Here is a 57671-nt window from a genome sequence, read left to right on the forward strand (position 1 = left end):
GACGGCCGCGGCGATGATCGCGCGCGTTTCCTTCATGCCAAGCGGTGTGCCGACACCTACCGAGTGACTCATCAGGATATTGCGCGACAACTGCCGCTGGTTGGCCGGCGACACGATGACGTCACTTAGCCCGCCGACGCCGGTGTTCACGCCGTATGCGCGAATGCCGCGTTCGACGATTTGCTCGACCAGTGTGCGCGCCGCCGTGATGCGCGCCCGCGCCGCTTCCGATAGTGTGAGTTCGGCCCCCGCCGCGATGGCCGCTACTGCGCGCCAGTCGAGCGGTTTGTCGAGCAGGATGGCGTCGTAACGAGGATCATTGTCCGGTTTTGGATTTTTCGATGCGGTGTGCATAACGGCCTTCTTAGTTCAAGATAAATGCGGGGGGAGCAAACGATGCAAAAGGCATCGGCTGACGCGTTTTTTTAAACATTAAGTTGTATAGTCAAATTCGTCAATATTTATTTTTATTGATGGCTTAAATATAGGCGGTTCTGTCGATGTTGTTGGTAAGGCATGGCGGCGCCGGTCGCGGATGCTTTGCAGCAGGATAGTTTTTCATCGGCAACATTTGGATTATCAACTAAAATAATTATTGACTTGATTGGTATATACAACTTAAGATTTGAAAACTGTCCAACCGATGCCTGTTGCATCGCTTGTACTCCCCTCTGCATTTATCTTGAAGGAAGAAGCCCGTTATGCACACCTCATCGGAAAATTCAACATTCGACAATGATCCTCGTTACGACGCCAGCCGCACCATTCGTGCGCCGCGCGGTGCCGAAAAAGTCTGCAAAAGCTGGCAGGCGGAAGCCGCATATCGGATGCTGCAAAACAATCTCGACCCGGAAGTGGCGGAAAATCCCAAGCATTTGGTAGTGTACGGCGGCATCGGCCGCGCCGCCCGCGACTGGGCGTGCTACGACAAAATTCTCGAAGTGTTGAAGGACCTGAACGACGATGAAACCTTGCTGGTGCAATCCGGCAAGCCGGTTGGTGTTTTCAAGACCCATGCCGATGCACCGCGCGTGCTGATCGCCAACTCGAACCTGGTGCCGAAATGGGCCAACTGGGAACACTTTAATGAACTCGACCGCAAGGGCCTGTTCATGTACGGCCAGATGACGGCAGGCAGCTGGATTTATATCGGCAGCCAGGGGATTGTGCAGGGCACCTATGAAACCTTCGTCGAAGCCGGCAAACAGCACTTCAACGACGACTGGCGTGGCCGCTGGGTGCTGACCGCAGGCTTAGGCGGCATGGGCGGCGCGCAGCCATTGGCCGCTACCCTGGCCGGCGCGGTGTCGCTGAACATCGAATGCCAGCAAAGCAGCATCGATTTCCGTCTGCGTACCCGTTACGTCGATAAGCAGGCCAAGGATATCGATGATGCCCTCGCACTGATTGCCTACCATTGCGAGCGCAAGGAAGCGGTCTCGATCGGCTTGCTGGGCAATGCCGCAGACATCTTGCCGGAACTGGTGAAACGCGCCAAGGCCGGTGGCATCAAGCCCGATCTGGTGACTGACCAAACCTCGGCGCATGATCTGATCAATGGCTACCTGCCATCCGGCTGGAGCGTCGATGAATGGAAAGCGGCGCAACAAGACGCCAGCCAGCATGCCCGTCTGACGCAGGACGCGGCAGCTTCTTGCGCGCAACATGTGCAGGCGATGCTGGATTTCCATGCAATGGGTATTCCCACCGTCGATTACGGCAACAACATCCGTCAGGTCGCCTTCGACCATGGCGTGCAGGATGCGTTTGCCTTCCCCGGTTTTGTGCCGGCCTATATCCGCCCGATGTTCTGCGAAGGCAAGGGGCCGTTCCGTTGGGTGGCGCTGTCGGGCGATCCGGAAGATATTTACAAGACCGATGCCAAGATCAAGGAGCTGTTTCCGAATAATAAGCACGTCCACAACTGGCTGGACATGGCGCGTGAGCGCATCGCTTTTCAGGGTTTGCCGGCAAGAATTTGCTGGCTCGGTCTGGGCGAGCGTCACCTTGCCGGGCTGGCATTCAACGAGATGGTGCGCACTGGCGAACTGAAAGCGCCGATCGTCATCGGCCGCGATCATCTGGATACCGGTTCGGTTGCCAGCCCCAACCGCGAAACCGAAAGCATGAAGGACGGCACCGATGCAGTGTCCGACTGGCCGCTCCTGAATGCGCTGTTGAATACCGCAGGCGGCGCCAGCTGGGTATCGCTGCACCACGGCGGCGGGGTTGGCATGGGCTACTCGCAACATTCCGGTATGGTGATCGTCGCCGATGGCACCGATGCTGCCGCCAAACGCCTGGAGCGCGTGTTGATCAACGATTGCGGCTCCGGCGTGATGCGCCATGCCGATGCCGGTTACGAGACTGCAGTCGACTGTGCGAAACGACACAATTTGAATCTGCCGATGATTGATTGAACGTCGCCGGATCCGAATCAATAAAGCTTAACGAAAGAATTTCATGACACAACACACATTGAAACTGGAACCCGGTCAATTTTCACTGACCGACTTGCGCAATATCTGGGCGCAGCCTTTGCAAGTCACGCTGGCGGCTTCGGCCTATCCTGCCATCCAGGCGTCGGCAGAAGCGGTGCAGCGCATCGTGGCACGCGGCGATGCGGCGTATGGCATCAATACCGGCTTTGGCATTCTGGCGAAAACCCGCATCCCGGATGAGCAACTGGAACAACTGCAGCGCAACCTGATCCTGTCGCATTCGGTAGGCACCGGCGAGCTGCTCAGCGATGCGGTGGTGCGCCTGATCATGCTGATGAAGATCGGCAGCCTGGCGCGTGGTTTTTCCGGCATCCGGGCGCTGGTCATCGATAGCTTGATTGCTTTGGTGAACGCCGGCATCATGCCGGCCATTCCCGCCAAAGGATCGGTTGGCGCCTCGGGCGACCTGGCACCGTTGTCGCACATGACGCTGGCCTTGCTGGGCGAAGGCAATGTGCGGGTCAACGGCGAAATCGTCGCTGCCAAAGTGGCTTTGCAGCAGGCAGGCATCACGCCGGTGGTGCTGGCCGCGAAAGAAGGCCTGGCGCTGATCAACGGTACCCAGGTATCGACCGCGCTGGCCCTGCACGGTCTGTTCATGGCGGAACGCATGCTGGAAGCCGGCACCGTGGCTGGCGCATTGTCGATCGATGCGGCCAAAGGCAGCGATGCACCGTTTGACCCACGCGTACATGCAGTCCGCGGGCAACCCGGCCAAATCGCATCGGCCAAGGTCTATCGTGATTTGCTGAGCGGCAGCGCCATCCGCAAATCGCATCTGCTGCAGGACGAACGGGTACAGGACCCCTACAGCCTGCGCTGCCAGCCGCAAGTCATGGGCGCGTGCCTGGACATCATCAAGAATGCCGCGCGCACCTTGCTGATCGAAGCCAATGCCGTCACCGACAATCCGTTGATCTTTGCCGATGGAGAACAAAGCACAGTCATTTCCGGCGGCAATTTCCACGCGGAACCGGTCGCGTTTGCCGCCGATACGCTGGCGCTGGCGATCGCCGAGATCGGTGCCTTGTCGGAGCGCCGGATCGCCTTGCTGATCGACGCCACGCTGTCCGGCTTGCCACCGTTCCTGGTCAAGGACCCGGGCGTCAATTCCGGTTTCATGATTGCCCATGTGACCGCTGCCGCTCTGGCTTCGGAAAACAAATCAATGGCGCATCCGGCCAGCGTCGACAGCCTGCCGACTTCGGCCAATCAGGAAGATCACGTCAGCATGGCAACCTTCGCCGCACGACGCTTGCATGAGATGGCCCACAACACCGCGGTGATTGTCGGCATCGAATTACTGGCTGCCGCACAAGGGATTGACTTCCACCGGCCGCTGACCAGCTCCCCGGCACTGGAACAGGTGCACAAGATGCTGCGCGCACAAGTACCGTACTACGCCTCCGACCGCTTCTTCGCTCCGGATATCGAAGCGGCTAAACAACTGGTGCTGGATGGCATGCTGAGTGCCTCCTGCAAGGAATTGTTCACGCCTTTGTTTGCTTAAAAAGTAAGAAGCAGGGTGTGCCATGCGCAGCAATACGGCCTCGGCCGGCAATGCTACGCTACGCATGGCGCATCCTGCGATGATGAATTTTCCCCAGATCATTCATCAGAATCGGCATTGATGACATCCTGGCATTTCGTGGACCGACTTCCGCCATTTCCGGAAGACTATGGAATTGGCCTTGACGACCGGAAATTTATATTTGCAATCCCATTTTATTTGTATATACTTTTTTAGGCTAATTTAGATTCATGATGTATACATGTACATGCGGCGGCGCGAATGACTCATCAATGGTTTATGTTAATTAAATTGAAATTTGATTAACAGCCCAGCAACAAACCCGGCTTAGCCGGACGTAATTGAATCTAAAAATGAACACTGCTGAACAATCTGGAGATCGGATTTCAAAAGACAGTGCATTGGAATGCTCATCATTCGCCGGATACGGGGAGTGATGACAGATGGATCAGCATGTAATTGCATCATGCAGACCGTCCGGCCTTGGGTGAGGCCGGGCATTAAGCGTATTTCCACAATCGAAGGAGACACAAGATGAAAGCACTAACCGTATCCGCAAGAACCCTGGCACTCACTGTTGCAATGGCCGTCTCGACGCTGGCGGGTCACGCCGAAGCGAAGGACTGGCAGAACGTCACCATTGCACTGGAAGGGGGATATGAGCCCTGGAACCTGACCAAACCGGACGGCACGCTGGATGGTTTTGAACCTGAACTCGCCCAGAACCTCTGTGCCCGCATGAAAGTGAAATGCAAGCTCATCGCCCAGAACTTTGACGGCATGATGGCCGGCCTCAAGGTCGGCAAGTTCGATGTGATCATGGACGCGCTGTCGATCACCGACGAGCGCAAGAAAGAAATTGCCTTCTCCGCGCCCTACGCCAGCACGCCGGCCGGGTTCGCCGCGCTGAAGACCGGCCCGATGGCCAATCTGGCAGGCACAGGCACGCTGGTCAGCATGACCGGCAAGGCCGCTTCGGACAAGCCGACGGTGGCCACCCTCCGCAAAGCCTTGAAAGGCAAGACTATCGGCATCCAGGCCGCCACAGTCTACTCGACCTTTATCTACAATAACTTCAAGGACATCGCCACGATCCGCGAGTACACATCGGCCGCCGAGCACGATCTGGACTTGAGCAGCGGGCGTATCGATGTGGCGTTTGACGACGTGACCTACTTCCTCTCCGCCTTTGCCAATCCCGCCAATAAAAACCTCGCCTTAACCGGTCCCCAACTCGGCGGCACGATCTGGGGCGAGGGCGAAGCGCTCGGCATGCGCAAGAGCGATCCTGAGCTGAAGGCTAAATTCGACACGGCCATCAAGGCTGCGCTGGCCGACGGCACCGTCAAGAAGATCAGCGAGAAGTGGTTCAAGATGAACGTGGCGCCGTAACGGCGACGTCCGGCTGGAACAACCGAACCTGACGCGGGTGGTTTGCCTGTCGTCGGGCGGTCGTATGAATCGTGGACGGGGCTGGCCAGGATGGCGGCCCGCTCCATAGCCGAGCGAGTTTGCCGACGGCGAACCCTTCTGCTGGAAAGAGGTGATTGCATGAACGTATTTGAATTACTCGGCTTCGGCTCGGGCGGTTGGGGAGGGCTACTCCTCATGGCCGCACTGATGACCCTGGCCGTCACGGTTTGTTCGCTGGCGGTGGGGGCGATGCTGGGTGGCTTCGTCGCCTGGGCCAAGTTGTCGAAGAACCTGCTTGCCCGCGTGCTGGGCGATGCCTATACCACCGTGTTTCGCGGTGTTCCCGAGTTGCTTGTGATCTACCTGATCTATTTTGGCGGTTCAAGCCTTGCCACGGCGGTTGGCTCCTATATGGGCGGAGAGGGCTTTGTCGACCTGCCACCCTTTATCTCCAGCATCTTTGCGGTCGGGGTCATTTCCGGTTCCTATCAGGCCGAGGTGTATCGTGGCGCGTTCCTGGCCATCGTTCGCGGGGAAATCGAAGCTGCGCGCTCGCTCGGCATGCCCAAGCTGATGCTGTTTCGCCGCATCATCGTGCCGCAGGTCATGCGCTTCGCGCTGCCCGGTCTCGGGAATGTCTGGCAGATGACACTGAAGGACTCGGCGCTGATCTCGGTCACCGGTCTGGCGGAACTGATGCGTTCCAGCCAGGTTGCGGCCGGCTCCACGCACCGCTACTTCCTGTTCTATGTGATCGGTGGCGCCCTCTATCTCGTCTTGACGAGTATCTCAAACAGAATTTTCGACACGGCGGAAGCACGGGTAGGCAAGAGCTTCCGGCGCGCCATAGGATAAGGACGCGAATGATGGATATCACCTTTCTCACCGATACGCTCAGCCAGTTGCTTGAAGCCTTGCCGACCACGCTCAAACTGTTTGCGCTTGCCACTGCCTGTGGCGCGCTGATGGCGTTCGGGTTGACCTGGATGCGGTTTAGCCGGGTTGCGGCGCTGGTGCAGTTTGCACGTGCCTATGTGTTTGTTTTTCGCGGCTCGCCGTTGATGATCCAGATGTTCCTGGTGTTTTACGGTGTCGGGCAGTTCGAGGTCGTACGCGAAAGCCTGTTCTGGCCCGTGATGCGCGACCCGTTCTTCTGTGCGGTGATTTCGCTGATGCTCTGCACCGCGGGCTACACCGCCGAGATCTTCCGCGGCGGCGTGCTGGCAGTGCCGGTCCAGCAAATCGAAGCCGGGCGCGCCTGCGGCATGTCGGGCCTGCTGCTGTTGCGTCGCGTGATCTGGCCGATCGCGCTGCGTCAGGTGCTGCCTTCGTATTCGACCGAACTCGTGCTGATGATGAAGTCGACTGCATTGGCGAGTCTGGTCACCGTCTGGGAAATGACCGGCGTCGCCCAGCGCATCATCTCGCACACCTACCGCACGATGGAGGTGTTCATGTGTGCCGCGGCGATTTATCTGATACTCAATTTCATTATCGTGCGTCTGATGGGTTTGCTTGAATATCGCTTGTCACCGCATTTGCGCGCCATGCCCAGCACGCCCTTGTACCCCCCGAATCTTGTGAGCTGACATCATGACAATTATTAATCTCCCGGTCGCCACGCCGACCACTGCGGCTCTCGAGGTGAAGAACCTCCACAAAGCCTTCGGCAACAACGCTGTGCTCAAGGGCATTTCGCTTCAGGCGCAGGAGGGCGATGTGATCTCCATCCTCGGCTCCAGCGGCTCCGGCAAGAGTACCTTGCTGCGCTGTATCAACTTGCTGGAGACGCCGGACGAGGGCGAAATCATCGTTGCAGGTGAAGCGCTGGCGATGCGCAAGAATCGTCATGGCCAGCTGGCGCCAACCGACCGCCGCCAGGTCGACCGCATCCGCTCCGAACTCGCGATGGTGTTCCAGAGCTTCAACCTGTTCTCGCACATGACCATCCTGGAAAACCTGATTGAAGGACCGGTGCACGTGCAAAAGCGGCCGCGCGCCGAGTGTATTGAAGAGGCGGAGGCACTGTTGGAAAAGGTAGGCATTGCCGACAAGCGCAATCACTATCCCGCCCACCTGTCCGGCGGTCAGCAGCAGCGTGCGGCCATCGCCCGCGCCCTGGCGATGCGGCCGAAGGTCATGCTGTTCGACGAGCCGACCTCCGCGCTCGACCCGGAACGGGTCGGCGAGGTGCTGAAGGTTATGCGGGCGTTGGCCGAAGAGGGTCGCACCATGCTGGTGGTGACGCATGAGATGGGCTTTGCGCGCAATGTATCGAACCGGGTGGTGTTCATGCATCAGGGGCTCATTGAGGCCGACGGCACGCCGTCCGAACTGTTCCAGCAGAGCAAGTCCGAGCGATTCCGGCAGTTCATCTCCAGCCAGGATCACACGCATGGGCACAAGCATGCCTAGAGCAAGCGGTAGTAATGCGCGTGCAGCTGTGCGGTTACTGTAGGCATTCGTAAAAAAAAATAGTTTTTTTCCAACCCTTGGGAGTAATGCATGAAGAAAGTTGTTCTGGTTGCAGGTTTGTTGAGCGGTATCGCTGGCATGGCGCAAGCGCAAACCAACGTCACCATTTATGGCGTGATCGATTTGGGTCTGGACTATACCAACAATGTGCACACCAGCACCGGTGGTAAAAGTCTGGTCTCAATGGAAAGCGGCTACGCACAAGGCAGCCGCCTGGGTTTCAAAGGCAACGAAGACCTGGGTGGCGGCCTGAGTGCGGTGTTCCAGCTTGAAAACGGTTTTGCCGCAGATACCGGCAAGCTGGGTCAAGGCGGTTTGATGTTCGGACGCCAGGCATTGGTCGGTTTGTCGAGCGCAACTGCCGGTGCCGTCACACTGGGTCGTCAATATGACTCAGTCGTCGATTTCCTCGCGCCAATGACAGCGAACGGCAACTGGGCCGGTTACCTGTTCTCGCATCCACTGGATAACGACAACACCGATAACTCGTTCCGCATCAATAACTCGGTCAAGTACACCAGCCCGACTATTGCCGGCTTCCAGTTCGGCGGCTTGTACGGCTTCGGCGAAACAGCCGGCGACAATACGAAAAACCGTACCTACAGTCTGGGTGCGAGCTACGCGAACGGCCCCTTGTCGGCTGGCCTGGGGTACATGAATCTGAGCCGTGTCGGTACGACTGCGAGCGGCTCCATCACGCCAACCGATGCCAACTTCCTGGCTGCCAAGCAAAAGATCTTCGGCGCCGGCATCAACTACGCGATCGGTGATGCGACGCTTGGGTTTGTGTATACCGGCACTAATCTGACCAGTCCGACTGGCGCGAACGCTTACGTTGGCGCGTTTGCACCAGCCGTCGGCACATTGAATTCGCTGAAGTTCCAGAACTACGAAATCAATGCCAAGTATCAATTCACACCTGCGTTTTACGCCGGGGCGATGTACACCTACACAAAAGCCAAATACGACACAACGGTTGGCACTGCCAAACCGAAATGGTCGACCTTTGGTCTGATGGCGGATTACAACTTCTCCAAGCGGACTGATGTTTATGCGCAAGCCGTTTATCAAAAAGTTGGTGGGGATGAGACTGGATCGACACTTGATCAAGCCTACATTCCTGGTGCCGCCGACATTTCCAACAATGAAAAGCAGGTTGCTCTCCGCGTAGCAATCCGTCACCAGTTCTAAGCAGCATCCGGGTAGCGCAGGTTGTTGCGCCGGGAGGCGACAACCTGCAATATCTTGTCATTTTGCCGATCGTAGTTGCTTCAACATTGCAAGGAAATCGACATGAACATAAATAATCTATCTGGACGATGGTGCCTTGTATGGACGATTTTTATCGTCAACCTGGTCCACTTTTCTCCACGCGCGCATGCCGAGGAGCCGAAGCAAGCCAGCGCCGCACAGCAAACCAGTATCGCTAGTCGACTTGTATTTGGTTCTGGCGAGGAGTGCCCGCATGAGCCGTATTGCCTTCCCGCGTTAGAGGAGAGATACGGATTGCACTTTGCGCAATTCAAAGTGACAGATCCTGGCGGAGCACGTACCAGGCAGGCACTGGAACAGGGTGAAATTCAGATTGGCGTGCTGTTCACCACGAATGGGTATCTCGCTACTGATCGTTTTGTTCTGCTTGAGGATGATCGCCACGCCCAGCCTGCAGAGAACATTATTCCGATTGCACACTATTCGTTAGCCGCCACTTATCCACAGATTGGTACGGTACTCGATGCAATCAGTGCCGCACTGACAACCAAGGGTCTCGCTGAGATGAATCGCCGCGTCGATCTGGACAAAGTGGCGGCGGACAAGGTTGCACTTGAATGGTTGCGTGATCATGCATTTTTGTCCCATTCAAACGCTGTTCCTCGAATAGGTCCGACCATTGTTGTCGGTTCGGCAAACTTCGCTGAGAGTGCCATTCTGGCAGAGATTTATACTCAGGCGCTTGTCCACGCAGGCTATCCGGCTCAGCACCGGAAGTCAGTGGGTAACCGTGCTACCTATTTACCCTTGCTTGAAAAGGGGGAAATTAGCCTGGTTCCTGAATACATAGGGAGTTTGCAGGGGTGGCTGAATAGGCTTGCCAAGACATCCCAGCAGCCTCTGCCATCTCTGCTGAAAAGCCGCGGTTTGGTTTCATTTAATCCTGCCCCTGCGGAGGATAAGAATGGCATCGTTGTAACCACTGATACCGCCCGGCGTTACAAGCTTGTAAATATCAGTGATTTGGCGAATCCGGCACCGTATTAGTCCGGCAATTCAACAGAGCCTGTAACTTTCCTGCAATATCCTGTCATTTTGCCGATTAGCGGCAGTAGCGAGACGTCCCTGGGAGATCCCCAGATTTTGCCCATTCGTAGTTGAGTGGGCTTTTTTTTGCACGCCTTCCGGCACATCAGCAAACTGTCGATGGAGACATTAAAGCCACCTCTCTCGCGCTGCGTAAATAAAACGCCGATTCTTGATCGTGAAGTTGACAAAGCCAATCATAGAGTAGACTGTGACGGTTAATCACAATACTTTGGAGTTGTAATGGGTAATGATAATAAAGGGCAGTTGTTACAAGACCCCTTTCTTGAGGCTTTACGAAAAGCGCAGATTCCCGTGTCGATGTTTCTTGTCAACGGAATCAAATTGCAAGGCCAGATCGAACACTTTGATCAATATGTTGTCTTGCTCAAAAGTAACGTTACTCAGATGGTTTATAAACACGCGATTTCAACTGTTGTCCCTACGCGGGCGGTCGATCTCAACACGGAGAAATAGCGGAATACCCGAAAGACAAGTCAGTCTCCTGTGCCGGCCTGGGAGACCGGCTATCACAACCGTCGCGCAGACTCACTCTGCGAACAACTGCGCCAGCGTTTGTCGTAACCATCGGTTGGCCGGATCGGCATGGTAGCGTTCGTGCCAATGCTGCTTTACCGAAAAATTGGGCAGCAAGACCGGCGGCGTCAACAGCTGCAGACTTTCCCTGTCTTTCATGGCCACGCCAAATTTCTCCGGCACTGTAGCAATAAAATCTGTCTCGGCGACAATGCGCGCCACGGACAGAAAACTCGGCAGCTGCAAAATGGCTTTACGTTGAATGCCTTCCTGCGCGAGGATTTTATCGACGATAAAATGGCCGGTGCCCGAGCTCTTTACGGCGAGGTGGCTTTCGCTTGTAAACGCCTCTCTGGTCAGGACGGAATGGATGCGCGGGTGGTTTAGCGCGGCCAGGCAAACGAAGTTCTGATCAAACAGTTTCTGCTGATAAAAGCCGGCTTCCAGATGCGGCATGAAGCCAACTGCGAGGTCGATTTCCCCATCCTCCAAATGGCGTGGCGTCTCCGGCGAGATTTTCGAGATGTCCAGACAAATGCCGGGCGCCGCTGCGCTTAGATAGTTCAACAGTCTCGGCAACAGCACCACTTCGCTGATATCCGTCATACAGATTTTGAACTCGCGCGTCTCGTTCTTCGGATCAAAGATGACGCGGTGCGAAAGCGCATGTTCCAACGCTTCGAGCGCCGCCCTGACATTGAAGATGACGTTCTGAGCATGCGGCGTCGGCTCCATCCCTTTGGTGGTGCGGCTAAACAGGCGATCGCCGAAATGCTTCCTCAATTTTCCCAGTGCAATGCTGACAGTCGACTGCGGCAATCCCAGATTGTCGGCGGCGCGCGTCACATTGCGCGTTTTGTAAATTTCATCAAATACATACAGCAGTTCAATGTCGAATCGAGACATGGCTTCCTCACAATTATTGCGTTTTCATATCGAAGGTATTGTATTCCATCCATTTACCAGATAGAGCGTCGCGCGCATCATCCTCTTCGTCTGTCGCGGATTTATCAGGGCATAAGCCGCGCGGCGATAAACAGGAGATCACATGCAATCGAATACCTCTAAAGAGCGCCAGCGCTTATACGGAGACCTGCGCGGCGATCTGCGCAAGCTGGATCTGTCACCGCTGTGGGAGGTGCTGCACGCGCTGGTGCCGAAGCAGCCGGCCACACCCTGCGTTCCCGCGTTCTGGCGTTACGACGAGATCCGTCCATTTCTGATGGAAGCCGGCCAGATGATCACGGCGGAAGAAGCCGTCCGGCGCGTGCTGGTGCTGGAAAATCCGGCGCTGGCCGGTCAGTCGGCGATCACCCAATCCTTATACGCGGGCCTGCAATTGATCTTGCCGGGCGAGGTGGCGCCGTCGCATCGGCATACCCAGTCCGCGCTGCGCTTTGTGCTGGAAGGGAAGGGCGCTTACACCACGGTCGATGGCGAGCGCACCACCATGCATCCGGGCGATTTCATCATCACCCCTTCCTGCACCTGGCACGATCACGGCAACGAAGGCATCGATGGCACCGCCGAACCGGTGGTCTGGCTCGACGGCCTCGACATTCCGATGGTGCGCTTCTTCGACGCCGGATTCGCCGAGAACGACAGCAACGCATCTCAGGTCGTCACGCGCGCCGAGGGCAGCAGCTATGCCCGCTTCGGCGCCAACATGGCGCCCGTGCGCCACTACAGCAAGGGGCTGACATCGCCCATCTTCAGTTATCCGTATAGCCGCACCCGCGAAGCCTTGCACATCTTGCAGCGCGATGCCCAAATCGATGCCTGGCATGGCATCAAACTGAAATACATCCATCCAGGCACCGGCGGCTGGCCGATGCCGACCATCGGCACTTACATGCAATTGCTGCCGAAGGGTTTTTCGGGCAAGCCTCATCGCAGTACCGACGGCACTGTGTATTGCGTGATGGAAGGGCGGGGCAGCGCCCGCATCGGCGAACAGAACTTTGCGTTCGGCCCGCGCGACCTGTTTGTCGTTCCTTCCTGGATGCCGGTCTCGTTGGCCGCGCTGGAGGATGCGGTGCTGTTCAGTTTTTCCGACCGCCCCGTGCACGACGCCCTGGGCATCTTGCGTGAAGAGTTTCTTGACGCTTAGAAGCGCCAGTTTTCACCCCATCAATCGAACTCATACGGACTTATCATGACACTCTCATTTGTTTTCCCGCCAGCGGCGCCGGTTGGCTTGCCAGTGGCCGATTCGCAGGACCTGTTTCCGGTGCGCCGCGTGTATTGCGTCGGCCGCAATTACGCAGCGCACGCGCGCGAAATGGGCTTCGACCCTGAGCGCGAAGCGCCATTCTTTTTTTGCAAACCAAACGACGACGCTTCTATTGTTCCGGTCGCCGCAGGCCAGACGGCCGAAATTGCTTACCCCGCGCGCACGGAAAACTATCACTACGAGATCGAACTGGTGGTCGCGATCGGCAAGGGCGGCCGCGACATTGCGGTCGAGCATGCCGCCGAGCACATCTTCGGCTATGCCGTCGGCCTCGACATGACGCGCCGCGACCTGCAAATGCGCATGCGGGAACAGGGCCGCCCTTGGGAAATCGGCAAGGCGTTCGACTATTCGGCACCGGTAGGCGTGATTCGCCGCGCGGCTCCAGGCGATGTGCTGAACCGGGGCGCCATTTCGCTCGACGTGGACGGTAGCGTGAAGCAGGCCAGCGATTTGACGCACCTGATCTGGTCGGTCAGCGAAACCATTGCCAACTTGTCGACCCTGTTCGCGTTACAGCCGGGCGACCTGATTTTTACCGGGACCCCGGAAGGCGTGGGCGCCGTGACGCGCGGCCAGACCCTGGTGGGGAAAATCGACGGGCTGACCGACCTGTCCGTGCGCATCGTTTAAGTCTGCGCAATCAAGTCAATCAAGTGACACAGATCACGTTGGCTTATGCCGCATATCAATCATTTACAGGAGACCGGGATGAGCAGTCCTGCCGCAATAGATGTTCAGGAATTCATCAATTTCAGCGTGTTCTCGAGATTCCAGAGAAGCATATTGATCCTTTGTTTTCTGGTGGTCACCATCGACGGCTTCGACACCGCGTCGATCGGCTTTATTGCCCCGGCCATCAAGGCTGAGTGGCAGCTGAGCGCCGCCGCGCTGGCGCCGTTGTTCGGTGCCGGACTGTTTGGATTGATGTCGGGCGCGCTCATCTTTGGCCCCATCGCGGACCGCATCGGCCGCAAGCCAGTCCTGATCTTTTCGGTGGCTTTCTTTGGTCTGGCCAGTTTGCTGTCCGTGTTTTCCACCGGCTTGCCGATGCTGCTGGTGCTGCGTTTTCTGACCGGCCTTGGCTTGGGCGGCGCCATGCCCAGCGCCGTGACGCTGACGTCGGAATATTGCCCGCAAGCGCGCCGTTCGAGTTTGGTCACCCTGATGTTCTGCGGCTTCACCGTCGGTTCCGCGCTGGGTGGGCTGGTGGCCGCGCAAATGCTGTCTTCCATCGGCTGGCGCGGTGTGTTTTGCCTGGGTGGCTTGCTGCCCCTGCTATTGGTGCCGCTGCTGGTTTTCAAGCTGCCGGAGTCGCTGCGCTTTCTGGTGGAAAAAGGCAAGAGCGGCGTCAAGGTGGCGCGCATCGTAGCGCATATTGCGCCGCAGGCCAGCGTACCGGCATTGATGATCCGCGATAAGAAGATCAGCGGCTCGCCCGTCGCCTCCCTGTTCCGCCAGGGCATGCTGAAAGGGACCTTACTGTTATGGACCACCTTCTTCATGAGCCTGCTGATCATCTATCTGATATCGAGCTGGTTGCCGACCTTGCTCAGCAAGAGCGGGATTTCCCTGTCGAAGGCGTCCTTCGTCGCGGCCACGTTCCAGGTTGGCGGTACCGCCGGTGCGATCTTGATCGGGCGCTGGATGGATCGTTTCAATCCGCACCTGGTGTTGGCCATGTCCTACCTGATCGCCGCCGGATTCATCGCCATGATCGGCATGTCGGGCGGTGCGTTGTGGGTGCTGGTGGCGGCCGTTTTTGGCGCCGGCTTTTGTGTCAGCGGTTCACAGGTTGGCGCGAATGCCCTGGCCGCCGCGTTTTATCCGACCGGCAATCGCACCACCGGTGTCAGCTGGGCCACGGCCATCGGGCGCAGCGGGTCAATTGCCGGCTCGATGATTGGCGGCCTCATGTTGTCGCTCCAGCTGGACAATCAATCGATTTTTTTGATGGCGGCCACTCCGGCGATGTTCGGCTCCTTCGCCATTTTCATGATGGGCCGCCAGGAGCGTCGCCTCGTAATCACTCCGGCGCCGTTCGAACGCGCTTAAGGAAAAACAATGAAGCTTCATACATTTTTTCGCAGCTCCGCATCGTACCGCGTACGCATCGCCTTGAACCTGAAGCAGTTGCCTTACGAGGCCGCTGCCGTGCATCTCAGCAGGAATGGCGGGGAGCAGCACAGCAGCGAATTTCAGGCGCTCAATCCGCAACGGCTGCTGCCCGTCTTGCAGGACGAAGGCGAGGTATTCACCCAGTCGCTGGCGATCCTGGAATACCTGGAAGAGCGCTATCCCGACCCGGCACTATTGCCGGACAGTGCGGCAGGCCGCGCAAGGGTCAGGGCGCTAGCGTTAATGATTGCCTGTGAAATCCATCCGCTCAACAACCTCAGGGTGCTGCAATACCTGAGCGAGCAGTTGCACGTGGATGCCGAACAAAAGAACAGGTGGTATCGGCACTGGGTGGGCCTTGGGTTGGCGGCGCTGGAAAAACGGCTGGCGCAAGACGCATGCACCGGGCGCTTTTGCCACGGCGACACCCCCGGGATGGCCGATTGTTGCCTGGTGCCGCAAATTTACAATGCGCAACGGTTTGAGTGCGATCTTTCCGGATTCCCGACGGTGATGCGCATTTTCGACGAATGCATGGGGCTTGAAGCCTTTGCAGCAGCTAGTCCGGCTAACCAGTTCGACGCAGCCTAGCAGCCTGTCGGACTCAGGAAGAATCGGCTGCAAAAGCGCCTGAGCGGTCCATATTTCACTGATTTTTTGGTCAATAGTCCCGCTATTGACACAAAAAATCAGCAAAATCTGTCCGCGCTCAGCCACTTTTTCGCTTCGATTCCTTAAGCCCGACAGACTGCTAGTAATCGGTAAAATTTTTTAGCAAGGAATGCATATGACTACCCAATCGAAAGAAAACCTGTCCGTCGTGATCGTGGGCGGCGGCATCGGCGGCATGGCAGCCGCGCTGGCGCTGGCCCGGCTGGGGATCCGCATCAAGGTGCTGGAACAAAGCGACGTGATCGGAGAAATCGGGGCCGGCATCCAGCTGGCGCCGAATGCATTTGCCGCGCTCGACGCACTGGGCGTGGGCGAATATGCGCGCAAGCGCGCCGTATTCACCGACAAACTGGTGATGATGGATGCGGTCGACGGCAGCGAAGTGGGCACATTCCCGGTCGATGAGCGCTTCCGCGCGCGCTTTGGCAACCCGTACGCGGTGATTCATCGCGCCGACATCCACAGCGCGATCCTCGAAGCCGTGCAGCAGTCGCCGTTGATTGAATTCTTTACGTCCTCGCGCGTCATCGACATGGTGCAGGACGGGAACCAGGTCGCCGTGATGGATAGTCAGGGCCGCCGGCATAGCGCCAATGCGGTGATCGGTTGCGACGGCGTCAAATCGGTGGTGCGTGAAAAGCTCATCGGCGACGAGGCGCGGGTCTCCGGGCACGTCGTCTATCGCGCGGTGGTGCCGCTGGCGGACATGCCGGAAGACCTGCGCATCAACGCCCCCGTGGTGTGGGCCGGACCGAATTGCCACCTGGTGCATTACCCGATGCGGGGCGCAACCCAATACAACCTGGTCGTCACCTTCCACAGTCGGGACCGGGAAACCTGGGGCGTGCGCGACGGCAGCAAGGCCGAAGTGCTGTCCTATTTCAACGGCATCGGCGCGCGGCCGCGCCAGTTGCTGGAGGCGCCGACCTCCTGGCGGCGCTGGAGCACCGCCGACCGCGATCCCGTCGATGCATGGAGCCGTGGCCGCGTCACGCTGCTGGGCGACGCCGCGCACCCGATGTTGCAATACCTCGCTCAGGGCGCCTGCATGGCAATCGAGGACGCCGTCACGCTGGGCGCAGCGATCGAGCATGCCGGTTTCGATCTGGTTGCCGCATTCAAGTTGTACGAAAAAGTCCGTATTCCGCGCACCGCCCGGGTCGTCCTGTCGGCGCGCGAAATGGGCCGGATTTATCATGCGAAGGGCGTCGAACGGCTGGTGCGCAACGCACTCTGGAAGGGCCGCAGCGCGGACGGATTTTACGACGCCCTGGATTGGCTGTACGGCTGGAGAGCTGAAACCTGTCTGACGCAGTAATGATCGGTAATGGTATGTCGCGACACGATCGATGACGCCAGACGCAGGCGTCGTTGCCTGGCGTTACGGTATCGGTTGATTTCATGATCTGCGCCCTCTATGCTGTTAGAAGCAACGTGGCGCACGAACAGCAGCTTTATTCCTGATGACCATGAATTATTCTCGGCAGTCCAGTGACCGTCCCGCAGGATGCTGTGCGGCTGCCAAAGCAGCGGCACAGGCTTTGGTCATCGGCACATTGTTAAATGGGCTGTTAGCCGCCGCCCCGGCGCATGCGGAACAAGCGGAACAAGCGGAACAAGCGGAACAAGCGGCACAAGCAGGCACTGCTGGCGCGCAGCACCCCGCTGTGCCTGACACGATAGCCCAAAGGCTGGCTGCGTGTACCTCTTGCCACGGCAAAGAAGGCAGGGCCGCCAGCGACGGCTATTATCCGCGCATTGCAGGCAAACCCGAGGGCTACCTGTTCAATCAGTTGCAGAATTTTCGCGACGGCAAGCGCACGTACCCCTTGATGACTTACATGGTTGGTCAAATGCCGGATGCCTATTTTAGGGAAATGGCAGCTTTTTTTGCCAGCCAGCATCCGCCTTATCCTGCCCCACAGGTTACGGGCGCGGCGCAGAGCGTGCTGGAGCGCGGCCGCCAATTGGTGCAAGTCGGCGATCGCAGCAAAAAACTTCCTGCCTGCGTTGCTTGCCACGGTGGCAAACTGACCGGCATGGCCCCGTTTATTCCCGGACTGCTAGGCTTGCCGCGCGACTATATCGTCGGACAATTAGGCAAATGGCAGAATGGCGTCCGGCATGCGCATCCACCTGACTGCATGGCACAAATCGCCAAGACCTTGTCCCCGCAAGACGTAGGCGCAGTATCGTCCTGGCTGGCCTCCCGTCCCTTGCCGGAAGATGTTATCGCTCCACTTGCCGACGCCGATTCCTATGCCAAGAGGCCGTTGGCCTGCGGCAGTGCCCCTCAATAGGCGCAATTTTCCATGAAACGTTTCCTGCTCACGATGATTGCTGTGCTGATATTCGCCATCACGGCGATGATAGCGATGGGGCTCTATGGCTATATGTTGGGTGACGAGCAGCGGGGTTCTGCCAGTGTAGAGCCCACCCGCGGCACCCCTTTGCACGCCGAGCTTGTCGCACACGGAGCCTATCTGGCACGCGCCGGCAACTGCATGGGCTGCCACACGCGGCGCGGTGCTCCCGCCTTTGCGGGCGGACGCGAAATCCAGACCCCGTTCGGCAGTTTTTATGCACCCAACATTACGCCGGATAAAACGACCGGCATAGGTAATTGGACGCAGGAAGATTTCTGGCACGCCATCCATGCCGGCAAATCCCGGGATGGCGATATGCTGTATCCGTCTTTCCCTTATCCCAACTATGCCAAGGTCACGCGGTCCGACTCGGATGCGCTGTTCGCCTATCTCCAGTCGCTACCGGCAGTCAAGCGCCAGAACCAGCCGCATGATGTGCGTTTTCCGTACAACCAGCGGGCTTTGCTGGGACTATGGCGCGCCTTGTACTTCAGGCCAGAGGTATTCCAGCCGGATACGAAGCAGACTGCCGACTGGAATCGCGGCGCCTACCTGGTGCAAGGCCTGGGACATTGCAGTGCCTGTCATGCCAGCCGGAATGTGCTGGGCGCCAGCATCAATGCGACGCTCTTGGGCGGCGGCCTGTTGAGCGGTCAGGAATGGTACGCGCCGTCGCTCACTTCAGAGAACGAAGTTGGGTTGGGACGCTGGCAGACTGCCGACATCAATGCCTTGCTAAAGACCGGAGCCACGACAACCGGCACGGTGACCGGCCCAATGGCCGAAGTGGTGGCGCAAAGCCTGCAACACCTGACGGATGCCGATATCAATGCCATGTCGGTGTACCTGAAAGCCTTGCCGCAAACCAGGACGGATAATGACAGCACTGCGATACCCCGTTTCTTGAGAGACGCCTATCAGTTCGTCGTCGGCTTGCACACCGACGAAAACGCGCAACGCAACAAGGAAGCGCTATTGAAGGAGGGTGCGAGCGTGTACAAGACGCACTGCATGGATTGCCACCAGGCCGGTGGCGAGGGCGTGGCGCAGGCCTATCCGCCATTGAAGGGCAACCACAAATTGATGATGATCTCGCCGGCGAACCCGATACGCATGGTGCTGGCAGGTGGCTTCGCACCGGTCACGGCCGGCAATCCGCGCCCCTACGGCATGCCGCCTTTCGGCCCCAAGCTCAGCGACGAAGAGGTTGCTGCAGTCGTATCGTATATCCGCAACAACTGGGGCAATCAGGCGCCGATGGTGTCACCCTTCGACGTGAACCGTTACCGCAACATAGCGCTGGATTGATCGCCGGCAACTATCCACAGTGCAATGAGGAAAGGCGAAAAAAGAGCTACAAGCCGAAGCGTGTAACTACGCGCCGCAGCAAGGACGTCAGAAAACCGATTTCCTCCGCAGTGAAATCAGCAAAGTCCTGGTTCAATACATCGCTGAATACCGCAGGCACCTGCTGCGCCAGCCCGGTACCCTCGTCGGTCAGGCGCAGTTTCACCAAGCGTCGATCATCAGAGCAAGGCTGGCGCCGAATCAGTCCCCGTGCCCACAGTCGATCAATCATGCGCTTCATGGAGGCTGCATCGGTGCAGGTTTGGCGGACCAGATCGGCGGAAGTTGCATACTTGCCGGTGGAAAGCATCAACAGAATCGCCGCTTGTGCGCTGGTGATTCCAAACTCGGCCAGCGATTCGTTTGAATTTCTCACCAGCATGGTACGTGTGCGTGCCACTAAATAGCCAATGCTATCCTCGATTTGAAAGCTCTCAAGAGGAAAAAGGGGGACAGAATTGCTCTCGGGATTGCTCACTTGCAGTTATCGCGTTCTTTTGTGCGCCCAGCATGGGCGCACTCTTGGAGGTGCAAGTCCTCCCGTGAGTTGATCACAGCGAACGAAGTGAAGCGCAACTGCATGAGGGCGACCGAATGTGGGGAGGAAGCGTGGAGCGAAGCTGCGAGCCGATGAACAAGAACCGGATAGAAGGCGGTGCCGACCAGGGCGAGCGGGCAAAAAGCCGCGAAGCTCTCGTGATCAAGGGTTGCTGTGGTCTAATTTTGCCGGACACCTCAATGGGTGGATTGCTGTGGTCTAATTTTGCCGGACACCTCAATGGGTGGATAATCCATCAACTGAGGAAAAGTACATGGCAAAGCAACGCAAGAAGTTCGACCCCCCCGTGCCAATATAACTTGAGACACCTACCCAGTTAATTCAGAGTACAACGGTAGGATTCAATATGCAGAACCGAAAGCAGGACATTATCGACCCAGCAATCATCATGGCGCCAGAAGATGCAATGCAAGGAGCCCGAAGGGCGACTGGAGATGCCTCTTCTGGCGCGGCGCGTCCGAATCCGGAGGTCGTGGCCCAGGCGCAACGACGCAAGTTCTCTGCGGCTGACAAGCGTCGCATTCTCAACCTGGCCGACAATTGCACCGGCCTCGGGGAAATCGGTGCGCTGCTGCGGCGCGAAGGAATTTACTCTTCGCATTTGGCTACCTGGCGCAAGCACCGCAAGACATCCGAACTGGCGATGCTGGTCGAACAAAAGCGCGGTCCTAAAACTAACCCTGCCACTGCAGAGGCTCGCCTGGTGCTTGAACTGACGCGTGAGAATGCACGTTTGCGCGGGAAGCTCGCCCAAGCTGACATCATCATCGACGTTCAAAAAAAACTTTCCATTCTGCTGGGTTTGACCTCTGCCGACGGACTCGACGAGCCGAAATCATGAAGGCGGCAATCGCCTTGGCGGCGGACGTTGACATCGTGCCCGCCTGCCTCGCTTTGGGGCTGCCTCGCAGTGCCTTCTATCGCCATCGGCAAACACGTCGCGCCGTGCCACTTGCACTGACCGCTAAAGCGGCACACGCGCCCGCGTGGCGTCCGCCGCTGGCGTTGTCTCCAGCTGAACGTCAAGCCTTGCTGGACGTGCTCAATAGCCCGCGCTTCGTCAACCGTGCGCCACCTGCCATACACGCGCAGTTGCTCGATGAAGGCTGTTACCTGGCTTCCGTGCGGACGATGTATCGCGTGCTGCAAAGCTGCGATGCGGTGCGCGAACGACGCAATCAATGCCGGCATCCGGTGTACACCAAACCGGAGTTGTTGGCGGTGACGCCGAATCAGGTGTGGAGCTGGGACATCACAAAGCTCAAAGGCCCGGTCAAGGGAACCTGTTTCCATCTGTACGTCATTCTCGACATCTTCAGTCGCTACGTGGTGGGATGGATGGTCGCGCCACAGGAAACGGCCGAACTGGCCGAGCAACTCATCGCCGATAGCACGGCGAAAGAGGCCATTGAGCCAGGAACCCTGATGCTGCATGCCGACCGTGGCAGCAGCATGCGTTCGAAAGCGGTAGCTGACTTGCTGGTGGACCTGGGTATCGTCAAGTCGCATAGCCGACCGTATGTGTCGGACGATAACCCATACTCGGAGGCGCAATTTAAGACCTTGAAATACCAACCGGATTTCCCGTCACGCTTTGGTTCAGTCGAGGATGCGAGAGCCCATTGCGCGCCTTTTTTTACCTGGTACAACACCCAGCATCATCATTCCGGCATCGGCATGATGACGCCAGAAAGCGTCCACGTCGGAGGCGCTGCGGAAATACGCCAACAGCGTCAAGTGACTTTGAATGCCGCATTTCTGGCCAATCCCAGCCGCTTCAAAAACAAACGGCCCCATCCACCGAAACTGCCGACCGAAGCTTGGATTAACCCACCTGATAGGAGAAAAACAGCGCTTGATACCGAGATTTAGACTCTCATCGCATTGCAGCTGGTGTTTCAAATCAATTGACACATTCCGCTTGCGCGAAATCGAATTTATTGCTGTGGCTCTTCAATCGTAGGAAGCGGCAAATCTATTTTTTCTGAATCCAATAAATTGTTCAGTTCCTCTGCCGTTTTTGTGCCCTGAAAAAATAATACTAGTTCAGCCATAGCAGCCTGCAGTCTCCCTTCAGGGAGACTTGAGATCATTGAATTGATATCGTCGTAATCCCAAGTCGATAAATATTTTCTTGGCTCATTTGGTTTGTCCTTAGTGAATTTGCCAAGTATTTGTTTTGCTTCAACAAAATTCATCGAAACCAGCGCCAATATGATCGACAAATAGGGAGAAAGATTTCCATCTTTCATGGCATCGATTCCATTTTTGTGCTGCGCATAGAGTTTTTCGAATTCGTCACTTTGCTTAGTGAGCGCAAGCATTTCCAAAACGTCGGAGACGTGGCCAATGTTATTAGGCTCTAGCGTCATTAGCTCCATTCGGGTTGCGAGTGCGTCATCGAATTTTCCTATCCTTGCCAAACACATAGCTTTTTGTATAAGCAAAATAGTATTCTTAGAATCCATCTCCAAGGCGAGGTCAATATAGTGCATTGCCCATTCCCACTGCCTTGTTTGTATGAATCCATTAATCTTCTCAATTAGTTCTAACACCTTCAGTCGACGATCTTGCTCCTGATTTGTTTGAGTAAGATCACCTACTTGCGTTTCAAATTCCTGTTGCTTCTTACTTAAAGCGATCAGTTCATTTTCAAAGCTATTTTTTAATTTCCTTAAATTCTCTAGCTCAGTCGCATAGTCAATTTTTATATCTTTAATGCTCCTCATTCCAACATAACCAAACGCAGCAAATACGCCAAAAACAATAGTAAGGACAATATTTATGCTTTGAAGATTGGATGAGTACGCCTCTTTAAGAAGGTCTTTTTCTACTCGATAATTTATTTGATCTCTACGAAGAATTTCTATATCGCTGGCCGCTGACTTTGCATCTTGCTTTAGCAGCCTGAGGCTGCTTTGATTTTCTTCGAGAATCTTATTCTGATCGTCTTTTGGCGCTGCCAACAAAGTCAGCGACGATATTACCAAGACAAAGGCGAGTACAAGAGTTTGTATAGTTTTTGATTGCACAACTGCTCCCTATTGGCCTATTTGATGCCAAATATTCCATTAAAATAACTTGATAAGTTTGCCACAAATCAACCCCGTAAACCCACCTCGTTATACACAAGTCTGTTGAGCGCCTGATCTGCGTAGGGCGCGCATCGTTTTTACCGCCACGTGAACATCCTTCAAGCCCAGCCAGATCGTCTTAACGCCAGGTTCGCCGTCGCTCTTGCGAGCGAGGAAGCCACCCAGGCACGCGATTTGGCGCAGCACTTCGTTCAGCCTTGGCTTCGCCGGCGGCACCTTGTCTCGCAACAGGTAGGCAGCTTGAATTTCGTCCGGATCGAAGAACAGATCAGCATCCAGGTCGGGGCAGGTTCTGCCCAGCCGCATCAGATGCGCGATGCGCCACGCCACCACCATGAACAGCGCCAAGGCACGTTCCAGCTGCGCAATCGAACCAAGTTGCAGTGCTTCGACCCGGCAGGCATTCTTCAGGACGTTAAACAGGATCTCTATTTCCCAGCGCGCGCGATACCAGTCGATCAGCTCGATTACAGCCTCCGGCGTGCCGGCCTCGCGGTTGGTCAGCAAACGCCATTCGATCGGCTTGACGCCGGGTGGTGCGTCGATCTCGCGCGCGATGATGCAGGTGGCGCTGACGGTCTTGCCTTTGCCTGCCGGCAGCTCCACCTTGCGCGCCCACAATTGCTGGCGCACGGCGCGTGCTTTGACGCCGTGCCGCGCTGCCATCGCGAACGATATTTCGCCAACGGGCTCCCCAGCGCCCGTGTGCTGCCAGAGCTTCTCGCCTTCGGGCAGGCAGCGATTGTGCTGGGCGCGCACCAGCCAGTCGGCCGGCGTGCCCAACTCCTGCGCCCGCAGCATCAAGGGCACCAAGTCCGCTTCGCGGTCGGCCACATACACCAGGCGCGTGTCCGGCAAGTGCGCCGCCATCTCGGCGATGCGCTCGTAACCCTCGATCCAGCGCAGGCTTTCCTTCGGCCCGCCACGAATGCCGAACTTGTCCTTCTTTTCGCGCGCCCACATCCACGCGTCGACGATGCCCAGCGGTTCGCGCCCGGGCGTGACCGCATAGGTCGGGTGCAGGTACATGCCGCGCTGGGCCTCGTAGCTCAATGGCCCGAGACCGAATGCGCCTTGGCCGTTGAAGTCCAGTTCAGTGGTGTCCTGCAAGCACAGCACCACCGGTTGCACGGCCATGCGCTGCTGCGTTTGCTGCCAGTGCGGCGCCATGATCGCGCGCCAGTCGATGCTGTCGTTGTCGAAGAAGCGGTACGCTGCCATCGTTTCGCCCCAGCCTCGGCACGCCTTCGGTACGCTGGCCGTCGGGTCGGCCGTAAATCGATCCATCAAGATCCTCGCTCGCTTGTTCAGGCGCGCATCGCCCAGGTCGAGTTGCTCAAATTCTGTCTCTGTCCAAGGTGCCGGTGCGGTAGCCAATTCGTTCACGCAAAAGACGAGAGTAAACCTCAAACGCCCCTAGTTTACAAGGGCTGCGGCAAGCCATTGAATGTAAACGAGTTTTTAGAGGGGCGGCGACGACCGGTCAGACTTGTGTATAACGAGGTGCCGTAAACCTAGCAGCAATTATTTTTTATTTTGCCATTGCCATATTTTGCAAACCTCGCAATACTGTACATTCATACAGTTATACCGAGGTGTCAAAATGTTAGTGCGGGTGGCATGTCTCTACGACGAAGGACGTTATGGAACACAAAGACTTGAGAGGTGCGGCCACCCTAATTTGTGAGACACCTCTGAACACTGAAGAACGGCATAACCTCATCATGGCGTTGATGCGTGAGGAACTTGTTCTAGTCGATGGCACGTTGCTAATAGCGTATGCCGATGCAAATCACGATCATTTGATATATGGCGAGAATCAGCTCGGATATGGATTTGTTGCTGGGGAAACCTTCGATCTACTTGGATGCGCTGATGCTGTAGCGTGGGCAGAAAAGCAGAAGGAAAAACCGGAGCGGTAAAACTCATTGCACACGAGTTGCACACGAGTTGCACACGATAGCCTGAAACCCCGCATGAATCCTTGTACATCCGTCTCATCATAGGTGCAATAGATACCTCCACCGATAGGTAGCGGCTCAACCCGCTAAGTTACCTATGACTCACTTTGGCGGCCTGGTTCGGTGCTAATTGATAGTTCACGGTCGTAGGCAAGCTTCCCAAAGTTTAAAAAATTGCCGGGAATTTTTGGGCAGACGGGTGAGCAAAATATAAAAATTGCCTACCAATAAGTGTACCCGTCACTTTGAAATGTCATAAGACTTTCGTGCGACTCTGGTCGGTATATAACTAGCGTTCGCAACTTGATAATTGGAAAATTCTTGAGTGAGGTTTTGGACGGCATTTCTTCTAGGTCGGCTAATAAATTTAGCGTCATCATCATACTTTTAATTCTGACCCGCCAATTTGAAAGTTACTTATGCCGGAGATGCATATTCCGGTAAAGTTGACCGTCCGCGCCGGTAGTCGTTGATCGGTTCAGCTACGTTACGCTTCGCTGGCGTTGGCCAACTGCTCGTCTGGCCGCACAATATTCTTGGCCACCGCCGAAGGGGATATGTTGACGACAGCCTTTGGAGAATTGACCCAAGCGCCTAAAGCAGCCCCCGCATCCAGCGTGGTTATCGTTGCCGAAGTGTTGAGCGACTCGTAATTTACTTCCGCGTCCCGGCTAACTTTCGTGCTTTGAATGACGCTATTGTTCGTGTTCTGAGTGACGCTAGTGTTCGGGTTCTGAGGACGGGCACTACGGATAGTTTCTATTTAAATCAAAGACTTACGATTGGTTGTTGCCTATAATCTCTTCTAATCTGCCTTTGATTTTTCTTAAACTAAGACTGTAAAAGTACCGTCACTCAGAACACGAAGACATCAGGTTGCTTGTCTACCGGATGGCAAATAGATCGGAAATTGAGCGCAACGTGTCGGCGACAAAATAGAAGCGCCCTCAGGACTGGGATGGATGAGTAACTTGTGGCCTTGCATGTATCCATGAACTAATAGATGCAAACGTTTCGGAACAAAATTGCAGGCCTGAGAAACGTAAAGCTGATCAGGCGCACTGATGCTCATTCAAGAAACTGGTGCGCCCGCGTAGGTTTAGCCTACGGAAGTCCACCATTGAGCAAATCGGGTTACACAGCGGTTACATGAGGTGGTTAAGACCGGCCAATGCAAAAAAGAGCTACAAGCCGAAGCATGTAACTCTTTGATTTAATGCGTATTCTTTGGGGTGGCTGATGGGGCTCGAACCCACGACAACAGGAATCACAATCCTGGACTCTACCAACTGAGCTACAGCCACCACTGTACTTCTATTTCTGTTCCGTCTTGTGGACCAGAACAGCTCGCTATTATACAAACTAAAATTCGCACTGGCAAATCAAAAATACGTAAATCACGATATTAATTGTGTCATTTTTTCATGTGCCTGCGTGGCGGGGGCATGCAAGACCGTTGGTTGTAACTGCAGCAGGCTGAAAAATGTGGTTTCCAGGGCCGGTGGATTACCTGTGGTGAATGCGGTCAAAGTGCCTGATTGCTGACTTGTCTGGCGCAGGTCGTGTTCTGTGAGTATCCGGATCAATTGCTTGGTCACTGCGTCGCCCGTATCGATGATGGTTACCGGTTTAGTGGTAAGGCGCTTGACGATTTCTTCGATCAATGGCCGAACGAACGGGTAATGTGTGCAGCCAAGCACCAAGGTGTCCACATCCTGCTCTATCAACGGTGTGACATAGCGCGCTATCAAGGCTTCCGTCGCCGCAGTGTGCAGCTCTCCCTTTTCAATCTGATCTGCCAGACCGATGCAAGCTTGCAAAGCGAAACGGACGCCTGTCGTATCGCTGATTTGCTGCGCCAGCTGGGTGAAGCGGGCACTGGACAGGGTGCCCTTCGTGGCTAACACGCCGACAGTTTTTGTCTGGGTTTGCTGCGCAGCCGGTTTAAGTCCGGGCTCAATGCCGACCACCGCCAAAGCGGGATACGCGCTGCGAACTGCCTTGATCGCTGCGGCGGTTGCTGTATTGCAGGCGACCACCAGGGCTTTGGCATTGCGTTGAAGCAGGAATTCGGCGATCGTTAGCGTACGTTCCGAGATCGCCTGCTCTGTTTTGTCGCCGTAGGGCGCGTGGGCCGAGTCAGCGAAATACAGTAGGTGCTCGGTCGGCATGGCATCACGGACATGCCTGAGTACCGACAGGCCGCCGACGCCGGAATCAAAAATGCCGATGGGCGCATCTTTTTCCATCGGCATTGTTGGTGTCGTCATATTGTTATGGATAACTTGGAAGAAGGTAAGCGGTCGACCAAGTCAAGGCCAACCGCAGCAACGATCCGGTCAGATGGCGGTAACCGGAATGTTCGACAGCGACGCCGACCGGATCCGTTCCTGCCACTCTTTCGGTCCGGTATTGTGGACCGAAATGCCGTTCGAATCGACCGCCACGGTAACCGGCATGTCCTTGACGTCGAATTCGTAAATCGCTTCCATTCCCAGATCTTCAAAACCCAGCACACGTGCCGATTTAATCGCTTTCGACACCAGATAAGCGGCGCCGCCGACGGCCATCAGATAGGCCGATTGGTGTTTTTTGATCGACTCGATTGCCGCCGGGCCACGTTCCGCCTTGCCAATCATCGAGATCAGACCGGTTTGTTCCAGCATCATGTCGGTGAATTTATCCATCCGTGTTGCCGTAGTCGGACCTGCCGGGCCAACCGCTTCATCGCGCACCGGATCGACCGGGCCAACATAATAGATGACGCGATTGGTGAAATCGACCGGCAATTTCTCGCCCCTGGCCAGCATTTCCTGAATCCGCTTATGTGCGGCATCGCGACCGGTCAGCATTTTGCCGTTCAGCAGCAAGGTCTGACCAGGCTTCCAGGAAGCGACTTCCTCTTTGGTCAGCGTGTCGAGATTGACCTGTCTGGATTTTTCGGTGTCCGGCATCCAGTGTACTTCTGGCCATTCAGACAACGATGGCGGCTCCATGTATGCCGGACCGGAACCGTCCAGTACAAAATGACCATGGCGGGTGGCCGCACAATTCGGAATCATTGCCACCGGTTTTGATGCAGCATGGGTTGGGTGCATCATGATCTTCACGTCGAGCACAGTGGTCAGGCCGCCCAGGCCTTGTGCGCCGATACCGAGCGCATTGACCTTCTGGAACAGTTCGATACGCAATTCTTCGGTTTTGTTTTGCGGGCCGCGCTTGAGCAGATCGTACATGTCGATGTCTTCCATCAACACCTGTTTCGCCATCAGCATGGCGCGCTCGGCGGTACCGCCGATACCGATACCCAGCATGCCAGGCGGGCACCAGCCGGCGCCCATGGTCGGCACGGTTTTCATGACCCAGTCGACCAGTGAATCGGACGGGTTCAGCATCACGAACTTGGTCTTGTTTTCAGAGCCGCCGCCTTTGGCGGCGATCTGGACGTCGATGGTATTCCCCGGCACCAGTTCCATATGCACCACTGCCGGGGTGTTGTCTTTGGTGTTCTTGCGTTCAAAATGGGGGTCGGCCACGATCGATGCGCGCAGCACGTTGTCCGGATGCAGATAACCGCGGCGTACGCCTTCATTGACGGCGTCGGTGATCGAGCCCTTGAAGCCTTCAAAACGCACATCCATGCCAATTTTCAGAAACACATTGACGATGCCGGTGTCCTGACAGATCGGGCGCTTGCCTTCGGCACACATGCGCGAGTTGGTCAGAATCTGAGCGATCGCATCCTTGGCGGCAGGACTTTGCTCGGCATCGTAAGCCCGCGCCAGATGCTGGATGTAATCGACCGGATGGTAGTAGCTGATGTATTGCAGCGCGGCGGCTACCGACTCAATGAGATCTTCTTGCTTGACGGTGATAAGTGTAGTCATGGCGTTTCTTTGTAAGATTTTCGGTAAGGAAGTAACAATAAAAATACGTGAAGGTTGCGGACAACTGCTCTACATCAAAATAATGCCGGATATGAATTAATGCGGTCCATCCTGCCGGCGCTGGCTATGTCGGGTGGCCGTCATGATGCGGTCGCACCATGCAATGCCAGCGCTGAAAGCAGGAAGGTAATGTGGTTTCCGATCCGTGCCGGCAGCGCGTTGATCATAAAGATCAAAATCGGGAGGGCGCCAACGGACTTTCTTGCTGAAGGATTTTGGATGTTGCTCATGTGCTTATGAAGTGGTGAAAATTACTGCCTCGCTATTTTACACTTCCTGCGGACCCTTAATAGCACTAGGAATATTGGTGATAGCAGTTTTGCCAAACCAATGCTGGTGCCGGCAGTATGGCGAGCGCGGATGAGAGTACGATTTAACGATGGTATGCGGCATTGTGGAAAGTTAATCAATTGATAGGCTGCCTTGACTGGGGAGATCAATCATTTGATGTGCAGTTGACGATCCGATATTGCTGAAACTATCGTGCAAATTCACCGAAAATGCTGCATGTAAGGCTTGAGTAAGTGTAAAAGACTATTTTTTGGCATCGATTTTTTTAATAGCTGGAGACAATAAAATGGCCAACATCGAGACTTTTTCCCAGGAAACCCGTGTTTTTCCTCCCCCTGCAGAGTTTGCCAAGACCGCTGCGATTTCCGGCATGGACGCATATAACGCCTTGTGCGCAGAGGCGGCGAGTGACTACGAAGGGTTTTGGGGCAGGCTTGCTCGCGAAAATCTGACCTGGCATAAGCCTTTTACCAAAGTTCTGGACGAATCGAACGCGCCGTTTTACAAATGGTTCGAGGATGGCCAACTCAATGTTTCTTACAATTGCCTTGATGTGCATTTGCAAAACGGTAATGCCGATAAGGTCGCGGTTATTTTCGAATCGGATGGCGGTGACGTCGCCAAGGTCACCTATCAGGAGCTGTACGAAAAAGTCTGCAAGTTCGCCAACGGTCTGAAATCGCTTGGTATCAAGCAGGGCGACCGGGTGGTGATTTACATGCCGATGTCGGTCGAAGGCGTGGTCGCGATGCAGGCTTGCGCGCGTATCGGCGCCACTCACTCGGTGGTGTTCGGTGGTTTTTCTGCCAAATCGCTGCAAGAACGGATTATCGATGCCGGTGCGGTTGCGGTGCTGACCGCCGATGAGCAAGTGCGCGGCGGTAAGCGTCTGGCGTTGAAGGCTATCGTGGACGAAGCGCTGGCACTCGGCGGTTGCGACAGCATTAAAAATGTCATTGTGTACAAACGTACCGGCGGCGACGTCAAATTCAGCGCCGGTCTTGATCTCTGGATGCATGAATTGGTAGCCGATCAGGCTGCGCAATGCGAGCCTGAGTGGGTTGATGCCGAACATCCGCTATTTATCTTGTATACGTCGGGTTCCACCGGGACCCCGAAAGGGGTGCAGCACTCTTCTGGCGGCTACCTGCTGTGGGCCGCCCTGACGATGAAGTGGACCTTTGATATCAAGCCTGATGATGTCTTTTGGTGCACCGCCGACATCGGCTGGATCACCGGCCACACCTATATTGCTTACGGCCCGACCGCGGTCGGTGCTACTCAAGTCATTTTCGAGGGCATTCCGACCTTCCCGAATGCCGGTCGCTTCTGGGACATGATCGGGCGCCACAAAGCCACTATTTTTTACACCGCGCCAACAGCGATTCGTTCATTGATCAAAGCCGCAGACGCCGATGCGAAAATCCATCCATCCGCATATGATTTGTCGTCTTTACGCCTGCTAGGCACCGTTGGTGAGCCGATCAATCCGGAAGCTTGGATGTGGTATCACAAGAATATTGGCGGAGAACGTTGTCCGATCGTTGATACGTTCTGGCAAACCGAAACCGGCGGTCACATGATCTCGCCACTGCCGGGCGCTACGCCGCTGGTGCCGGGTTCGTGCACCTTGCCGTTGCCAGGCATACAAGCCGCAATCGTCGACGAGGCCGGTCATGATCTGCCGGATGGCCAGGGCGGCATTCTGGTTGTCAAGCGTCCGTGGCCTGCGATGATACGCACTATCTGGAATAACCCGGAACGCTACAAAAGCTCGTATTTTCCCGCAGAGTTCGGCGGCGATTTGTACCTGGCTGGCGACGGTGCCATCCGCAACAAGGACACCGGCTACTTCACCATCACCGGTCGTATCGATGATGTTCTGAACGTCTCCGGTCATCGCATGGGCACCATGGAAATCGAATCAGCACTGGTCGCCAACCCGATAGTTGCAGAGGCGGCAGTGGTCGGCCGGCCGGACGAAACCACCGGCGAAGCAATTTGCGCCTTCGTGGTACTCAAGCGCAGCCGTCCAACAGGCGACGAAGCCAAGCAAATCGCCAAGGAATTGCGTGACTGGGTCGCCAAAGAAATCGGCCCGATCGCCAAGCCCAAGGAAATTCGTTTCGGCGACAACTTGCCCAAGACCCGTTCCGGCAAGATCATGCGCCGTCTGTTGAGATTGTTGGCCAAGGGTGAAGAGATTACTCAGGACGTCTCAACACTGGAAAATCCCGCAATTCTGGAGCAATTGAAGGACACAGTGTAACAAAACAAGAAGGGTGCACAGGCCGGAAAGTGCTGCGCTTTCCGCCCTGCGTGTGCTTTTTTTGTGGGCATTTTCGTTAGGAAATGGCCCGGCATTTTTACTATAATTTGGATTATGGCGAGTAAACTGAAATACTAAAGATTCCTCTCTATGGTCGAAATAACAGCTTGCTGAGAAATAAACCACGAGAAAACAATCGCCAACGATGGAAACTAGCCATTTCCCTCAAATTATTGTTATAATCTGCGGCTTCGCGAAAACTAGATCTCGGTAAGATGAAGTTACAGTAAAGCGAGGGGTAGTAAATAGGAGAGATGGATGAGTGGTTTAAGTCGCACGCCTGGAAAGCGTGTGTAGGTTCATAGCCTACCGGGGGTTCGAATCCCCCTTTCTCCGCCAAGGATAAGTAGTTGATTTTAAAGGAAAAAATCCTCGGAATTCTGAGGATTTTTTTCGCCTGTACTATAGATCGGCTTTGTACTATTCAATCTGGTTTTATCGCAGTGGTTTCACTCGTTCAGGCTTGCGCCTGTAGACACGTTCTGTGACCTTGCTGTCGGCATGCGACAGCAGCGCCCGGGCGTGTTCCAGGGTCTTTGCGTCGCTCGCGCACTTGGCCCGCAGGTCATGTTCTGTAAATTTTTCGGTGACTTTCGTTTCAGCCATGATGCGTGCAAAAAATCCGCGCCACATCGATTCCCAACCGCCGGCGCGCCCAGTTTCCTCGTTAAAATAACCCTCTCCCAGGCGATTACAAAATAGAAACGGCGATACTTTTACCGGCCTTGCCGCCTTTGCCAGCGCTATCGCTGCGCGTAGATCAGCCGACCAACTGATAATCATCCGCTTCCCAGTGGTTCCCTCAGTTTTGGCCGGCGAGAAGTGAATGCCATCCTCTTTTAAATCCGACATCGTGATTCTCAGCATATCTCCCATGCGCATGCCGGTTAACAGTTTTAATCGGATGTAGGCCTGCACTGCCAACACGCTGCCGTATTTGCGTTTCGACTTGATCGACAGGCATTCGACGATTTCCCAATCCTCGACGTAGCGAGTGCGCGGCTTATCGCCCGTCAGCCGTATCTCGCCCTTGAACGGGTGGCGATCGATGTAACCCCATTCAATTGCTTTTGTGTAGGCATGGGAGAGAATTTCAATCTCTCGTTTGGCACCGGTACCGCCACCGCGCTTTTCGATGTATTGATACACGTGCCGGGGCTTGAGGTCGAGCAGGGGCATATCGCAAAATACGGCGCGAATCGGCTTGATCGCGATCTTGTTCTGCCGCTGCGTGGTTATTTTCTTGCACGGGATCACCTGCAGCAGATACCGGTCCAGCAACGCGCCAATCGTGCGTGCATTTTCAACTACACCTATGCGCTCCGCCCAAACGCGATACGCTTCCGGCAGCGTCTTTCCTAATCGGAACGTTTTCTTGCCATCCCATGCCGATTCTTGTCCCGGCGGCACTTGATAGTAATAGCCGCCGTGCGTGTGGCGCCAACGTTTTGGTAAGCCCTGGTTCTCTTTTTTACGCGCGCGTGGCATTTAAGGCTCCCCAGTTTGGTTCTGCTATTTTGCGATGTTTTTTGTCCGACGCAGTACCCATTAGTTGTTCGATATGCTGTCTCAAAACTACTGGACTGCCGTCCGGCCGAGTTCTGTGCTCAATTCCCATTGAACACAGAGCTTTGATCTGCGCTGAATGATGGATGCGATTTGTTAAAGCTCTGACCTCGTCGGGATTCAGGAACATTTCCTTAGCTTCCGTCATCATTTCACCTCCCTCGTTGTTCCTTTAATGATCTGTACAAACTGTAGACAAATATAAATTATCGATTTGGACGCGCAACCTCAAATGCAGCAATTAATCGAAGAGGACTCGCAAATTTTTATGTCAAAAAAACGTTGGTAAAGACACCTATGCGTTATCAAGTGGCATAGCTTCAATAATTTCGTCTGTTCTATGCCTACATTGAATAAATTTCAAAGCGTCGTACAGCGCGACACGCATGTTTATGCGCTGTTACTGGCGACGCAAAAGTGTGTAATATGGCGGCAAAAATGCAGGGTGACACACACGGAAGCTACCCGAGCCCCTGCACTGCCGTAGGGCTGCCACTGGGAAAACATCAGCCCCAGCTGCCCTCATATCTACCAAATGTAGAAATTTAGAAAAATTCACCCCTAAAACGCTTGCCGCCAGATTTACGCGGATTTGCGCAGCTATCCACATGCGCAGCGCTCTACATTCCCGCGTGAGCATCTGCTTTGTGACCACCTTTCCAGCCCACGTACTTGCGATGCCGATGCCTATAGTTTCCAGTTGCTGGTTACATGCGCAGCAACCAGGACATTCGTCGGTCCGTCAACGATTTTTACATCGTTGCCCTTGATCGCGACCAAAGGAATGACTTCGCAGGGCAGGCCGGCTTCGCGCTGCAATACGCGCACTGCATTCTTGGCCTGCTTCAGTGCGTTACGCATTTCTCCGTCACCATGGGGAGATGAAACCTTCCACTTGGGAGCTTCGGCTCCCGCTGATAGGGTGCCGGATTTGCATTTCGTCTCAATCACAAAAACGTTGCGTTCGGTGATCAAAATGTGATCAGCTTCAACGGAAAATTCGCTTGGCGTGTGTGCGTTAAAGACAAACAACTTGCCGTGCAGAGCGCGGGATCCGGGACAATCCTGCCGATACTCTTCAACCAGCCGTTGCACATAACGTTCGGCAGCGATCCCCGCCATTTTTTTCTGAATGGCCGGGTCGCGCGCGTACTGCTCCATCCAGTGCAGGACATTGAAGAGTAGTCCGCACGCTAGGCCGACGCACAGTGCAAGGAGACCGGCGATGATCTGATCCGGCTGCGCGGGGGGCGCAGCGAGTTGATGGGAGGCGTTTGCGAGCGCGATCAGACACAACAGGCCGGCCAGCCACTTCAGCGGGCGGTAGCACCATTGCAGGGAAGACCAGCGTGCCGAGTGCCATTCCAGATGCAGTACACGGGAGACAGGGCGTTTCAGAAGAAAGAACAGCACCAGCATGAGCGTCGTCAGCGTCCGCACACAAGCCGCGATGACCAACCCCATTAGACTGCGGACCACCGTAGCGAGGACGCTATCATTCTCGTTATGCTGATGCATTATTTTTCTCCCGTTGGTCGTTGTACTTGGCGGATGGCGCAACGCAGGCCGGCAAGGGGGCCATGCCGTTTGACGGCCCAGAAGGTGCACCAGAAATCATCGATCAACTCCAGGCTGGTGAACGTGATGGCGTGATGACGCGCATGAAATGCGTACATCACGTTTTCCAGTGAGGCGTGCGGCGTGAGCCAGCGATGGAGCAGGCAGTTCAATTGCCACCAGGCCACCCTGCAGTCGCCGTGGCCGGCCAATTGCGCTTTGACCGAGCGGTGGTCCATCGCCGATACGTCTGTCATCCATACGCCGTGCGCGGGAATGCCTGGTGCAAGGAAGACTGGCTTAGTTCGTTTGCTAAGGGTCTCAGATTGTAAAAATCTCGCTTTGTCTGTTTTTGCGAAATCGGTCGACATCAGGTTTCCGTTGGTGATGTGGTCGGTATCCATTTTTTCGTGCTTTCATGTTTCGGTTTTTGATCGGCAGTGTCCTGTGGGGGAAACCGTGCTGAATGACCGAGTAGCGCGAATGAACTGAGCACCGGACAGTCAATTGATCGTAACAATGGAAAATGGATACGCAAGTCAGATTTGCTGGGAGCAAAGAACAACAGACAGGATTCAATTGGGATTAAATGGCCAGTGGTGAAAATGTGGGGTGACGCAGAACGGATATAAATTTCCGTGGGGGTGCTCTGAGCGGAACTGGCGACAAACAACAGACCAGTAATCAAGAAACGAAATGGGCTACTTCCAGGTGCTTGGATTATGACTTTTTCTGGAAAATTCGACTTCCGGCCGTGTGGGCGCAAGCGTCATTTCCTTTTTTGAAATCCGCCCCAGATAACTGTAGGGGCGGAATGATGTCAAAGCACAACCGCTTATTTCTTGGCGCAAGTAGGCGGGTTGGTCATGCCAAGCGCAAGGATGCCGCCGCCATTGATGGTGCAAGCATATTTTCTACCGGACCTGGTTGTCGCCGTGTAGTACGTGTTCGGCGTCTGCTCGCGACGGTCGGTAATGGTAAGTTCTTTTTGTTGGACTCCCAGTACACCGGCTGTGTTCGAGATCAGACGATCATCCGACAACATGGTGGACGCACAACCGGAAATAAAACAACTGCCAACGAGGACGCTAAGTAGTAATTTAGGCATATTTCTTCCATATTTAAAGCTCGCCAGGGGGATGAGTCATGACCGGCCCCACTGGAAAGCGTACCAGGGCCGACATTTTTTGCGCCATGAGATGCCTAAAGCGGATAGTCAGAATGTGTTGAACATCTGATCGCGCCGAGCCACATGCTTCAGTTCGTCCATTGCGACCCTTGGTAGCAAAATTGTCGATCTGCTTTAACCTGATGAAGATGAGTACTTGGGCATGCAACAAGGCTATTGTTACAGGTGAAAATCGAAGTGCAAGTGCCAAAAATAAGGAGATTAAAAAGGGCTTCCACCACTTAAAACGAAAACACCTTATTAGTGCCGGAGCAACGCATGTTTTGCAAGTTCGGCTGGTGCGATTGTGGGATCGCCACGCGACTGACGGGAGGTGTAGTGCGAGTTGCTGCTATCGAAAACATTGTGACGCAACGATATATGTCGCTAGCGCTATTGGTTTGTTCCGCGCAGCCTACGAAGGATATTTGTGGGAACTCCGCATTAAAGAAATGTACCGAGTGAGAGCAGAAAAAGTCGCTATTGAACACCGCAATGTGGTTGCAAGTAACGTCGTGAAACGTGAAGCGGCTCTGGAAACTTGACCTGGAATAAGGCTAGGCTGACTGACATGGTCAACTCATGTGAATCGTCGATAAACGTTATTACGCCAAATGAGCCAAACAAGCTGACAGGGTCAAGCCAAAAAGGCACGCGCGGGTCAAATTACTCGAAAATTAAATTGCACGGACACCCAACGCGCATGGGGGGTAGATGGGACCTAAATCACTCGTGTTGCAGCAGCGAAGCGATGTAAGCCCGATTGCTCGCCTGTCCCAAGACAGTCGGGCCGACCGTAAGGACCGCTGATGGGTGAGCGGAGCCCAGTGAAAAAAGGCTTGGCGATGCAGGATTTACACAAGCTTGCACTCGAACCCGTCGCAGAGACGATGGCAGACCACAACAGCTAAACCAGGTCTGCCATCTGGAATGGGGTGCTCTGCATCTATGGTTTTTCCGCACGATGAGTGGCCGGTCAAGTGCAGCTATTTCCACCAGCGCCAAGGCGATTTGGTTGCGTGCAAGAATCGTCGGTTACGACGATTGGGTATATCTGCTCAGCATTTATCATTGCTATCAGATACCAGCGACTCAATTCAAACCAAATCGCGGTTCAAGAGAAGAGAACCGTGGTGAAATCGACGATGATGAGGGCTCTCACAGCCCGACGGCATTGATGTGCCAAAGAGGAGATGTCGAAACAAACCAAATAAGGGAAGGAGAACCCGAAATAAAGTATACCGTACATGGCGCCGCCGTAGCGAAGAGAGCCTTCCAGTTGCACTTGGTCGAACCGGAGACCGGCGAGGTCTTCAACAAGCAGAACAAGCGCGCCAAATTTCTGGACCATCTCTCGAACCGCACAGCTGCAGCCTAGCCTGTCTAGAAGCTCACAAAAATTCTCTGGCAACCGGAGGCGTTCATATAATTTTTATGCGCTGGCAGGATAAATCCGCCCAGTGTTAAGGAGCGGCATACACGCCCGCTCACACTCTATATTTTCACAATTAACGCGACAGAAGCAGATATTGTGCTGATTACAAAAATTTCTGGAATTTAGGGAGAATTACATGAAAATCGGCATCCCCGCCGAGACCCGGCCGGGTGAAACCCGGGTTGCGGCGACTCCGGAAACGGTCAAAAAGCTGGTGGCGGCAAAGCATCAGGTCGTGGTGCAGGCTGGCGCCGGCATCTTATCGAGTATTCCCGACGACGCCTACGCTGCGGCGGGTGCGACGATCGGTTCCGCCGCCGACGCGTTCGCCGCGGCGACGGTCCTGAAGGTGCGCGCACCCGGGGCGGAAGAATATGCGCTGCTCAACAGCGGCGCGGTCGTGATCGGCATGCTGAACCCTTTCGATGCCGAGAATATTGCGCTGATGGCAAGTCACGGGCTGACCGCGTTTGCCCTCGAAGCCGCACCGCGCACCTCGCGTGCGCAATCGATGGACGTGCTGTCGTCGCAAGCGAATATCGCCGGTTACAAGGCGGTGCTGATGGCGGCCAACACCTACCAGCGCTTCATGCCGATGCTGATGACCGCCGCCGGGACCGTCAAGGCGGCACGGATGCTGATCATGGGCGCGGGGGTGGCCGGTCTGCAGGCGATCGCCACGGCCAAGCGGCTGGGAGCGGTGATTGAAGCCTCGGATGTGCGGCCGGCGGTCAAGGAGCAGATCGAATCGCTGGGCGCCAAATTCCTCGACGTGCCCTTCATTACCGACGAAGAGCGTGAAATCGCGCAAGGCGTCGGCGGCTACGCGCGCCAGATGCCGGCCGACTGGATGCGGCGTCAGGCCGAACTGGTGCATGAGCGTGCCAGGCAGGCCGACATCATCATCACCACCGCGCTGATTCCGGGCCGCAGGGCGCCGGTGCTAATCAGCGAAGCGACCGTCAAGGCCATGAAGCCGGGGTCGGTGATCCTCGACATGGCCGCTGATCAGGGCGGCAATTGCCCGTTGTCCGAAGCGGGCAAGACTGTCATCAAGCATGGCGTGCACATTATCGGCGAAGGCAACCTGGCTGCACTGCTGGCGGCCGATGCGTCGGCGCTGTATGCCCGCAACGTGCTCGATTTTTTGAAGCTGATCGTCAATCCCGAAGGCGGATTGGTGATCAATCTTGAGGACGATATCGTTGCCGCCACCTTGCTGTGCAGCGGCGGTGAAGTATTACGCAAATAAGATAAGAGGAAAGAAACATGGAAGTCACCCACACCATCACCAACCTGATCATCTTCGTACTGGCGATCTACGTCGGTTACCACGTGGTCTGGACCGTCACACCGGCCTTGCATACGCCGTTGATGGCGGTCACCAACGCGATTTCCGCGATCATCATCATCGGCGCGATGCTGGCCGCCGGACTGACCGAAGGCATCGTCGGCCAGGTTGCCGGGACACTTGCGGTGGCGCTGGCTGCCGTGAATGTCTTCGGCGGCTTTCTGGTCACGCAGCGGATGCTGGAGATGTTCAAGAAGAAAGAACCGAAAGCAGTGGCGCTCCCTAAAACAGACTTCGCGGGAGCCAAATCATGAGCATGGCATTCGTTAGCATGAACCTGGTGACGATGTTCTATCTGATCGCCTCGGTGTGTTTCATCCAGGCCTTGAAAGGGCTGTCGCATCCGTCCTCGGCCCGGCGCGGGAATGTCTTCGGCATGAGCGGCATGGCGATTGCCGCGATCACCACCATCGCGCTCATCATCAAGCTCAAGACCCAAGCCGGCAGTACCGGCCTGGGTTTCGGGCTGGTGCTGATCGGTCTGGTAGTCGGTGGCAGCATCGGCGCCTTCCTGGCGAAGCGAGTCGAGATGACCAAGATGCCGGAACTGGTGGCGGCGATGCACTCGCTGATCGGTCTGGCCGCCGTCTGTATCGCGGTGGCGGCAGTGTCCGAGCCTTGGGCCTTCGGCATCGCGGCGCATGGCGACGCGTTGCCGGTCGGCAACCGCATCGAGTTGTTCATCGGCACCTTCGTCGGCGCGATCACCTTCTCCGGATCGGTGATTGCGTTCGGCAAGCTGTCGGGCAAATACAAGTTCCGCCTGTTCCAGGGCGCGCCGGTCAGCTTCCGGGGCCAGCATTTCATCAACCTGCTGCTGGCGGTGGCGATGCTCGGTCTGGGCATTATCTTTGTGCTGACCCAATCCTGGCTGCCGTTCATCCTGATGACCATCATCGCCTTCGTCTTGGGCGTGCTGATCATCATCCCGATCGGCGGCGCCGACATGCCGGTGGTGGTGTCGATGCTCAACAGCTATTCGGGCTGGGCCGCGGCCGGGATCGGGTTTTCACTGAACAATGCGATGCTGATCATCGCCGGTTCGCTGGTCGGATCCTCCGGTGCGATCCTGTCCTACATCATGTGCCGTGCGATGAACCGCTCATTCTTCAACGTGTTGCTGGGCGGCTTCGGCGGCGCTCCCGCTGGCGCGACGCCGGGCGGCGCACAAGGACAACGTCCGGTGAAAGCCGGCTCCGCCGACGACGCCGCGTTCCTGATGGGGAATGCTGAAACCGTCATCATCGTGCCCGGCTACGGTCTGGCCGTGGCGCGGGCGCAGCACGCGCTGATGGAACTGGCCGAAAAGCTGTCCCACAAGGGCGTCACCGTCAAGTTCGCGATCCACCCGGTGGCAGGACGCATGCCGGGCCACATGAACGTCCTGCTGGCCGAGGCCGAAGTGCCATACGACCAGGTGTTCGAGATGGAAGACATCAACAGCGAATTCGGCCAGGCCGATGTGGTGCTGGTGCTGGGCGCGAACGACGTCGTCAATCCGGCGGCGAAAGATCCGAAGTCGTCGATTGCCGGCATGCCGATCCTGGAAGCCTACAAAGCCAAGACCGTCATCGTCAACAAGCGGTCGATGGCCTCCGGCTATGCCGGGCTGGACAACGAGTTGTTCTACATGGACAAGACCATGATGGTGTTTGGGGATGCCAAGAAGGTGATTGAGGATATGGTGAAAGCTGTCGATTAAGGGTTCTGATAATCATATAGGCGACCTCCCTCCTAGTTCAGAAAGCAGTCGGAGTAGAGTCAAGGTTCGCAAAGACTTTGATATAGAGGAGGCCAACTCATGGTCGAGGGTGGTAACTAAATGTCTCTTGTCAATCAATTTTATGCATTGACAGGATAGATCCGCCGAGTTTTAAAGAGTCGCCTCCACGCTCGTGCATACTCCTTAATTACACAATTAACGCGACAAAGCCGCGCAAGATCCGATGATGGGTGAACAGGATGAGCAATACCGTTTGCGCGGGTTGGTGGGCCTCGACCCGGAAAGCGTGTGCGCGGTGCAAAAAGAGTAGTATTTACGCTTATTCAGGTAAATGAGCATGCGAAAACAAGATACCAAACCACCGCGAAAATTGCCTTCTTTCGAGCGCGAAATAGATGAGGGCGAACGACGCTTTAGATCGCTTGCAGATGCGCTACCCCAAATGGTGTGGACAGCCAATCCGGATGGCAGGATCGAGTATTGCAATCGACGGTGGGTCACCTATTCAGGACTTACTTTGGAGCAAACCCAAGCTGGGGACTGGCATCCGCTATTACACCCGAATGATGTGCAACCTTTCATCGATCGCTGGATGAGCGCATTTAAGAGCAGTGAAACTTTTGAAATCGAGTACCGCTTGAAAAGAGCCTCCGATGGCGTCTATCGATGGCATCTTGGCCGCGCATTACCGATTAAAGACTCCAATGGACAGATCGTCAAATGGGTTGGGACCAGCACCGACATCGAGGACCAAAAGCAGCTGCAGGCCGCAGCGGAAAGAGCTAACCGCGCGAAATCGAATTTCCTTTCCGGCATGAGCCATGAGCTGCGCAGTCCACTGAATGCCATCCTCGGTTTCGCCCAGCTGATGGCGTCCGATTCTCCGCCGCCTACGCCTTTCCAGCAAGCCAGCATTGACCAGATCCTGCAGGCGGGATGGCATCTGCTGAAGCTGATCAACGACATCCTCGATCTCGCGAAGATCGAGTCTGGGAAGGTGTCGCTGTCGCAGGAACCGGTCTCGCTGACCGACATCATGCAGGAATGCCAGGCCATGATCGAACCGCAGGCGCAACAGCGCGGCATTCGCATGCGCTTTCCCCGGTTTGACGTTCCCTGCTTTGTCCACGGCGATCAGACCCGGGTCAAGCAGATTTTGATCAACCTGCTGTCCAACGCGATCAAATACAACCGCGAGCAGGGAACGGTCGAGGTCACGTGCAGCGCCAACACCCCGGAACGCATGCGCGTCAGCGTCAGGGACGCCGGCGCGGGATTGCCGCCGGACAAGCTGGCGCAGCTGTTCCAGCCGTTCAATCGTCTCGGACAAGAAGCCGGCACCGAGGAAGGCACCGGCATCGGCCTGGTGGTGGCCAAACGACTGGCCGAACTGATGGGGGGCGCCATCGGCGCAGAAAGTAGTGTCGGAGCGGGTAGCGTGTTCTGGTTCGATCTGGCCGCGGCGGCGGCCCCCCAAGTCGCCGCTGGCGGTGCCGCACCCGCAGCAGTTGCCAAGGCGCAAGTTCAGGAGGGCGGGTCGCCGCACACTCTGCTGTATGTCGAGGACAATCCGGCGAACCTGGCACTGGTCGAGCAACTCATCGCGCGCCACACCGAGATGCGCCTGCTGACCGCGGTGAGCGGGCAACTCGGCATAGCGCTTGCTCGCAGCGCGCAGCCAGAGGTGATCGTGATGGACATCAATCTGCCTGACATCAGCGGCTCCGACGCGCTGAAAATCCTGCGCGCCGACCCGGCAACGGCGCACATTCCGGTCATTGCCCTGAGTGCCAATGCCATGCCGCGCGACATCGAGAAAGGCATGCAGGCAGGCTTCTTCCGCTATGTGACCAAGCCAATCAAGCTCGACGCGTTCATGGATGCGCTGAACGTGGCGCTGGAATTCACGCAGGTGAATCAGCGCCATTGAGGCAGGACGCATGCAACGCAATGGGGGGCGAAGGCTGCACGCAACCCGGAGATATCGACTTGGACAAGGTCTTACTGGATCAAACACCGGTACTTTCATTGCACTGGTAGTTGCGCATGGGTCTTTGCGATCCTGATGCGATGGCAAATTCACTTGTGGTTGAGCACGAGCCAGTGGGGTCGTTTGCGCAACTTTTTTAATTGAGGACAGGGATGCAACAGCAAAACATACTTGAAACATACGGCCCGCGCGAAGCGATGGAATATGACGTAGTAGTGGTCGGAGGCGGCCCGGCCGGATTGGCCGCTGCGATTCGCCTGAAGCAGCTGGCGTCTGAAAAGGGTAAGGAGGTTTCGGTCTGCGTACTCGAAAAAGGCAGCGAAATCGGTGCCCACATCCTGTCCGGCGCAGTCATGGACCCGCAAGCGCTGACCGAATTATTCCCCAACTGGAAAGAACTGGGCGCCCCGCTCAACACGGAAGTCAGTGAAGACCGCTTCCTCTTTTTGACGGCAACCAAAGCCTACAAGACGCCCAACTGGATGTTGCCCGCCTGCTTCCAGAATCACGGCAATTACGTCATTTCGCTGGCCAACGTAGTACGCTGGCTGGGCCAGCAAGCCGAGATATTGGGCGTGGATATCTTCCCCGGCTTCCCGGCCGCCGAAGTGCTCTACAACGACGATGGTTCGGTCAAGGGTGTCGCGACCGGGAATATGGGCGTCGGCCGCGACGGCAAACCGACCGAGGCGTTCCAGCTGGGTATGGAACTGCACGCCAAATACACGCTGTTTGCCGAAGGTGCGCGCGGCCATCTGGGCAAGCAAATTATTGCCAAGTACGACCTGAACAAGGGCAAGGATCCGCAAACCTACGGTCTCGGCATCAAGGAACTCTGGGAAATCGATCCGAAATTGCATCAGCCGGGCCTGGTGGTCCATACCGCGGGCTGGCCGCTCGACAGCAAAACCTATGGCGGCTCCTTCCTGTATCACCTGGAAAACAATCAGGTTGCGGTCGGCTATGTGGTTGGCCTGTCCTATGAGAATCCGTATCTGTCCCCCTACGAAGAATTCCAGCGTTACAAAACCCATCCCGAAATCAGCAAATTTTTCGTCGGCGGCAAACGCATTTCGTACGGCGCGCGCGCAATCACCGCGGGCGGCCTGCAATCGCTGCCGAAGTTGACTTTCAATGGCGGCGCGCTGATAGGCTGCGATGCCGGCTTCCTGAACGCCAGCCGCATCAAGGGCAGCCACGCAGCGATCAAGACCGGCATGCTGGCCGCCGACGCTGCCTTCGACGCACTGGCCAGCGCGCGCCAGCACGATGAACTGAGCGCTTACGCCAGCGCGTTCGAAAAGTCATGGCTACATGAAGAATTGCACAAGGCACGCAATTTCAAACCGTGGATGAGCAAAGGCTTGTATCTCGGCACGCTGATGGTCGGTATCGACCAGGTGGTATTCGGCGGCAAAGCGCCGTGGACCTTGCATCACACCCACGCCGACCATGAATGCCTGAAACCGGCGGCGAATTACACGCCGATCAAATACCCCAAGCCGGATGGCAAGCTGACCTTCGACCGCCTGTCATCGGTATTCATTTCGAATACCAATCACGCAGAAGAACAACCGGTTCATCTGACCCTGAAAGACCCGACCATACCGGTGACTATCAATCTGGCACAGTATGCAGGGCCGGAAGCGCGCTACTGCCCCGCCGGGGTCTATGAGTTCGTCACCAATCCGGACAACACCGAACGGCTGCAAATCAATGCACAGAATTGCGTGCATTGCAAAACCTGCGACATCAAGGACCCGACACAGAATATCGTCTGGGTGACACCGGAAGGTGGCGGCGGACCGAATTATCCTGGTATGTGAGGCGGTAACGGTTCATCACTTAGCCAAACACTGCTTTGCTGGAGTATCGATTTATGGAACAACATTCATTTGGTTAGGAAGATGCAATGGTCACAGCTATTTATCCAGGGACATTTGATCCGCTCACGCGCGGTCACGAAGATTTGGTGCGTCGGGCGTCGGGATTGTTCGACCGGGTGATTGTCGCCGTGGCCGATAGCAAGAACAAAAAGCCATTCTTTACGCTTGAAGAGCGCTTGGCGATCGCGAGTGAAGAGCTTGGACATTATGCCAATGTGCAGATCGAAAGTTTTTCTGGATTGCTTGGCGACTTCGTCCGCGCTCATGATGCGCAGGTCATCGTGAGGGGATTGCGCGCTGTCTCCGATTTTGAATTCGAATTCCAGATGGCCGGGATGAACCGCCATCTGATACCCAATGTAGAGACATTGTTCCTGACGCCGTCCGACCAATACCAGTTCATCTCCGGTACCATCGTGCGTGAAATTGCCGTCCTTGGGGGCGATGTGTCGAAATTTGTATTTCCTTCGGTGGTCGCAAGGTTTAACGCGAAGAGGCGTTATTGAATAAATCAAGACTTTCATCGAAATTTATTAATTAATTTGGCTTGGCACTTACTTCCATCGAAAAATATTAACCAATTCGATCGACCAGGCCCGGGTGGGTAGTGGTCGGCCGGCGCAGATCGTTGCGCAGCTTTGGATGGCTGGCCAGAATCACCGACGGCCGCTCCGTCTTCAACGACTTCCAAGCAGACCATGCGTTATCCTGATTAATCGGGACGCAAGCATCGCGCTGTGGCGAGCAATGGGCAAAATTCCCGTTTTCATAGCAACGCCAACAAATGATGCCTGATATTTGATCCCCCCTCTTTTAGGGGGGGGAGTGATCTCATTTATATCCTATTCTCACATCAAGGCCACAAACCACAATTGAAAGAGTCGAATGGATTTCGTCGAAATTTGCGCCATGCAACAAGTGCAACCGGGCATGCAACGCGCCGTGCGCATCGGCATGATCGATATCGCGATTTTCAATGTCGCTGGTGCGCTACATGCGGTGGAGAACAGTTGCATGCATGCCGGCGCCGCGCTGAGCGGAGGGCGTTTATGCGGCAAGGTTGTCGCCTGCCCGGCGCATGGCTGGCGTTACGACGTCACAACCGGGGCGCTTCTTGCCGCGCCAGAGAAACGGCTTCGTAGGTTTCCCGTTGAGGTCATCGACGGACGAATAATGATTCGATTGGTTAAATGATCATTGTCGTCAGAATTATCCTGCACTAGGAGTCATCATGTATTGCCATTTGCTAGTTCCTATCGACGACAGCGATCTGTCGACTGTCACCATTGGCCGCGCCGTGGAATTCGCACGCAGGCTTGGCGCTAGGATTACATTTTTTCATGCGGACGCCGATCATACCTCGTCACTGCGCGGCGAAGCCGAGATTATTCGCCTGACGTCACCGGACGTTTTTACCTACCTTTACGAAGGTCGTGCCCGCGAGCTGTTGACCAAGGCTGAATCTGCAGCGCGTGCCCAGGGCGTGCCCTGCTCGTCGACCACCGCCGTGAGCGATTCGCCTTACACAGCGATTATCACTGCCGCTCGATCGGAGGGGTGTGATCTGATATTTATGGCGTCGCATAGTCGTCCCAGCACAATAGGGATGATGCTGGGATCCCAAACCCTCAATGTGCTGATCAATTCCGAAATTCCGGTACTGGTATCCGCGATGGTCGACCCGCCTGCACCAGCTCAGGCGATTGCCACCATTCGGGACGAACATCGCTCTCTTGCGGCAGTGCTACGCGCCTGGCTGCAAGTCCTCAAGCCGGTGGCCGAAGGCGTCGCCGCGGCGCAACCGGCGTTAATGCAGGGAATAATGTATTACATCAAGAATTTTCCAGTCGCGCAGCACCACGCGAAAGAACAGGAGTATTTGTTTTGCAAGCTTCGCGAGCGGACCTCAGTCGTCAACGCCGAGCTAGATGAACTAGAACGGCAACATGTGCGTGACGAGCAAATGGTGGCTGAACTTGGGGTTCTTGTCGACGCTTATGCAAGCGATTTGAATTCCGTCGAGGCGCTGCAGGAAGCGGTTTCCGCCTATGCAACATTCATCTGGGAGCATATGGGGCGGGAGGAAGGCGTCATTCTACCGGCGGCCCAACGCTATCTGACGGATGCCGACTGGATTGAGATCAACGCCGCATTTTCCGGTAACAGCGATCCACGCTTCGGCTCCGATGCCGATACCGAATTCCGGCATCTTTTTTCACGGATCGTCAATCTAGCATCGGTACCCGTCACACAGTCAGATAACAAGCTGAACTAAAGAGCTTCAATAGCACAAAGGAAAACAAGTGGAAAAAGCGATTCGATTTTATGAAACAGGTGGACCAGAAGTGTTGCGGCTGGAAGACGTTGCGGTCGGCGAGCCCGGCCCGGGCGAGGTTCGCCTGCGTCATAGTGCTGTCGGGCTGAATTTTGCCGACACCTATTTCCGTAACGGCACGTATCCAATTCCGTTGCCGGCCGGCATGGGCGTCGAAGCGGCCGGTGTTGTCGAAGCGGTCGGCAGCGGTGTAAGCAACGTTGCCGTCGGCGATAAGGTGACCTATACCGGCTTCCTGAATACCTTGGGCGCCTATAGCACGGCGCGCCTGATACAGGCCGCGCTGCTGATCAAGCTACCTGAAGGCATCAGCTGTGAAACCGCCGCAGCGATGACGATGCGCGGCCTGACCGCAGCATACTTGATGCGCAGCATCTACCCGTTCAAGGCCGGCGACACTATTTTGCTGCATGCAGCAGCCGGTGGAGTCGGTCTGATTGTTGCGCAATGGGCCAAGCTACTGGGATTGCGCGTGATAGGCACAGTCTCGACCGACGCGAAAGCCGTCCTTGCGCGTGAATATGGCTGTGACGAAACCATCAATTACAGCCATGAAGACGTTGCCGCCCGGACGCGCGAATTGACCGATGGCATCGGCGTCTCGGTCGTATTTGACAGCGTTGGCAAAGATACCTTCATGGCGTCGCTGGACTCGCTCAAGCGCCGCGGCCTGATGGTCTGTTTCGGCACCGCTTCGGGCAAGATTCCGCCGTTCGATCCGCAACTGCTGGCAATGAAAGGCTCGCTTTATCTGACGCGTCCGGCGCTTGCCGACTACATTGCTGACCCGGCGGAAAAAAACAGGCTGGCGAACGAAGTCTTTGGCCATGTGGCAGCCGGCAGGATCAAGATTGAAATCAATCAGCGTTATTCATTGCTGGAAGCCGCGCAGGCGCACCAGGACCTGGAAGCGCGCAAGACGACCGGGTCATCCATCTTTGTGATTTGAGGGGCAATTGCAAATGAAAATAGAACAATTGACCTGCAACATTGGTGCCGAGTTGAGCGGCGTCAATCTGGCAGATGCGGTCGATGACGCTGGGCTGTTTGCAGAAATCAAAGCCGCATTACTTAAACACAAGGTGTTGTTCCTGCGCGACCAGGATATCGAACGCGCCGACCATGTGGCATTCGCTCAACGCTTCGGCAAGCTCGAAGACCATCCGGTCGCGGGCAGCCATCCGGAATATCCGGGCTTGGTCCAGATTTACAAATCACCGGACCAGCCGGTGGACCGCTATGAAAACGCGTGGCACACCGACGGTACATGGCGCGAAGCGCCGTCGATGGGCTGCGTTTTGCGGTGCGTAGAGTGCCCGGACGTCGGTGGCGATACGATGTGGTCCAACATGGCGACTGCGTACGACATGCTGCCGGCCCATATCAAGACCCAGATCGCCGACTTGCGTGCCCGGCACAGCATTGAGGCTTCTTTCGGCGCCGCCATGCCGCTCGAAAAAAGACTGGCGTTGAAAGCGCAATTTCCGGATGCCGAGCATCCAGTCGTACGGACCCACCCGGAAACCGGTGAAAAAATCTTGTTCGTGAATGCGTTCACGACCCACTTCACCAATTTCCACACAAAGGAAAACGTCCGATTTGGTCAGGATGCCAATCCGGGCGCTGCTTTGCTGCTGAATTACCTGGTCAGCCAGGCTTACATTCCAGAGTATCAGGTCCGGTGGCGCTGGAAGAAAAACAGCATGGCGATCTGGGATAACCGGGCTACCCAGCACTATGCGGTCATGGACTATCCGCCATGCCATCGCAAGATGGAGCGCGCCGGCATCGTCGGCGACAAACCGTTTTGACCCGGGCTCCGAATCGGTCAGCCGCGACCGTTTCGGATTGCCGGACAACTATCAACAGTCTCATTACTGGAGTAACACATGAATTTCCTCGATGGTTCGCTGTTTCCTGAAAATCAGCAAAAACTTGTCATCACCGTTGCCCCCTATGGCCCAGAATGGATGCCGTCCGATTTTCCGGAAGATATTCCTGTAACAATGGAAGAGCATATCCAGAAGGCGGTAGATTGTTACAACGCAGGCGCCACTGTACTGCACTTGCATGTGCGTGAATTGGACGGCAAAGGGTCCAAGCGTCTGTCGAAATTCAATGAGTTGCTGGCTGGCATCCGCGCTCGCGTACCGGACATGATCCTGCAAGTCGGCGGCTCGATTTCGTTCGCACCGGAGGGCGAGGGCGACGTGGCGACCTGGCTGTCCGACGACACCCGACACATGTTGGCTGAGCTGACGCCGGCCCCCGACCAGGTCACGATCGCCATCAACACCAACCAGATGAACGTCGTTGAGCAAATGTGCGCGGCTGATCTGGCCGGCACTTCGCTCGCGGAGCCGGCGATGTACCGCGCGTATCGCGAAATGACGATCCCGGCCGGGCCGGAGTGGGTGGAAGAACATATTCGCCGCTTGTCAGCCAAAGGAATCCAGACGCAATTCCAGCTCGCCAACATAACCCAACTGGAAACGGTGGAGCGGATGATGCGTCGCGGCACCTGCAATGTGCCGCTGATCCTGACCTGGGTAGCGATCGGCGGCGGCTTTGACGCTCCGAATATCTACAATCTGGCGAACTTCGTGCGCGCCTGCCCGGACGGCTCAGTGTTGACTCTGGAAACGTCCATGCTCAACGTACTGCCGCTGAACATGATGGCGATCGCGATGGGCCTGCACGTCCGTTGCGGCAACGAGGACAACATCTGGACGCAGGGCCGCGACCGCAAGATGGGATCGGTCGAGCAGATCGAGCAGCTGGTGCGGATCGCGCGCGAATGCGGCCGGGAAGTGGCGAATGCGAAGGAAGCGCGCGCCATCTACAAGATAGGCACCTTTTACGACAACGCTGACGAAACGCTGGCGAACAACGGCTTTGCTCCGAGCAGGAAGCCGGGTCAGCTCGGCTTTACGCAACACGCAGCGAAACAGGCGGCACCTCTGTAATACTGGATAGAGGGCCGTAAGAGCCCCATCCGCCCCCTGAAATGGCTCCCCGGCGCTTTCACCAGGTTCGCCGAGGAGCCAAAGAACCTGGAGACAATAGTGAAACTTTACGCTACCGACGCCACGACGGTGCTTAATGCCCCGGCTGTGACCACACCGCGCACCTATGCCTGGATCGTCTTTGCCCTGACGTTCGGTCTGCTGCTTTCCGACTACATGTCGCGCCAGGTTATGAATGCGGTTTTCCCGATACTCAAAGCCGAGTGGAATCTGTCGGATACCCAGTTGGGGTCACTCAGCGGCGTGGTAGCGCTGCTGGTCGGCCTGCTGACCTTTCCGCTATCGATCGTTGCCGACCGTTGGGGACGCGTCAAGAGTATCGTCCTGATGGCCGGCCTTTGGAGCGTAGCTACGCTGGCATGCGCGTTGGCGGGTAGTTACCATCAAATGCTTGCCGCCCGCTTCTTCGTGGGAGTCGGCGAAGCGGCCTACGGCAGCGTGGGCATTGCCTTGATCCTGAGCATCTTCCCTGCACACATGCGATCGACCCTGACAGGTGCATTCATGGCGGGCGGCGCGGCTGGCTCGGTGCTAGGCATGGCCGCAGGCGGTATCCTTGCCGCGCATTTCGGCTGGCGCTGGTCTTTCGGGGGGATGGCAATTGTCGGTCTCCTTTTAGTTTTTCTGTATCGACTCATTGTGGTCGAACACCGATTGCATGCCACTGGCAGCGGCCATGCACGGCAAGAGTCCGTGCCGGGCAACCTTCGCTCGCTGTTCACAGGCCTGTTTTCATCGACGTCTGTCGTCATGGCCTACGTTGGTAGCGGCTTCCAACTTTTTATCATGGCATCGATGATTGCCTGGATGCCGAGTTTCCTGAACCGCTATTACGGTCTGCCGTCCGACAAGGCCGGCGTCGGCGCCGCGGCGTTCATTCTCATCGGTGCAGTCGGCATGGTGCTATGCGGCATCGTTACCGATCGCGTCAGCCGCAATGCCCCGCATAGAAAATGGACCGTTGCAATCTGTTACTCGACGATTTCATCAATACTATTGCTGATAGCCTTCCAATTGCCTCCGGGCACGGCACAACTGGCGATGATCGGGGCCGGCATGCTGCTGGTCGCGGGAACCACCGGACCTGCCGGCGCAATGGTTGCCAACTTGACGCATCCATCGATTCACGCAACTGCGTTCGCCACGTTAACGCTTTGCAACAACCTGCTTGGTCTGGCACCGGGTCCTTACCTGACCGGCATGTTCGCAGACCGTATCGGCCTCGTTGGTGCCATGAAAATCGTACCCTTGGTCGCGCTCTGCGCAGTCATCGCGTTTTCCATTGGTCGGCGCAACTATGCCAAAGACTTGCTGCGCATCCGCACATCTGAGTCCGAGAAGGGATCAGTTGATCAAAATTCAATAGAGCCACATTCATAGATGACTACCTTAACCACCATCCTGCTCGTTCCCGGCCTGCGCGATCATGTCGAAGCGCACTGGCAGACTATTCTTGAGAAAAAGCTACCGAACGTCTGTTCCGTCGCGCCGCTCGATCACAACAAGTTGAGCTGCGCCGCTCGTATAGAGGCGCTCGAAAATGCGCTCGACAGGATCGATGGACCCGTCGTGTTGGTCGCCCACAGTGCCGGCGTGATGATTACCGTGCATTGGGCGAACAAATACCGGCACCCGATTCACGGTGCGTTGCTGGCCACACCTGCCGATCTGGAGTCGCCGCTGCCGCCTGGCTACCCAACGCTCGAGGAAATCCGTGACAATGGCTGGCTGCCCTTGCCGCGCAAGACACTGCCATTCCCAAGCATCGTAGCGGCCAGCACCAACGATCCACTCGGCAACTTCGACCGTATCAGCCAGCTGTCCCAGGACTGGGGCAGCCACCTTGTGAACCTCGGCGATGTAGGGCATCTGAACCCGGCAGTCGGCTTTGGTGAATGGCCGCAGGCAGAAGCGTTAATTCGCAAGCTTTATTAAATCCCTCGATTCGGTGGGATGTCGGAAATCGTATCAGGCAACCCGAATTTTCAAGTCGTGTTTTCGTTCATTAGGCCGGTCATATGGCCGCGCCGTCGGAAGCCGCTGTAGCCGCTATTTTATGAGATCATGAGTCGATTAACCAAGTTGACAGTACCCTATTGATGCCTGATGTTTCAGTAATGCGTGTCTGGAGAATCTGCTAGATGGCCTTGGTAGCCGGCGTAAACGCAACGATGTACTCAGAGCTCGTACTTAAGACGATGCCGCCGCGCGCGTCCAGGCATCAGCTCGCCAGACCACGCCTGAGCCTCGCTGACAAGCAGTTTCACGATCGCTCCGTCATTGCCGTGCAGGCGCAATCCGGATTCGGGAAAACTTCACTGCTCGTGCAGTGGCGTCGCGAGTATTTGGCCAAGGGAGCGGCCGTGGCCTGGGTCACCGCGGATCCGGGATATGACCTGCAGCGCTTCCTGCATTCTCTCGTGCTGGCAGTCCGGATCGGATGCGGTCGGCCTGGTTTTGGGCGACTGCTGCTGGAATCGGCCGGCACCGGAATTGGCGAGCTCGAAGGCGTGACGGCCTGGCTGGCCGAAGTGGCACAAACGTCACTCAAGGTCGTATTGATGATCGACGATGCGGAGAGCCTGTCGGTTACCAACTTTTCCGCTTTGACTTACCTCATGCGAAACGTGACGCCAAATCTGAACGTGGTCGTCGCCGCACGCACTCGGATCGACGCGGCGATCGCGGATCTGCTGGACTATGGGCAAGCCTTGTTGCTAGGGGCGGAAGATTTGCGGTTCAAACTGGATGAAACCATTTCACTCGCACGTAACCGTTTCGGTGCAAAACTTGAAGCCGATACCGCGGCACGACTGCACGAACTGACCGAGGGATGGCCGCTCGGCTTGCAAATCGTGATGGCCGGAATGGAAAAAAGCGACGACTTACGGGCTTCGATGGCGAAGATGATGGGAGGCGGCGTAGGTCGCAGTGATCGTTTGGTTGGCGGCTTGCTGGCGAACCTGACGGCCGCTGATGTCGATTTCCTGGTGCGAATCTCATGTGTTGATTTGATTCATCCTGAAATGTGTTATGCACTGACCGGCTTGGCGGGGGCGCAAGATCGCCTGGCGAATCTGGTCCGAGAAACGCCTTTCTTTGTTACATCCGATGAAAACGATTGGGTGCGCCTTCACAATCTGGTGCGCGATGCATTGCGTAGCAGGCTAGCCAATTTGCCGGCGGACGAACAAATTGAAATCCACATGCGCGCCATGCGCTGGTTTGTTGAACATGGCATGCTCCAGCAAGCAGCGCACCACGCCCTTGCGGCAGGACAGTGCGAAGTCGCTTACGATCTGGCGGAACAATGTTTATACGATGCGGTGACGCAAGGTCATCAGGAGATGGTTCTGCAATGGCTTGAGCGACTCCCCGCTGCTGAGTTAAAGAAACGTCCAAAACTGCGTCTGGCGGCAGCCTGGGCGCTGGCGCTGAGTGAACGGCATGGCGAAGCCGAGGTGCTGGTGCGGGATATTCTGGATGATCCGGCGCTCGACGCATCGCTACGCTATGAGTGTGCGTTGATCGCGAGCGGTGCTGCCTATTACGCCGACGACCCGGATCGCTACGTCGAATTGTTCCAGCCGTGGGTGGCGGTAGCGCCTCCCTCTCGTGATCAGCGCCTGGTGCAAATGCATGTCAATCGGCAGGCTGTTTTGGCTATTCTGGCGGGCGATCCGGCGCGGGCGCGCCGGCATCTTCAGATGGTTTTTACGGGGGAATTCGGCCAGGGGTACCGGTATGGGGTTCGATGGGGCGATTTCATCATTGGCCTTAGCTATATGTGGGAGGGCCAGGTCGTTCTGGCTGAGGAAGTATTGCGCCCTGCGCTCGCCAGCGCCGATACGGATCTGGGGCGGCGCCATCCGCTCGCCTGCATGATCGCGTCATTGCTTGCGGCCGCAGTATTTGAGCGTGACTGCCTGGATGAGGCGTCAGAATTACTGGCGAACCGCTTGGATGTCCTCGAACGTGCAGGCACCCCTGAAACTGCAATGCTCGGCTATCGGACGGCCGCCCGGATTGCCGCCGCCCGGGGCAGCGAGCATCGGGCGTTGGATTTGCTTGAAGCGATGTACGCGATGGGAGTAGCGCGGCATCTTCCCCGGCTATGTGTGGTGAGCCTGGGCGAACAGGTGCGGATGCATGCCGGACGTTTTCGTTCGGAGACGTGCCGTGCGCTGGTACAGAGGATCGACGAAATCTGTGCCGAATATGCATTGACAAAAGGCCCGCTTTGGCGCGCTGCGGTGGAACTATTGCAGCGGCTGGCACATGCTAATGCGGCGATTGCCGCTCAGGACTGGCGCACAGCATCAGCGAATCTTGCGCAAGTCTTGCCGATGGTCGAGGCAGTTCGGCTGAACCGCTATCGCATTGAAATCTTGGCGCTGCACGCCTTTGCCATGGATCGTATGGGGGAAAACAGTCGACCGCAGTTACTCGAAGCGGTCAATCTGGCGCAAACCTTCAGCCTGTCCCGCACTTTCGTCGATGCCCACCCCGCGCTTGCGGATTGGGTACGCCGCACCACGAGCGAAGAGGGGGCAGAGCGCATCACAAAAATGGCGCACTCGGCAGTCCCCGCACGTGATCGGCCAAGCGCCGCCCCGCGAGCCTTGCCGAGCATGGTGCTGACGCCTAAAGAACGCGAGGTACTCGAGCATCTCGCGCGTAATCTTTCGAATAAAGAAATAGCTAATGCCATGGAAGTCGGCGACGAAACCGTGAAATGGCACCTGAAAAACCTGTTTGGCAAGCTCGATGCCGGAACGCGCAAGCACGCCGTGCGGCGGGCACAGCTGCTGGGCTTGCTGGAAGGCATGGAATAGCGCCAGCGCCAGGCAATACTTCCCTGCGGGGGGATATCGTTTCCCACCTGTGGCCCCGCCCCATTCCCTCGATCCTGATCATTGCCGGAAAGTCATTTGTTGCTACGCATAATGCGGAACATGTCGGTGATGAGGGACCGGCTTTCATAGCAACTCCGACAAATGATGCCTGACATTTGCCCCCCTTTCGCAGGGGGGGGACTGATCTCATTTGTATCCTACGATCCTATCAAGGCCACAAACCATAATTGAAACGGTCGGATGGATTTCGTCGAAAGATGCGCCATGCGTCCACGGGGACAACCGGATCAGTTAATCCAGGAGACAAAATGAAAATAAGATTTGCAGCTATGGCCACATTGACAGCACTTGCCGGTACTGTTCAAGCACAATCGTCGGTGACGGTGTATGGACAGGTGGATACCGGCGTGATGTATCAGAACACGTCCGCCGCATCCTACAATCCGGCTGCGAAGAATACCGGGAACATCATTCGCCTGAAGGACGGCGGTGTGTATTCCAGTTTCCTGGGTTTCAAGGGGATGGAAGATTTGGGAGGCGGCTGGAACGCCAATTTCAAATTGCAAGGTACGTTTGACAGCACGAACGGCAAATTTGGATTGAGCGGCACACCTGGCGTAGCGGCAATGTTCAATCAGTTCGCGGCTGTTGGCATATCCGGCCCGTTTGGTTCACTTAATTTCGGCCGTCAGCTTATCCCGATGATGTACGCGATGGCGTACACCGATGTGCGCCAAGGTAACTACTTTGGCAGCATCTTCACCAGCTATGTGAGTATGAACGCCGCTGCAGGTTGGCCGGGAACCAGCACGAATGCGCAATTCGGGGCAGTGTTCGACGACAATGCGATCATTTATACGTCGCCGAACTTCGGCGGTGTGACCGCCAGCCTCGAATATGCGCCGGGTGGCGTGGCCGGCAACGTGAAGGCCGGCACGCGTGAGTCCGCCGTGTTGCAATATGATAACAACGGCCTAAAGCTCGCGGCTGCGTATTACAAGGGACATGACACGAATCCCAGCCCGGCGAGCGTGCCTACCGGTGTGGACAACAATCAATTCATCTATGCCGGCGCGCTGTATTTGATCAATGATTTTTCGGTAAGCGCGTCCTACAGCAATGGCCGGAGTCCCGCGCACCCCAATACCACCAATTTCGACATGATTTCGGGTGGCTTGGGCTATCGTTTCTCCCCGGCGTTCGCGGTGACGAGTGGCGTTTATTACCAGCGCGACAAGAACCATTCGGCGAACAAGTCGACCGAATTTATCGTCGGCGCGAATTACAGTCTTTCGAAGAGCACGTCGCTCTATGCGGAAGCCGGCTACGTCGCCAACAAGGGCGCCATGAATCAGTCGATTGCATATGGGCAACCTGTTGCGCCAGGTCTCAATACGACAGCGGTGATGATTGGCATTCGCAAGCAGTTCTGACGTTCCCGAAAAAAAAAGCAGCGGTCGGCTGCGTCACCACTATCAGGCATATCGCGCCTGATGGTGGTGCCTCCAATTGTTTTGAAACACGAATACCTGAAGCGACAATGTAACTGCCTGGAAAATTTGCACCAGAACCATGCCTATTTCACTGCGCGCATAAACTGCAGCAGCTTGTCCCGTAGCCAAGCGTTAGCCGGGTCCCGGTCCGCACTACGGTGCCAGTACAGATGCCATTCCATAGCCGGCAGCTCAAAAGGCAGCTCCAACTGTATTGCGTCATAGCCCTGCACCAGTCCTAAGGGGGCTGTCAGCGCCAGGTCAGTGCGCATGGCGACTAATGGCGCCACCATATAGTGTTGCACCCGCATCTGAATTTTGCGCGGCTTGCCAAGCTTGTTGAGCGCTGTATCCACATACCCCAGTCCCTCGCGACGACTCGAAATATGGATATGCCCCAATGCCAGATAGTTCTCCAGACTGAGTGTTTGATCAGCCATTGGGTGACCCTTGCGCAGCATACATACGTAGCGCTCGCTCATCAATGGGCCGTGACGCAGTTGGGGATCATTGATCAGCGGGGCGTCAATCGCCAGATCCAGCGCCCCCGTCGCCAGTTCGCGGGGGACATCGTGGCGGTTGCTAAAGTAGCTTTCGATGCGGATACCCGGGGCCTGCCGCTGTAACACGTCTCCCAGTGCGGGCAGTAGCAGGGTTTCCGTCAGGTCGTTCATGCTGACCCGGAATACCCTTTGGGCGCTGATCGGCATAAATAGATCGGCCTCCTGGACACTGGCATTGAGCAACTGCAGGGCCTCGCCAACGCGGCCGACAATGTTCTCTGCCACTGGTGTGGGCACCATGCCTTGGGGGGTGCTGACAAACAGTTGGTCGTTAAAGGTCTTGCGCATTCGCTGCAGGGCGTTGCTCACCGCAGGCTGGGAAATACACAATACTTCCGCCGCCCGGGTGAGATTGCGCTTGGCATAGATGGTCTCGAAAACCACAAACAGGTTGAGATCGACTTGGTTTAATCGCATTGATACTCCCGCATTAATTTGAGTCCATAACTACTAGTGATGGTAAGGCATAAATATAATAAATTTTAAAAATATCGATTCGCTCGCTATTATTTGCTTCTGCAAAGACGGAGGTGCGGCATGGCGGAGTTCTATCTGGTTCGGCACGGCCAGGCATCATTTGGGACGGATGATTATGATCGGCTGTCGACGCTAGGGGAGCAGCAATCCCTTTGGCTGGGACAGTATTTTGCCGAGCGCGACATTCAATTTGATCGGGTCATCATCGGTACCCAGTTGCGTCACCGCCAAACTGCTGAGGGAATTTGTCGCGGCATGGGCCGTTGCCCGATTTTTACTGAGCACCCGGAGCTTAACGAATATGATTTCTATGCGCTGTACAACGCGCTGGGTGAAACCCATGCGGAGTTAAAGCGGCTGGCATCGGGCGATCAACGTGACTTCTATAAAGGACTAAAGCAGGTACTCCAGCTTTGGGCTGTTGACCAACTGACCGGGACCTTGCCGGAAAGCTGGGAAGCCTTCGCTCAGCGGGTCAGTGATGCCCGTCACTTTATCCAGCAATGTGGCGCGCAGCGCGTGCTGGTTGTCAGCTCCGGCGGCCCGATCGGCATGATGGGCCGGCAGGTGTT

Annotated in this window: 51 protein-coding genes and 2 tRNA genes (2 of these 53 cut by a window edge); 38 read left to right on the forward strand and 15 right to left on the reverse strand. The window is 56.1% G+C overall.

The window, feature by feature from the left end:
* Window positions 1-354, reverse strand: partial view of an HAL/PAL/TAL family ammonia-lyase gene (locus AC3CHX_RS04875; RefSeq protein ID WP_488642968.1) — the beginning only. 1209 nt of this gene lie to the left of the window's left edge; 354 of the gene's 1563 nt are visible here — the first part of the coding sequence; it begins with the start codon at window positions 352-354; the stop codon falls past the left edge of the window.
* Window positions 355-701: 347 nt separating this feature from the next.
* Between AC3CHX_RS04875 and hutU the strand changes: the two genes are divergently transcribed.
* The 9 genes from hutU (at window position 702) to hfq (ending at window position 10695) form a co-directional block, all read left to right on the forward strand.
* On the forward strand, window positions 702-2420 hold the full coding sequence (hutU, locus tag AC3CHX_RS04880; protein ID WP_488642969.1) for a urocanate hydratase: 1719 nt from the start codon (window positions 702-704) through the stop codon (window positions 2418-2420).
* A gap of 43 nt (window positions 2421-2463) precedes the next feature.
* Window positions 2464-4011: a histidine ammonia-lyase gene (gene hutH, locus AC3CHX_RS04885; RefSeq protein ID WP_488642970.1), complete on the forward strand. Its 1548-nt coding sequence runs from the start codon at window positions 2464-2466 to the stop codon at window positions 4009-4011.
* 555 nt (window positions 4012-4566) lie between these two features.
* Window positions 4567-5424, forward strand: a complete 858-nt coding sequence (locus AC3CHX_RS04890) for a transporter substrate-binding domain-containing protein (RefSeq protein WP_488642971.1) — start codon at window positions 4567-4569, stop codon at window positions 5422-5424.
* A 159-nt stretch (window positions 5425-5583) separates the two neighbouring features.
* Window positions 5584-6300, forward strand: coding sequence for an ABC transporter permease (locus AC3CHX_RS04895; RefSeq protein WP_488642972.1), 717 nt, complete (start codon window positions 5584-5586; stop codon window positions 6298-6300).
* Window positions 6301-6308: 8 nt separating this feature from the next.
* Window positions 6309-7034, forward strand: a complete 726-nt coding sequence (locus AC3CHX_RS04900; protein WP_488642973.1) for an ABC transporter permease — start codon at window positions 6309-6311, stop codon at window positions 7032-7034.
* A gap of 4 nt (window positions 7035-7038) precedes the next feature.
* Window positions 7039-7860 (forward strand): ABC transporter ATP-binding protein, encoded by an 822-nt coding sequence (locus tag AC3CHX_RS04905; protein WP_488642974.1) that lies wholly within the window; start codon window positions 7039-7041, stop codon window positions 7858-7860.
* A 90-nt stretch (window positions 7861-7950) separates the two neighbouring features.
* Window positions 7951-9111, forward strand: a complete 1161-nt coding sequence (locus tag AC3CHX_RS04910) for a porin (RefSeq protein ID WP_488642975.1) — start codon at window positions 7951-7953, stop codon at window positions 9109-9111.
* Between the two features lie 102 nt (window positions 9112-9213).
* Window positions 9214-10179 (forward strand): glycine betaine ABC transporter substrate-binding protein, encoded by a 966-nt coding sequence (locus AC3CHX_RS04915; RefSeq protein WP_488642976.1) that lies wholly within the window; start codon window positions 9214-9216, stop codon window positions 10177-10179.
* A gap of 282 nt (window positions 10180-10461) precedes the next feature.
* Entirely contained in the window at window positions 10462-10695 is a 234-nt protein-coding gene (gene hfq / locus AC3CHX_RS04920) for an RNA chaperone Hfq (protein ID WP_488642977.1), read from the forward strand.
* A 72-nt stretch (window positions 10696-10767) separates the two neighbouring features.
* On the opposite strand, the gene AC3CHX_RS04925 is transcribed toward hfq, so the two are convergent.
* A complete protein-coding gene (locus tag AC3CHX_RS04925; protein WP_488642978.1) occupies window positions 10768-11661 on the reverse strand; it encodes a LysR family transcriptional regulator in 894 nt (297 codons plus the stop codon).
* A gap of 142 nt (window positions 11662-11803) precedes the next feature.
* On the opposite strand from AC3CHX_RS04925, the gene gtdA reads away from it, so the two are divergent.
* The 7 genes from gtdA (at window position 11804) to AC3CHX_RS04960 (ending at window position 19452) form a co-directional block, all read left to right on the forward strand.
* Window positions 11804-12865 (forward strand): gentisate 1,2-dioxygenase, encoded by a 1062-nt coding sequence (gene gtdA, locus AC3CHX_RS04930; RefSeq protein WP_488642979.1) that lies wholly within the window; start codon window positions 11804-11806, stop codon window positions 12863-12865.
* A gap of 45 nt (window positions 12866-12910) precedes the next feature.
* On the forward strand, window positions 12911-13621 hold the full coding sequence (locus AC3CHX_RS04935) for a fumarylacetoacetate hydrolase family protein (RefSeq protein WP_488642980.1): 711 nt from the start codon (window positions 12911-12913) through the stop codon (window positions 13619-13621).
* Between the two features lie 78 nt (window positions 13622-13699).
* Window positions 13700-15043, forward strand: a complete 1344-nt coding sequence (locus AC3CHX_RS04940) for an MFS transporter (RefSeq protein ID WP_488642981.1) — start codon at window positions 13700-13702, stop codon at window positions 15041-15043.
* A gap of 9 nt (window positions 15044-15052) precedes the next feature.
* Window positions 15053-15697: a maleylacetoacetate isomerase gene (maiA, locus tag AC3CHX_RS04945; RefSeq protein WP_488642982.1), complete on the forward strand. Its 645-nt coding sequence runs from the start codon at window positions 15053-15055 to the stop codon at window positions 15695-15697.
* Between the two features lie 196 nt (window positions 15698-15893).
* Complete coding sequence (locus AC3CHX_RS04950; protein WP_488642983.1) at window positions 15894-17096, forward strand: 3-hydroxybenzoate 6-monooxygenase; 1203 nt, start codon at window positions 15894-15896, stop codon at window positions 17094-17096.
* Window positions 17097-17241: 145 nt separating this feature from the next.
* Window positions 17242-18078, forward strand: coding sequence for a c-type cytochrome (locus tag AC3CHX_RS04955; protein WP_488642984.1), 837 nt, complete (start codon window positions 17242-17244; stop codon window positions 18076-18078).
* A gap of 12 nt (window positions 18079-18090) precedes the next feature.
* Window positions 18091-19452 carry a c-type cytochrome gene (locus AC3CHX_RS04960; protein WP_488642985.1) on the forward strand — a complete coding sequence of 454 codons (1362 nt, stop codon included), beginning with the start codon at window positions 18091-18093 and terminating at the stop codon, window positions 19450-19452.
* Window positions 19453-19498: 46 nt separating this feature from the next.
* On the opposite strand, the gene AC3CHX_RS04965 is transcribed toward AC3CHX_RS04960, so the two are convergent.
* Window positions 19499-19891, reverse strand: coding sequence for a MarR family winged helix-turn-helix transcriptional regulator (locus tag AC3CHX_RS04965; protein ID WP_488642986.1), 393 nt, complete (start codon window positions 19889-19891; stop codon window positions 19499-19501).
* Window positions 19892-20438: 547 nt separating this feature from the next.
* Here AC3CHX_RS04965 and AC3CHX_RS04970 point away from each other — a divergent pair.
* A protein-coding gene (locus tag AC3CHX_RS04970; protein ID WP_488644720.1) for an IS3 family transposase occupies window positions 20439-21922 on the forward strand; the annotation gives its coding sequence in 2 pieces (ribosomal slippage) (window positions 20439-20835 and window positions 20835-21922; 1485 coding nt in all).
* 65 nt (window positions 21923-21987) lie between these two features.
* Here AC3CHX_RS04970 and AC3CHX_RS04975 read toward each other — a convergent pair.
* Entirely contained in the window at window positions 21988-23082 is a 1095-nt protein-coding gene (locus tag AC3CHX_RS04975) for a tetratricopeptide repeat protein (protein WP_488642987.1), read from the reverse strand.
* A gap of 90 nt (window positions 23083-23172) precedes the next feature.
* The gene (locus tag AC3CHX_RS04980; protein WP_488644721.1) at window positions 23173-24522 is read right to left on the reverse strand and encodes an IS4 family transposase; all 1350 of its coding nucleotides are present in this window, start codon (window positions 24520-24522) and stop codon (window positions 23173-23175) included.
* A 266-nt stretch (window positions 24523-24788) separates the two neighbouring features.
* On the opposite strand from AC3CHX_RS04980, the gene AC3CHX_RS04985 reads away from it, so the two are divergent.
* Window positions 24789-25067 (forward strand): hypothetical protein, encoded by a 279-nt coding sequence (locus AC3CHX_RS04985; protein ID WP_488642988.1) that lies wholly within the window; start codon window positions 24789-24791, stop codon window positions 25065-25067.
* Between the two features lie 1267 nt (window positions 25068-26334).
* On the opposite strand, the gene AC3CHX_RS04990 is transcribed toward AC3CHX_RS04985, so the two are convergent.
* From AC3CHX_RS04990 to AC3CHX_RS05005, 4 genes are all read right to left on the reverse strand, one after another.
* Window positions 26335-26410, reverse strand: a tRNA-His gene (locus tag AC3CHX_RS04990).
* Between the two features lie 93 nt (window positions 26411-26503).
* Window positions 26504-27376 carry a glutamate racemase gene (gene murI / locus AC3CHX_RS04995; RefSeq protein ID WP_488642989.1) on the reverse strand — a complete coding sequence of 291 codons (873 nt, stop codon included), beginning with the start codon at window positions 27374-27376 and terminating at the stop codon, window positions 26504-26506.
* A 69-nt stretch (window positions 27377-27445) separates the two neighbouring features.
* Window positions 27446-28993 (reverse strand): fumarate hydratase, encoded by a 1548-nt coding sequence (locus AC3CHX_RS05000; RefSeq protein ID WP_488642990.1) that lies wholly within the window; start codon window positions 28991-28993, stop codon window positions 27446-27448.
* A 140-nt stretch (window positions 28994-29133) separates the two neighbouring features.
* Window positions 29134-29283, reverse strand: coding sequence for a hypothetical protein (locus tag AC3CHX_RS05005; RefSeq protein WP_488642991.1), 150 nt, complete (start codon window positions 29281-29283; stop codon window positions 29134-29136).
* A 347-nt stretch (window positions 29284-29630) separates the two neighbouring features.
* Between AC3CHX_RS05005 and acs the strand changes: the two genes are divergently transcribed.
* Entirely contained in the window at window positions 29631-31613 is a 1983-nt protein-coding gene (gene acs / locus AC3CHX_RS05010) for an acetate--CoA ligase (RefSeq protein WP_488642992.1), read from the forward strand.
* Between the two features lie 308 nt (window positions 31614-31921).
* Window positions 31922-32012 (forward strand) — tRNA-Ser (locus tag AC3CHX_RS05015).
* A 96-nt stretch (window positions 32013-32108) separates the two neighbouring features.
* Here AC3CHX_RS05015 and AC3CHX_RS05020 read toward each other — a convergent pair.
* From AC3CHX_RS05020 to AC3CHX_RS05040, 5 genes are all read right to left on the reverse strand, one after another.
* The gene (locus AC3CHX_RS05020; protein ID WP_488642993.1) at window positions 32109-33161 is read right to left on the reverse strand and encodes a tyrosine-type recombinase/integrase; all 1053 of its coding nucleotides are present in this window, start codon (window positions 33159-33161) and stop codon (window positions 32109-32111) included.
* Window positions 33145-33390, reverse strand: a complete 246-nt coding sequence (locus AC3CHX_RS05025) for a DUF4224 domain-containing protein (RefSeq protein WP_488642994.1) — start codon at window positions 33388-33390, stop codon at window positions 33145-33147. The genes AC3CHX_RS05020 and AC3CHX_RS05025 overlap by 17 nt, the downstream gene beginning before the upstream one ends.
* A 536-nt stretch (window positions 33391-33926) precedes the next feature.
* Complete coding sequence (locus AC3CHX_RS05030; protein ID WP_488642995.1) at window positions 33927-34658, reverse strand: nuclease-related domain-containing protein; 732 nt, start codon at window positions 34656-34658, stop codon at window positions 33927-33929.
* Between the two features lie 98 nt (window positions 34659-34756).
* Window positions 34757-35200: a hypothetical protein gene (locus AC3CHX_RS05035; protein WP_488642996.1), complete on the reverse strand. Its 444-nt coding sequence runs from the start codon at window positions 35198-35200 to the stop codon at window positions 34757-34759.
* Between the two features lie 431 nt (window positions 35201-35631).
* A complete protein-coding gene (locus tag AC3CHX_RS05040; RefSeq protein ID WP_488642997.1) occupies window positions 35632-35904 on the reverse strand; it encodes a hypothetical protein in 273 nt (90 codons plus the stop codon).
* Between the two features lie 209 nt (window positions 35905-36113).
* On the opposite strand from AC3CHX_RS05040, the gene AC3CHX_RS05045 reads away from it, so the two are divergent.
* The 17 genes from AC3CHX_RS05045 (at window position 36114) to AC3CHX_RS05125 (ending at window position 55999) form a co-directional block, all read left to right on the forward strand.
* The gene (locus AC3CHX_RS05045; RefSeq protein ID WP_488642998.1) at window positions 36114-36509 is read left to right on the forward strand and encodes a hypothetical protein; all 396 of its coding nucleotides are present in this window, start codon (window positions 36114-36116) and stop codon (window positions 36507-36509) included.
* 419 nt (window positions 36510-36928) lie between these two features.
* Entirely contained in the window at window positions 36929-37342 is a 414-nt protein-coding gene (locus tag AC3CHX_RS05050) for a hypothetical protein (protein WP_488642999.1), read from the forward strand.
* A 193-nt stretch (window positions 37343-37535) separates the two neighbouring features.
* Window positions 37536-38651 (forward strand): Re/Si-specific NAD(P)(+) transhydrogenase subunit alpha, encoded by a 1116-nt coding sequence (locus AC3CHX_RS05055; RefSeq protein WP_488643000.1) that lies wholly within the window; start codon window positions 37536-37538, stop codon window positions 38649-38651.
* Window positions 38652-38668: 17 nt separating this feature from the next.
* Window positions 38669-39004 (forward strand): NAD(P) transhydrogenase subunit alpha part 2, encoded by a 336-nt coding sequence (locus tag AC3CHX_RS05060; protein ID WP_488643001.1) that lies wholly within the window; start codon window positions 38669-38671, stop codon window positions 39002-39004.
* A 2-nt stretch (window positions 39005-39006) separates the two neighbouring features.
* Window positions 39007-40452, forward strand: coding sequence for an NAD(P)(+) transhydrogenase (Re/Si-specific) subunit beta (locus tag AC3CHX_RS05065; RefSeq protein WP_488644722.1), 1446 nt, complete (start codon window positions 39007-39009; stop codon window positions 40450-40452).
* Between the two features lie 358 nt (window positions 40453-40810).
* Complete coding sequence (locus tag AC3CHX_RS05070) at window positions 40811-42403, forward strand: PAS domain-containing hybrid sensor histidine kinase/response regulator (protein ID WP_488643002.1); 1593 nt, start codon at window positions 40811-40813, stop codon at window positions 42401-42403.
* A gap of 212 nt (window positions 42404-42615) precedes the next feature.
* The gene (locus AC3CHX_RS05075) at window positions 42616-44289 is read left to right on the forward strand and encodes an electron transfer flavoprotein-ubiquinone oxidoreductase (protein WP_488643003.1); all 1674 of its coding nucleotides are present in this window, start codon (window positions 42616-42618) and stop codon (window positions 44287-44289) included.
* 86 nt (window positions 44290-44375) lie between these two features.
* On the forward strand, window positions 44376-44855 hold the full coding sequence (gene coaD / locus AC3CHX_RS05080) for a pantetheine-phosphate adenylyltransferase (protein ID WP_488643004.1): 480 nt from the start codon (window positions 44376-44378) through the stop codon (window positions 44853-44855).
* 379 nt (window positions 44856-45234) lie between these two features.
* Entirely contained in the window at window positions 45235-45543 is a 309-nt protein-coding gene (locus AC3CHX_RS05085) for a Rieske (2Fe-2S) protein (protein ID WP_488643005.1), read from the forward strand.
* A gap of 37 nt (window positions 45544-45580) precedes the next feature.
* Window positions 45581-46624 (forward strand): universal stress protein, encoded by a 1044-nt coding sequence (locus AC3CHX_RS05090; RefSeq protein ID WP_488643006.1) that lies wholly within the window; start codon window positions 45581-45583, stop codon window positions 46622-46624.
* A gap of 28 nt (window positions 46625-46652) precedes the next feature.
* Window positions 46653-47633, forward strand: coding sequence for a quinone oxidoreductase family protein (locus AC3CHX_RS05095; protein ID WP_488643007.1), 981 nt, complete (start codon window positions 46653-46655; stop codon window positions 47631-47633).
* Window positions 47634-47646: 13 nt separating this feature from the next.
* A complete protein-coding gene (locus AC3CHX_RS05100) occupies window positions 47647-48495 on the forward strand; it encodes a TauD/TfdA dioxygenase family protein (protein ID WP_488643008.1) in 849 nt (282 codons plus the stop codon).
* Window positions 48496-48573: 78 nt separating this feature from the next.
* Window positions 48574-49650, forward strand: a complete 1077-nt coding sequence (locus AC3CHX_RS05105) for a beta-keto acid cleavage family enzyme (RefSeq protein ID WP_488643009.1) — start codon at window positions 48574-48576, stop codon at window positions 49648-49650.
* A 99-nt stretch (window positions 49651-49749) separates the two neighbouring features.
* On the forward strand, window positions 49750-51090 hold the full coding sequence (locus AC3CHX_RS05110; protein ID WP_488643010.1) for an MFS transporter: 1341 nt from the start codon (window positions 49750-49752) through the stop codon (window positions 51088-51090).
* Window positions 51091-51645: an RBBP9/YdeN family alpha/beta hydrolase gene (locus tag AC3CHX_RS05115; RefSeq protein ID WP_488643011.1), complete on the forward strand. Its 555-nt coding sequence runs from the start codon at window positions 51091-51093 to the stop codon at window positions 51643-51645.
* A 236-nt stretch (window positions 51646-51881) separates the two neighbouring features.
* Window positions 51882-54545 (forward strand): helix-turn-helix transcriptional regulator, encoded by a 2664-nt coding sequence (locus AC3CHX_RS05120; protein WP_488643012.1) that lies wholly within the window; start codon window positions 51882-51884, stop codon window positions 54543-54545.
* Between the two features lie 329 nt (window positions 54546-54874).
* Window positions 54875-55999 (forward strand): porin, encoded by a 1125-nt coding sequence (locus AC3CHX_RS05125; protein WP_488643013.1) that lies wholly within the window; start codon window positions 54875-54877, stop codon window positions 55997-55999.
* A gap of 143 nt (window positions 56000-56142) precedes the next feature.
* Here the strand turns inward: AC3CHX_RS05125 and AC3CHX_RS05130 are convergent, their stop codons facing one another.
* Window positions 56143-57039: a LysR family transcriptional regulator gene (locus AC3CHX_RS05130; protein WP_488643014.1), complete on the reverse strand. Its 897-nt coding sequence runs from the start codon at window positions 57037-57039 to the stop codon at window positions 56143-56145.
* 120 nt (window positions 57040-57159) lie between these two features.
* On the opposite strand from AC3CHX_RS05130, the gene AC3CHX_RS05135 reads away from it, so the two are divergent.
* Window positions 57160-57671: the 5' portion of a histidine phosphatase family protein gene (locus AC3CHX_RS05135; RefSeq protein WP_488643015.1), read on the forward strand. The gene runs 160 nt beyond the window's last position; 512 of the gene's 672 nt are visible here — the first part of the coding sequence; the start codon lies at window positions 57160-57162; its stop codon lies beyond the right edge, outside the window.

It is taken from the genome of Glaciimonas sp. OK215, from assembly GCF_057787885.1.

What these genes read in the sequence shown, in the direction of transcription:
- AC3CHX_RS04905 (WP_488642974.1), top strand. Translation starts at nt 7,039, where the DNA reads ATGACAATTATTAATCTCCCGGTCGCCACGCCGACCACTGCGGCTCTC.
- AC3CHX_RS04950 (WP_488642983.1), top strand. Translation starts at nt 15,894, where the DNA reads ATGACTACCCAATCGAAAGAAAACCTGTCCGTCGTGATCGTGGGCGGC.
- coaD (WP_488643004.1), top strand. Translation starts at nt 44,376, where the DNA reads ATGGTCACAGCTATTTATCCAGGGACATTTGATCCGCTCACGCGCGGT.
- AC3CHX_RS04935 (WP_488642980.1), top strand. Translation starts at nt 12,911, where the DNA reads ATGACACTCTCATTTGTTTTCCCGCCAGCGGCGCCGGTTGGCTTGCCA.
- AC3CHX_RS04915 (WP_488642976.1), top strand. Translation starts at nt 9,214, where the DNA reads ATGAACATAAATAATCTATCTGGACGATGGTGCCTTGTATGGACGATT.
- AC3CHX_RS04890 (WP_488642971.1), top strand. Translation starts at nt 4,567, where the DNA reads ATGAAAGCACTAACCGTATCCGCAAGAACCCTGGCACTCACTGTTGCA.
- AC3CHX_RS05115 (WP_488643011.1), top strand. Translation starts at nt 51,091, where the DNA reads ATGACTACCTTAACCACCATCCTGCTCGTTCCCGGCCTGCGCGATCAT.
- AC3CHX_RS05035 (WP_488642996.1), bottom strand. Translation starts at nt 35,200, where the DNA reads ATGGATACCGACCACATCACCAACGGAAACCTGATGTCGACCGATTTC.
- AC3CHX_RS05020 (WP_488642993.1), bottom strand. Translation starts at nt 33,161, where the DNA reads ATGCCACGCGCGCGTAAAAAAGAGAACCAGGGCTTACCAAAACGTTGG.
- AC3CHX_RS05055 (WP_488643000.1), top strand. Translation starts at nt 37,536, where the DNA reads ATGAAAATCGGCATCCCCGCCGAGACCCGGCCGGGTGAAACCCGGGTT.
- AC3CHX_RS05125 (WP_488643013.1), top strand. Translation starts at nt 54,875, where the DNA reads ATGAAAATAAGATTTGCAGCTATGGCCACATTGACAGCACTTGCCGGT.
- AC3CHX_RS04985 (WP_488642988.1), top strand. Translation starts at nt 24,789, where the DNA reads ATGGAACACAAAGACTTGAGAGGTGCGGCCACCCTAATTTGTGAGACA.
- AC3CHX_RS05065 (WP_488644722.1), top strand. Translation starts at nt 39,007, where the DNA reads ATGGCATTCGTTAGCATGAACCTGGTGACGATGTTCTATCTGATCGCC.
- hutU (WP_488642969.1), top strand. Translation starts at nt 702, where the DNA reads ATGCACACCTCATCGGAAAATTCAACATTCGACAATGATCCTCGTTAC.
- AC3CHX_RS05085 (WP_488643005.1), top strand. Translation starts at nt 45,235, where the DNA reads ATGGATTTCGTCGAAATTTGCGCCATGCAACAAGTGCAACCGGGCATG.
- AC3CHX_RS05100 (WP_488643008.1), top strand. Translation starts at nt 47,647, where the DNA reads ATGAAAATAGAACAATTGACCTGCAACATTGGTGCCGAGTTGAGCGGC.
- AC3CHX_RS05030 (WP_488642995.1), bottom strand. Translation starts at nt 34,658, where the DNA reads ATGCTGGTGCTGTTCTTTCTTCTGAAACGCCCTGTCTCCCGTGTACTG.
- AC3CHX_RS05060 (WP_488643001.1), top strand. Translation starts at nt 38,669, where the DNA reads ATGGAAGTCACCCACACCATCACCAACCTGATCATCTTCGTACTGGCG.
- AC3CHX_RS04960 (WP_488642985.1), top strand. Translation starts at nt 18,091, where the DNA reads ATGAAACGTTTCCTGCTCACGATGATTGCTGTGCTGATATTCGCCATC.
- hutH (WP_488642970.1), top strand. Translation starts at nt 2,464, where the DNA reads ATGACACAACACACATTGAAACTGGAACCCGGTCAATTTTCACTGACC.
- AC3CHX_RS05025 (WP_488642994.1), bottom strand. Translation starts at nt 33,390, where the DNA reads ATGATGACGGAAGCTAAGGAAATGTTCCTGAATCCCGACGAGGTCAGA.
- AC3CHX_RS05105 (WP_488643009.1), top strand. Translation starts at nt 48,574, where the DNA reads ATGAATTTCCTCGATGGTTCGCTGTTTCCTGAAAATCAGCAAAAACTT.
- AC3CHX_RS04955 (WP_488642984.1), top strand. Translation starts at nt 17,242, where the DNA reads ATGACCATGAATTATTCTCGGCAGTCCAGTGACCGTCCCGCAGGATGC.
- AC3CHX_RS05050 (WP_488642999.1), top strand. Translation starts at nt 36,929, where the DNA reads ATGAGTGGCCGGTCAAGTGCAGCTATTTCCACCAGCGCCAAGGCGATT.
- AC3CHX_RS05040 (WP_488642997.1), bottom strand. Translation starts at nt 35,904, where the DNA reads ATGCCTAAATTACTACTTAGCGTCCTCGTTGGCAGTTGTTTTATTTCC.
- AC3CHX_RS05070 (WP_488643002.1), top strand. Translation starts at nt 40,811, where the DNA reads ATGCGAAAACAAGATACCAAACCACCGCGAAAATTGCCTTCTTTCGAG.
- AC3CHX_RS04940 (WP_488642981.1), top strand. Translation starts at nt 13,700, where the DNA reads ATGAGCAGTCCTGCCGCAATAGATGTTCAGGAATTCATCAATTTCAGC.
- AC3CHX_RS05090 (WP_488643006.1), top strand. Translation starts at nt 45,581, where the DNA reads ATGTATTGCCATTTGCTAGTTCCTATCGACGACAGCGATCTGTCGACT.
- maiA (WP_488642982.1), top strand. Translation starts at nt 15,053, where the DNA reads ATGAAGCTTCATACATTTTTTCGCAGCTCCGCATCGTACCGCGTACGC.
- gtdA (WP_488642979.1), top strand. Translation starts at nt 11,804, where the DNA reads ATGCAATCGAATACCTCTAAAGAGCGCCAGCGCTTATACGGAGACCTG.
- AC3CHX_RS05045 (WP_488642998.1), top strand. Translation starts at nt 36,114, where the DNA reads ATGAGTACTTGGGCATGCAACAAGGCTATTGTTACAGGTGAAAATCGA.
- AC3CHX_RS04910 (WP_488642975.1), top strand. Translation starts at nt 7,951, where the DNA reads ATGAAGAAAGTTGTTCTGGTTGCAGGTTTGTTGAGCGGTATCGCTGGC.
- AC3CHX_RS04895 (WP_488642972.1), top strand. Translation starts at nt 5,584, where the DNA reads ATGAACGTATTTGAATTACTCGGCTTCGGCTCGGGCGGTTGGGGAGGG.
- acs (WP_488642992.1), top strand. Translation starts at nt 29,631, where the DNA reads ATGGCCAACATCGAGACTTTTTCCCAGGAAACCCGTGTTTTTCCTCCC.
- hfq (WP_488642977.1), top strand. Translation starts at nt 10,462, where the DNA reads ATGGGTAATGATAATAAAGGGCAGTTGTTACAAGACCCCTTTCTTGAG.
- murI (WP_488642989.1), bottom strand. Translation starts at nt 27,376, where the DNA reads ATGACGACACCAACAATGCCGATGGAAAAAGATGCGCCCATCGGCATT.
- AC3CHX_RS04900 (WP_488642973.1), top strand. Translation starts at nt 6,309, where the DNA reads ATGATGGATATCACCTTTCTCACCGATACGCTCAGCCAGTTGCTTGAA.
- AC3CHX_RS04925 (WP_488642978.1), bottom strand. Translation starts at nt 11,661, where the DNA reads ATGTCTCGATTCGACATTGAACTGCTGTATGTATTTGATGAAATTTAC.
- AC3CHX_RS05005 (WP_488642991.1), bottom strand. Translation starts at nt 29,283, where the DNA reads ATGAGCAACATCCAAAATCCTTCAGCAAGAAAGTCCGTTGGCGCCCTC.
- AC3CHX_RS05000 (WP_488642990.1), bottom strand. Translation starts at nt 28,993, where the DNA reads ATGACTACACTTATCACCGTCAAGCAAGAAGATCTCATTGAGTCGGTA.
- AC3CHX_RS05130 (WP_488643014.1), bottom strand. Translation starts at nt 57,039, where the DNA reads ATGCGATTAAACCAAGTCGATCTCAACCTGTTTGTGGTTTTCGAGACC.
- AC3CHX_RS05075 (WP_488643003.1), top strand. Translation starts at nt 42,616, where the DNA reads ATGCAACAGCAAAACATACTTGAAACATACGGCCCGCGCGAAGCGATG.
- AC3CHX_RS05120 (WP_488643012.1), top strand. Translation starts at nt 51,882, where the DNA reads ATGTACTCAGAGCTCGTACTTAAGACGATGCCGCCGCGCGCGTCCAGG.